Origin of the sequence: Falsirhodobacter sp. 1013, assembly GCF_051195255.1 — a bacterium.
Taxonomy (GTDB): domain Bacteria; phylum Pseudomonadota; class Alphaproteobacteria; order Rhodobacterales; family Rhodobacteraceae; genus Falsirhodobacter.
This window is the reverse complement of record NZ_JBNJLK010000003.1, coordinates 219917-276538: the sequence shown is the minus strand read 5'-3', so window position 1 is coordinate 276538 and position 56622 is coordinate 219917. Positions and strand designations below refer to the sequence as shown.

The window sequence follows — 56622 nt, the reverse complement described above, 5'->3', positions numbered from 1 at the left end:
CGTGCTGATGGGAGCTGCAGCCACGCTGATCGCCCGCCTGCTGCACAAGTACCGCTTCATCGCATGGATCGGTTTCGTGGTGATCCTGTTCGTGGCCCTGCGCATGATCTACGAAGGAGGCGAGGAAGTCGCCTGCGCGGGTATCCTGCCGGCGCTGTGCTTCGGCCACTGATCCTTCGGGCGGCGCCGGTTCTGCGGCGCCGCCCTTCCCTTTTGCCGGAACTGGAACATGCGCCGGGTGGTTGACCCCCCAGAATGCCAGCCGGAAAGGAACCGCCCCGTGGCGATGGAAACTCACGACAGCAGTTCGGAAGACCGCGTGGATCGGCTGGAAGGCATGATCATCGCGCACCGGAAGATCCTAGCCCAGCTTGTGGCCGCCGCCTTGGACAAGAATCCCGATCTGGCCGAACGCCTTGATGATCGGTCCGTCCTGAAGGACGGTCAGGAAGATCCCGGCGCCGTTCCGACAGACGGCGTGGCCACCGGCCTTGCCATCGCCGAGGAAACCTCCCGCGTGATGAGCCTCGCACGTGCCGAGCGGACACAAGAGCCGGAATAGCCTTCGTCATTCCTCTGTTACATCCCCTCTCGACGGTTCGGCGCTTGCATCGTAGAGAGCGGGAATGTCGCGGATATCCTCTCTCGACGGCCTGCGCGGCTGGTTCCTGATCACGATGACTCTCAGTCATCTGGTGCTGCGTCAGCAGCACTGGGTGTCGAAGGTCCATTTCCGCCACGTGATGTTCGTGGAAAGCGCGCAGGGCTTCATCTTCATCTCGGGCCTTTTGTTCGGGATGGTGCAGTTCCGGCGGCTGGAGGCGAAGGGGCTGCCCTTTGTGTGGCGATCCTCGGTCCGCAGGGCGATGATCCTTTGGGCGACCACGGTGTCGCTGACCTTCGCGCTGATGATCTGCCGCGACGTCCTGCCCTTCGGGGTGGAGGCGTTCCGCAACTGGCTGGGCACCGCGGGCGTTCACGACCCCACCCGCGCGGCGGCCATCCTGACGCTGGCCTTCCAGCCGACCTTTCTGGACATCCTGCCGCAATACATCCTGTACCTGCTGGCCGCACCGGCCTTTCTGGTTTTGATCCGCAAGGGCTGGTGGCCTGTCGCCGCCGCCATGACCGCCATCTGGTGGATGGTGTCGCAGCTGGGCCTGATGCTGCCCGTGTCGCGCGCGGTGAACCGGTTCTTCGCCACATCGGACGGTCAGGGGCTGCGGATGGCGTTCGACCCGATGGGATGGCAGTTGCTGTTCATGGCCGGCACGATCTTTGGCGCCCTGTGGGTACGGGGCGACATCACGCCGGACCGGCTTTTTCCCAAGGACAGGGCCTGGGCCGTGGCGGCGGCCGCGATCCTCTTGTTCTTCGCCCCCCTGCGCATCGCCACCGCCAATGGCTGGCTGGACGGCGACACGATCAGCTCGTTCGTGATGATGGAAAAGCGGGCGGATTTCGGCCCCGTTTATCTTCTGAACTTCATCGCCGCCGCCTGGCTGATCGGCTGGCTGCTGTTCCGAGGAGGAGAGATGCGGTCCCCGACCCTGAACATGGTCGCGCGCCTGTTTCAGAAGCTGGTCGCGATCCGCCCGATCGTCTGCCTGGGCCGGCATTCGCTGCTGACCTATGTGTGGCACGTGCTTCTGATCTACACCCTGCACTATTTCGACCGGGCGGTGATCCCGCTGGAAGGCGCGCCCAGCAATTATGCCATCGCGCTGCTGTTCGTGCTTTTGTTCATCCCGGCCCTTGTGTCCGAACAGATGAAGTCCCGCCCGCTGCCCGCACCGGCCCCCGCCTAGTGCAAGCGGCGCCACTCCCACGGGTTTTCGAACTGGCCTGACCAGACGCCCGCCTTGTCGGCTTTTGCCGCCCGTTCATTGGCGCCGTAGATCTCGCCCCCATACTGGCGGTAGGCCAGCGCCCAGCCGTTGCGGACCATCCAGGTGTTGAGCTCCACATCCCCGGCATGGCAGACCGCCACGATCCGGTCATAGCGGTCCACGTCCCGCTTTTCGCAGGTCAGCTTGCGGTCGCCGATGGCCCGCACCAGCGCGGCCGTCGCCTCCGTGCCGCAGTTCCAGTCGTGGTTTGCGCGCCTGCAGGTCTGCGCCCGTTCCGGCGCGTCGATCCCGAACAGGCGGATGCGATTGCCATCCAGATCCAGCGTGTCGCCATCGATGATGCGGGCACCGCCCGCCATGGTTTCGCGGGGCGTGCTTTCGTCTTTCAGCAGGCGGCCCGCCATGTCGAAGAACGTGTCCCGCATCTGCGGATCGTCCCGCCCGAAGATGACGCCCGCCAGCCCAAGGGCGGCGGCCAGCAGCCAGACGTGCAGGCCGGGAATGCGGGAAGGTTTCTTGCGACGTGCCATGACACGCGGTCTGCCCCAGACGGGCGGCGGCGGCAAGCGCGTTTCAGGCGGCCCGGCGGCGCACCGCACCCGTGGCCAGGATCACGCTGACGCAGATCAGCGCCGCCCCGATCCAGGTCGCGGCGCCCGCCACCTCTCCGAACAAAAGCCAGGCCAGAAGGGCCACGGCGGGCAGGCGCAGGAAGTCCAGCGGCCCCACGAAACTGGCGTCCGACAGCTTCAGCGCCTTTGTCACCAGCGTCTGGTTCGCCGCCCCCAGCGCGCCCTGCACGCACAAAAGCATCAACTGCCACGGCGTTGGCGTCTTCCAGACGATCAGTGCCAGACCAAGGCCCAGCCCCGTCATGGCCAGCAGGTTCCACGCCACCAGGCGGTCCGGGGTGTCATGTTCCGCCATCCGTTTCAGCATCAGCTGGATGGCGGCGGTCAGCGCCGCCGCCGCCAAGGCGAACAGCAGCGCCGGATCGAACCCCGCACCCCCCGGCCGCACGACGATGACCATGCCCGCCAGCGCGAGGATCAGCGCCGCGATCTGCGCGCCGCCGATGCGTTCGTCCAGAAACAGCCAGGCCCCCAGCATCACGAACAACGGCAGCATGAAGAAGATGGCCGTCGCGTCCGGCAAGGACGCCCGCTGATAGGCCACGAACAGCGCGATCAGCGAAGCGAGCTTCAGCGCCGCCCGCACCACGTGCAGCCCGCGATACGGGGACGTGCGCAGGTCCACCCGCCGCAGGATCCATGGCACCAGGACCAGAAGGCCAAACAGCGCGCGGAAGAAGCCGATGACGAAGGCGTGTACCTCTCCGGCCAGAAGGCGAACGATCACCGCGTCCAGCGCGTTCAGGAACGCCACGCCGATCATCATCGACACGGTGAGCATCGTCCCCGCCTGGGCGAACCTGCGCATGTGGCTGTCCCCTTTTCGACAGCTAACGCTGTCCCCCGACCGGAAACAACACATATCGTCCGATGAATGATCGTGGAAGGCGGAACGAATGGGCTCGGACATCACGAAGGCGAACGCCACAAGCGGATGGCTGCCTTGCCCAATCGGCCAGAACAACCTGATCCGCACCCTGCCCGACGGGATGCGGACGCTGATCGAGCCGCATCTGGAGCCTGTGCGGCTTGATCTGCGCATGGTGCTGGAGGTGCCGCATGAACGGCCGAGGAACGTGTTCTTTCCGGTGGACGGCGTCGGATCCGTTCTTGCGGTCGGCCGGGGTGATTTCCGGCTGGAGGCGGGATTGTTCGGCCGTGAAGGCATGACCGCCACGTCCATCGTGACCGGCGGCGACCGTTCCCCGACCGAGACAAACATCCAGGTGGCGGGGCGCGGCCTTCGCATGGACGCCGATTGTCTGGCCGAGTTGTTGACGCGGCATCCGGAGATGCGCGCCCACTTCCTGCGGTTCGTTCACGCCATGATCACCCAGATCACGCAGACGGCGGTGTCCAATGGCCAGTTCACCATCGAAAAGCGGCTCGCCCGCTGGCTGCTGATGTGCCACGACCGGACGGGCGATCACCGGCTGTCCCTGACGCATGAATTCCTGTCGGTCATGCTGGGCGTCCGGCGTGCGGGGGTTACCGTGGCCACCCACCTGCTGGAAGGCGAGGGCCTGATCCGGGCCGAGCGGGGGGCGATCACCCTTCTGGACCGCGCCGGGCTGGAGGCGGCCGCCGGCGCGTCCTATGGCGTGCCGGAGGCCGAATACCGACGCCTGTTCGGCGACGGGCCGGGCTGACCCGCCCGGTTCAGATGTCCACGTCCGCCTTAACCTGCGCATGGCTGATCAGCGCGAAGATAAGTGTGCCCCCCACGACGTTGCCCAGCAACGTGGGTATCCCGAACCCGAAGACCGCCTCCCCTAGCCCCGCCTCGCCGAGGAAGAGCAGATAGGCCACCTCGGTCGTGCCCACGATGATGTGCGGAAAGTCCCCGAGGCCGACCAGATAGGTCACGAGGAAGATCATCGGCAGCGTCCACTTCTCGAAGCTGTACAGCGTCCAGACCAGCGTGGCGATCAGCCAGCCCGACATGATCCCCTTGGAGAACATCTCCCACGGGGTGTTTTCCAGCAGGTGGTGCCCGATCTTCGCCAGCGAGGCGTCCACTTCTGGGGTGAATAGGGGCAGGAACGCGAACATCGCCGCCGCCAGCGTGCCGCCCAGAAGGTTGCCGAAAAGGACGACCGTCCACAACCGCCCGACCTTGAACAGGTTGCGCCGCGTGAACGAGGTCATGAGCGGCAGCATCGGCGTCACCGTGTTTTCGGTGAACAGCTGCTGGCCCGCGGCGATGACCAGGATGAACCCGATCGTGTAGCCGGCGGCTTCCAGAAGATAGGCCGGATCCGTGTCGGGAAGATGCGCTTCCAGGATGGCGCGGGCCAGCATCGACGTGCTCATGGTGATGCCGCCCGCGATGGCGGACCACATCAGCGCGCGGATGTCGCGCTCCATCTCCTTCTCGCCGTCCTCGCGGATCAGCTGGTGGACGGCCGCCGCCGTCGAGGGCAGATCTTCCTCCAGCTCCTCCACTTCGGTGCGGGACGCGTCATGAACGACCTCTTTGTCAGAGGTGTCGCCGGGGTTGCTCACGGGGGATGCTCCTTGATGGGTTGCACGGCAACGTCAGGGGCCCCGGCGGGTTCCGGCGGGGGCTAGCGGCGCAACCCCTTCAGCGCGTCGGCAAAGGCGTTGCCGCCCGATGCGGGACCCGACTGCATCGGGCCGCGCACCTTCGGCTTCTCCTCGCGCTTCGGCGGGGGGCTGGCGCCGTCCTTGCGCATGGTCAGGCCGATGCGCTTGCGGGGAACGTCCACCTCCGTCACGCGGACCTTCACGATGTCGCCGGCCTTCACCACCTCATGCGCGTCCTTGATGAAGCGGTCAGCCAGCTGGCTGACATGGACAAGGCCGTCCTGGTGCACCCCGATGTCCACGAAGGCGCCAAAGGCCGCGACGTTGGTGACCGTGCCTTCCAGCAGCATGCCGGGCTTCAGGTCGGTGATCTGTTCCACCCCTTCGGTGAAGGTGGCCGTCCTGAACTCGGGGCGCGGATCGCGGCCGGGCTTTTCCAGTTCCGAAAGGATGTCCTTCACCGTGGGCAGGCCGAAGCGGTCGTCGATGAAGTCGCGCGGGTTCACGTTCTTCAGCGCCACCGCATCCCCCATCAGCCCGCGCAGGTCGCGCCCGCAGGACGCCACGATCCGGCGCGCCACGTCATACGCCTCGGGGTGGACGGAGGAGGCGTCCAGCGGCTCCTTCCCGTCGGGGATGCGCAGGAAGCCCGCCGCCTGTTCGAAGGCCTTGGGGCCCAGCCGGGCCACCTTCAACAGTTCGCGCCGCGTGTTGAACCGGCCCTGCGCGTCCCGATGCGCCACGATCGCCTCGGCCAGGGATGCGCCCAAGCCCGACACCCGCGCCAGCAGGGGCGCGGAGGCGGTGTTCAGGTCCACGCCAACCGCGTTCACCGCATCCTCCACCACCGCGTCCAGCTGTTTCGCCAGCCGCGACTGGTCCACGTCGTGCTGATACTGGCCGACGCCGATGCTCTTGGGTTCGATCTTCACCAGTTCCGCCAGCGGGTCCTGCAGGCGGCGGGCGATGGACACGGCGCCGCGAAGGCTGACATCCAGCCCCGGAAACTCCTTCGAGGCCAGTTCCGACGCGGAATAGACCGAGGCCCCCGCTTCGGACACGATGACCTTCACGGGCTTGTCCGGCAGGGCCGAGATGACGTCGGCCACCAGCTTTTCGCTTTCCCGGCTGGCGGTGCCGTTGCCGATGGCGACCAGCTTCACCCCGTGCGCGCGGATCATGCGGGCCAGTTCGGCCGAGGCGCCGCGCAGGTCGTTCTTGGGCTGGAACGGATAGATCGTCGCGGTGTCCAGCAGCTTGCCCGTGGCGTCCACCACGGCCAGCTTGCAGCCCGTCCGAATGCCGGGATCGACGCCCAGCGTGACCTTGCCGCCCGCAGGGGCCGCGAGCAGCAGGTCCTTCAGGTTTCGGGCGAAGACGTTGATCGCTTCCGCCTCGGCCCGTTCGCGCAGCTCGGCCATCAGGTCCAGCGTGAGGGAGGTCTTCAGCTTCACCCGCCACGTCCAGGCCGCCGCCTCGCGCAGCCAGGCATCGCCCGGCCCCTGCCCGGCGGCGTTCAGCGTGGCGCCCGTCATGCGTTCGGCGGGGCTTTGGCCGCGCGGCGCGTCAGCGTCCACCGCCAGATCCAGGTTCAGCACCCCTTCGTTCCGGCCGCGCAGCATGGCCAGCACGCGGTGGCCGGCCGCCTTCGACCAATCCTCGTCATGCGCGAAATAGTCCGAGAACTTGGCGCCCTCGGCCTCCTTCCCCTCCACCACGCGGGCGCTCAGGCGGCCCGCCTGCTTCATGTGCCCGCGCAGACGGCCCAGAAGGTCCGCGTTCTCGGCCAGACCTTCGGCCACGATGTCGCGCGCGCCTTCCAGCGCGGCCTTGGTGTCGGCCACGTTCGCGTTCACGAAGCCGGCGGCCAGCGTGGCCGGATCGGCGTTGCGGTCCGCCAGGATCGCCTCGGCCAGCGGGGCGAGGCCGTTTTCCCGCGCGATCATCGCCTTCGTCCGCCGCTTGGGCTTGTAGGGGAGGTAGATGTCCTCCAGCTCCGCCTTCGTGGTCACGCCGGCGATGCGCTGTTCCAGATCGCCCGTCAGCTTCCCCTGATCGCGGATCGATCCCAGGATGGCAGTCCGCCGCGCTTCCAGTTCCCGCAGATAGGACAGGCGTTCCGCCAGCGTCCGCAGCTGGCTGTCATCCAGCCCCCCCGTCGCCTCCTTGCGATAGCGGGCCACGAAGGGCACGGTCGCGCCACCGTCCAGCAACTCGATCGCGGCGGCCACCTGACGCGTCTCGGCGGCGATTTCGGTGGCGATCAGATGAAAAATGCGGCGGCTGGGATCAAGGGACATGTAGGCTCCGTATGTCGGGACGATCACCATAACGGGCCATGGCAGCAAGGGAAAGTGTCCCCTTGGAACGCGTCGCGGAAGAACGATACCCATGGCCGAAGGTTGACTTCGCGTGCGAAAACGCGGAAGGTGCAAGTTCCAACAAGACCTCAGGGAGAAGAACAGATGACTATGCGTGATCTGCTGGCCGCATCGGCGCTTTCGCTGGTGCTGGGTGCAGGTGCCGTGTCGGCGGAAGTGGTGATGAACCGCGGAAACGACACCGACCCCGCGACGCTGGACCCCCATCATACACAGACGGTTTCCGAAAGCCGCGTTTTGAAAGACCTGTTCGACGGCCTGGTGATCCAGAGCGCGGCAGGCGAAGCCATCCCCGGGATCGCGGAATCCTGGGACCTGTCCGAAGACGGCACCGTCTACACCTTCCACCTGCGTGACGCCAAATGGTCGAACGGCGATCCGGTGACGGCGGGTGATTTCGACTTCGCGTATCACCGCATCGTGGATCCGATGACGGCGGCGGGCTACGCCTCCAACCTCTTCGCGATCAAGAATGCCGAAGCCATCGCCAGCGGCAAGATGCCGGTGGACCAGTTGGGCGTCCGCGTGATCGACGACAAGACGCTGGAAGTCACGCTGAACTCCCCCACTCCCTATTTCATCGAGCTTCTGACACACCAGGCGGCCCTGCCCCTGCATCAGAAATCGGTCCAGGAGTTCGGCGACCAGTTCACCCGCCCCGAGAATTTCGTGACGAATGGCGCCTACAAGCTGGAGTCCTTCACGCCGAACTCGCAGCTCGTGATGGTGAAGAACCCCGAATACTACAACGCCGACCAAGTGAAGATCGACCGCGTGAACTGGATCCCGTTCGAGGATCGTTCCGCCTGCATGCGCCGCTTCGAGGCGGGTGAGGTGCAGGTGTGCACGGACGTTCCGGCCGAACAGATGGACTACGTGAAGGCCAACCTGTCGGATTCGCTGCGCATCGCCCCCTATCTCGGCACCTATTACCTGCCGGTGAAGGGCGTCGAGGGCAGCCCGCTGAAGGACGCGCGCGTGCGCCGCGCCATCTCCATGGCGATCGACCGCGACTTCATCGCGGACGAGGTCTGGGCCGGGACGATGCTGCCCTCCTACAAGCTGGTCCCTCCGGGCATCGCCAACTATGACGGCGACGCGGTGACGGTGGATTATGCCGACAAGGACCTGTTCGACCGCGAGGATGACGCCAAGGCCCTTCTGGAAGAAGCGGGCGTGGCCCCCGGCAGCCTGACCGTGGAACTGCGCTACAACACCGGCGAGAACCACAAGAACACCATGGCCGCCGTCGCCGACATGCTGACCAACATCGGCATCAACGCCCGCCTGAACGAGGTCGAGGGCACGACCTACTTCAACTACCTGCGCGAGGATGGTCCCTTCGACATGGCCCGCGCGGGCTGGGTCGGCGACTACAACGATCCGCAGAACTTCCTGATGCTGTATGAGTCGGGCGTGGCCTTCAACTATTCGCGCTGGAGCAACGCCGATTACGACGCGGCGCTGGACAAGGCGGCGACGACCATGGATCTGGGCGAGCGGGCCGAGATCCTGGCCGGGGCCGAACAGACCCTGCTGGACGACCAGGCGATCATCCCGATCCTGGCCTATTCCTCGCGTGCCCTCGTCTCGACCAAGGTCGAAGGCTACGAAGACAACCTCATGGATGCCCATGCCACACGCTGGCTGTCGCTGAACTGATCCCCTCACGGGCGGGTCGAAAGACCCGCCCTTCAACTTCATAGGTTCCATCGATGCTTGGATACACCTTGCGACGAATGGCCAGCGCGGTGCCGACGATCTTCATCATCGTCACGCTGACCTTCTTCGCGATCCGTATCGCGCCCGGCGGCCCGTTCGATCTGGAACGGCCACTGGACCCCCTCATTCTCGCCAACCTCCAGCGCGCCTACAATCTGGATGCGCCGCTGTGGCAGCAATACCTGATGTATCTGGGCAACCTGATCCAGGGCGACCTTGGCCCCAGCTTCACCCGCCGCGACTTTTCCGTGAACGAGCTGTTCGCCCAAGGGCTGCCGGTGTCGATCCTGCTGGGCGGTCTGGCGCTTGTGGCGGCCACGATCTTCGGGATCATCCTGGGCGCGATCGCCGCGCTGAAGCAGAATTCCTGGCTGGACAACCTGATCGTGGCCATCGCCACGCTGGGCATCACCACGCCGAACTTCGTCATCGCCCCGCTGCTGAGCCTGTTCTTCGGCGTCATCCTGGGCGTCCTGCCCGCCGGCGGGTGGAGCAATGCGAACCCCGCCTACTGGATCCTTCCCGTGATCACGCTGGCCCTGCCGCAGGTGGCCGTGATCGCGCGCCTTGTCCGCGGCGCCACGGTGGAGGCGCTGCGCGCCAACCACGTCCGCACCGCCCGCGCCTATGGCCTGCCGGCCCGCGTCGTGGTGGGCGTGCACGCGCTGCGCGCCGCCATGCTGCCGACCGTGTCCTATCTGGGGCCGACCGCCGCCGCGCTTTTGACGGGGTCGGTCGTGGTGGAAACCGTGTTCGGCCTGCCGGGCGTCGGCCGCTATTTCGTTCAGGGCGCGCTTGGCCGCGACTATACGCTGGTGATGGGCACCGTGGTGGTGATCGCCGTCTTCGTGGTGATCTTCAACCTTCTGGTGGACCTCGCCTATGCCTGGCTTGACCCGAGGGTGCGCTATGACTGATGCAACGATGACCGCGGCGCCCAGCCGCTCCTTGTGGCAGGATGCGTGGATCCGGCTGAAGAAGAACCGTGCCGCGCTGGCCAGCCTTGTGGTGCTGGTGGTGCTGGGGCTTGCGGGGGCGTTTGGGCCCATGATCTCCCCCCACCCCTACGGCGCGATCTACCAGCAATACGTCCGCGTGCCGCCGAGCCTTGAGGCCTATCCCCGCGCGGACGAGATCGAGCCCGCGGTGACCGACCTGATCCGCCGCGCCCGCGTGGACGCCACCGAGACGGAGGTGTCGGGCGACACGGTGACCGTGCAGATCGCCTCGGACCAGCCGATCGACGAACGCGTGATCCGCTACTTCCAGCGGTCCGACCAGTTCTTCAACCCCGAGCTGGAGCTGGCCGGTGACGGCCTGTCCGGCACCCTGACCATGGGGGTGGAACGCAACTACTTCCTGCTGGGCACCGACAACCTTGGCCGTGACATGCTGTCCCGCATCCTGATCGGGGTCCGCATCTCGCTGGCCATCGGGCTTCTGGCCTCGGCCATGGCGCTGGTGCTGGGCGTGGCCTATGGCGCGATCTCGGGCTATCTGGGCGGGCGGGTCGACAACGTGATGATGCGGATCGTGGACATCCTTTATTCGCTGCCGTTCATCTTCTTCGTGATCCTGCTTCTGGTGTTCTTCGGGCGATCCCTTTTGATCATCTTCATCGCGATCGGGGCGACCGAGTGGCTGGACATGGCGCGCATCGTGCGCGGCCAGACCCTGTCGCTGAAGCGCCGCGAATTCGTACAAGCGGCCGAGGCGCTGGGCGCCACGCGGGCGGGCATCCTGAAGCGGCACATCATCCCCAACGCGCTGGGCCCCGTGATCGTGTTCGTCACGCTGCTGGTGCCGAAGGCGATCCTGGCCGAAAGCCTGCTGTCCTTCCTGGGGCTGGGCGTGCAGGATCCGATGACCTCGCTCGGCCTCCTGATCTCGGAAGGTGCGCAGAACATGCGCGGGGCGTCGTGGCAGCTGATCGGGCCCGCCGCGGTGCTGACCGTGATCCTGTTCGCGCTGAACTTCCTGGGCGACGGCCTGCGCGACAGCCTTGACCCGAAGGAGCGGTGAGATGAGCGACAACACCATCCTGTCCGTCCGCGACCTGCGCGTGACGTTCCAGACCAATGACGGCGCGGTGGAAGCCGTGAAGGGCGTCAACCTCGACCTGAAATCGGGGGAAACGCTGGCCATCGTGGGCGAATCCGGGTCGGGCAAAAGCCAGACGACGATGGCGCTGATGGGCCTGCTGGCGGCCAATGGCCGGGCCACAGGCTCCGTCCGCTATCGCGACCGCGAGGTTCTGAACCTGTCGGAGCGGGAGCTGAACAAGATCCGCGGCAAGAAGATCACCATGATCTTCCAGGAACCGATGACCTCGCTTGATCCACTGTACCGCATCGGCGACCAGCTGGCGGAACCCTTGCGGTATCACGCGGGGATGTCGCGGCGTCAGGCCCGTCCGCGCATCCTGGAACTGCTGCGTCTGGTCGGCATCCCCGAACCCGAACGCCGCATCGACAGCTACCCGCACGAGATGTCGGGCGGGCAGCGCCAGCGCGTGATGATCGCGATGGCCTTGGCCAACGATCCTGACATCCTGATCGCGGACGAACCCACGACCGCGCTGGACGTGACGATCCAGGCGCAGATCCTGGAACTGCTGGCCGATCTTCAAAAGCGTCTGGGCATGGCCATCGTGTTCATCACGCATGACCTTGGGATCGTGCGCCGTTTTGCCGACCACGTCGCCGTCATGCGCCGCGGCGAGGTGGTGGAGGACGGCACGGCCGAGGACGTGTTCACCGCGCCAAAGCACCCCTACACCCGCATGCTTCTGGACGCCGAGCCGGAGGGCCAGAAGCTGCCCCCCGCCCCCGACGCGCCCGAATTGCTGCGCGGCGACAAGGTGCATGTGACCTTCCCGCTGGGCGGCGGCTTCCTGAAAAAGCCGACCTACCTGCAGGCGGTGAAAGGCATCTCGGTCAACCTGCGCGAAGGCCAGACGATCGGTGTGGTGGGCGAATCCGGGTCCGGCAAGTCCACGCTGGGACGGGCGCTGCTGCGCCTGACGGAATCCGAGGGTCGGGTGGCGTGGCTGGGCAAGGAACTGCCCCGTAGCATCGACGACATGCGTCCTTACCGGCACCAGTTGCAACTGGTGTTCCAGGACCCCTTCGGTTCGCTGTCCCCGCGCATGACGGTGGGGCAGATCATCACCGAAGGGCTGCTGATCCACGAACCGTCGATGAGCCGGGCCGAGCGCAACAAACGCGCGGGCGAGGCGCTGGAGGAGGTCGGTCTGGATGCGTCCATGCGCAACCGCTATCCGCACGAATTCTCGGGCGGGCAGCGCCAGCGGATCGCCATCGCGCGCACGATGATCCTGCGCCCGCGGGTGATCGTGCTGGACGAACCGACCTCGGCGCTGGACCGGTCGGTGCAAAAGCAGATCGTGACGCTGCTGCGGGACCTGCAGGTGAAATACAAGCTGTCGTATTTCTTCATCAGCCACGACCTGTCGGTCGTGCGCGCGCTGGCCGACCACATCATCGTCATGAAATCCGGCGAAATCGTGGAGGAAGGGCCCACCGAACAGGTCTTCGACGCCCCGCGCGAGGAGTATACGCGGCGGCTGATGGAAGCTGCCCTGTCCACGGAACGCTTCCGCTCCGCTTCCTGAATGGAAGAGCCCCCGCAAGGGGGCTTTTTCGTGGCGCGACGCCAATTTCAGTTGGCCTTGAAGCGGCAGGTCGTTCGCGCACATAGTGGCGGACCGCTTGAAAGGCCGCCCCCATGCTTCGTGTTCTTGCCCTGCTTCTTCTTCCCGTGGGCGCCATGGCGCAGGACGCAGCCCTTCCTTCCCTTTCCGTGACGCCGGTGCAGCGCGAAACGCTGGCCGACCGCATCCTGGGCACCGGCCTTGTGGAGGCGGTGGAGCGGGTGGACATCCAGCCCCTGATCGACGGCCAACCGGTGGAGGCGCTGCTGGCCGACGTGGGCGACCGGGTGGAGGCGGGGGCCGTGCTGGCGCGGTTGTCCCAAGCCTCCTTGGAATTGGAACGGGCGCGGCTGGAGGCCCAGCGCGCGCAGTCCCAGGCCGCCGCCGCGCAGGCCGAGGCGGGCCGGGTGGAGGCCGAGGCCAGCGCCGTCGAGGCCCGCGCCACCGCCGCCCGCACGGCCCAGCTTCAGGCGCAGTCCGCTACCTCTCAGGCCGCTGTCGATCAGGCGCAGGCGGGTCTCGCCACGGCCGAGGCGCGGGTGATCGCCGCCCGCCAGCAGGGCGAGGCCGCCCGCGCCGAGGTGCGCGTGACCGAGGCGCAGATCGCCGACCTTGACCTGCAACTCGCCCGGACCGAGGTGAAGACTCCCGTCGCAGGCCAGATCGTCGCGCGAAACGGGGCCCTTGGGGCCATCGCCAGCGGCGGCGGGGATCCCATGTTCGTTCTGATCCGCGACGGGGCGCTGGAACTGCGTGCCGACGTGGCCGAGGCCGATCTTTTGCGGCTGGAGCCCGGGCAGCCCGCGACCCTGCGCCTGATCGACGGCACCACCCTGCCCGGCAAGGTGCGGCTGGTGGAACCGCAGGTGAACGAAACGACGCGTCTGGGCCGTGTCCGCATCGCGGTGGACGACTCCGCCCGCCTGCGGCCGGGTCTGTTTGCCGAGGCCACCATCACGGCCGCCACGCGCGATACGCTGTCCCTGCCGGCGCTGGCCGTGGGCCGGGATGCGGCGGGCGCCTTTGCCATGCGGGTGACCGATGGCGTGGTCCATCGCGTACCCGTCACCACCGGCATCCGCGACGGCGCGCGGGTAGAAGTGCAGGGTCTGGCCGAAGGCGACCGCATCGTGTCGAAGGCCGGGGCGTTCGTACGCGAAGGCGACCGCATCAACGCCGTGGAGGAGTGATGAACTTCTCGGCCTGGTCCATCCGCAACCCGGTTGCGCCGATCCTTGCCTTCGTGATGCTGGTCGTGCTGGGGGTGCAAAGCTTCCTGTCGCTGCCCGTCACGCGTTTCCCGAACATCGACGTGCCCTTGGTGGCCGTCACCGTGGTGCAGGAAGGCGCCGCCCCCGCCGAACTGGAAAGCCAGGTCACGAAAGAGGTGGAGGACGCCATCGCGGGGATCGCGGGGGTGAAGCACGTCACGTCGACCATCAGCGACAACCAGTCGCGCACGGTGGTGGAATTCGACATGGCGATCCCCACCGACCGCGCCGTGCAGGACGTGAAGGACAAGGTGGACCAGATCCAGGCCGATCTGCCCGCTGGCGTCGATCCCCCCATCGTCACCCGGGTGGAGGTGGAGGGGCAGGCCATCCTGACCTACGCCATCTCCGACCCGTCGATGACGGTGGAGGAGTTGTCGTGGTTCGTGGACGACACTGTGATCCGCGGGCTTCAGGGCCGTCCCGGCGTGGGCCAGGTGGACCGTTTCGGCGGCGCCGACCGCGAGGTTCGGGTGACGCTGGACCCCGTCCGGCTGGCGGGCCAGGGCCTGACGGCGGATGAAGTCAGCCGCGCGCTGGGCGCGATCAACGTCGATCTGGGCGGCGGCCGGGGGGAAGTGGGCGGCACCGAACAGGCCATCCGCACCCTAGGCGACGCCCCGTCGGTGGAGGTGCTGGCCGCCACCACCATCCCCACCGCCAGCGGCCGCGTCCGCCTGTCCGATCTGGGCCGGGTGGAGGACACGTATGAGGAACCCCGCTCCTTCTCCCGCGCCGGGGGGCAGCAGGTGGTGACCATCGCCGTCTTCCGCGCGCAGGGCGCGTCCGAGGTTTCGGTCGCCGAACAGGTGGAGGCGGGTCTGGCCACCGTGCAGCAGGCCCATCCGCAGGCGCGGATCACGAAGGTCGACGACATGGTCGGCTACACCATCGGCAACTATGAAACCGCGCTGCACACGCTGGTCGAAGGCGCGGTGCTGGCCGTGCTGGTGGTTCTGGCCTTCCTGAAGAACTGGCGCGCCACGGCCATTGCCGCCGTGGCGCTGCCCTTGTCCGCGATCCCGACCTTCTGGATCATGGACCTTCTTGGCTTTTCGCTGAACCTCGTCAGTCTGCTGGCGATCACGCTGGCGACAGGCATCCTTGTGGACGACGCCATCGTGGAGGTGGAGAACATCGCCCGCCACATGCGGATGGGCAAGACGCCCTACCGCGCATCGATCGAGGCGGCGGACGAGATCGGGCTGGCCGTGATCGCCACAACGCTGACCATCGTGGCGGTTTTTGCCCCTGTTTCCTTCATGGCGGGCATACCGGGGCAGTATTTCCGGCAGTTCGGCCTGACCGTGGCCATCGCCGTGCTGTTCTCGCTTCTGGTGGCGCGGCTGATCACGCCGATGATGGCGGCCTACCTGATGCGCGACCGCGACGCCGCGCATGAGGAAAAGGACGGCCGCGTGATGCGGGGATACCTGCGGCTGGTCGCGCTGTCGTTGCGCTGGCGTTATGTCACGCTTCTGGCGGCCATCGGGGTTCTGGCCGTGTCGCTGTTCTTCATGGTGCAGATCCCGGGCAGCTTCATCCCGCCCGAGGATGTCAGCCGCATCCCCATCAGCGTGGAACTGCCACCCGGAACCAAGCTGGAAGACACGGACGCCCTGACCCTGCGCATGGAAACCGCGATCCGCGAGGTGGAGGGCGTGCGCGACGTCTTCGTGCTGGGCGGATCCTCCCCCACGGGGGATCTGGACGTGCGGCGGGCGTCCGTCACGGTGCTGCTGGACGCGCCGGCGGATCACCTGGGCGGACGACTGTACCAGATCCTGCCCTTTGCCCAACCGATCCTGCCCACGCCCGAGGGCCGCCTGCGCCCCCAATCGGACATAGAAACGGAGGTGTTTGCGCGTCTGGCGGCCATCCCCGACCTGCGCGCCTACAAGCTGAACGACCGGGGGCAGCGGGACATCCAGTTCTCGGTCCTGTCGAACGATCCGGCGGCGCTGACGGATGCGACCGGTCGGCTGGAGGCGGCGCTGCGCGGCGACCCACGTCTGGCCAACGTCGCGGCCGAAGGCGCCCTGCCCCGGCCCGAGGTGCATGTCGTGCCCCGGCTGGACGACGCCGCCCGCCTTGGCATCGACACCGACACCATCGCCCGCACCGTGCGCGTGGCCACGCTGGGCGATGTGGACGCCGCGCTGGCCGAGATCGCGCTGGACGACCGCCAGATCCCCATCCGCGTCCGGCTGGAGGAGGAGGTGCGCGACGATCTGGCCCGGCTGGCGGCGGTGAAGATCAAGAGCGGGTCCGGCGCGCTGGTGCCCTTGTCGGCCGTGGCGGATGTGACGTTGGCCGAAGGGCCCAGCCAGATCAACCGCTACGACCGCGAACGCCGCGCCACGATCGGCGCGAACCTCCCCCCCGGTGTGGCCCTTGGCACCGCGACCGAAGCGTTCCGCAGCATCGCCATGGGCGTGGAACTGCCCCCGTCGGTCCGCATCGCCGAGGTGGGCGACGCCGAGGTGCAGGCCGAACTGGTGGTCAGCTTCCAGCAGGCGATGATGATGGGTCTGATCCTGGTGCTGTCGGTGCTGATCCTGCTGTTCAAATCGGTGGTTCAGCCCTTCACGATCTTGCTGTCGTTGCCGCTGGCCATCGGGGGCGTGGCCGCGGCCCTGATCCTGGCGCGGGAGCCTTTGTCCATGCCGGTGCTGATCGGCATCCTGATGCTGATGGGGATCGTGACCAAGAACGCGATCCTGCTGATCGACTTCGCGATCGAGATGCGGGCGCAGGGGATGGAACGCGTCACCGCCGTGATGGAGGCGGGTCACAAGCGCGCGCGGCCCATCGTCATGACCTCCATCGCGATGTCGGCGGGGATGCTACCTTCGGCTCTGGGCATTGGCGCGGGCGGCGCGTTCCGGGCGCCGATGGCGGTGGCGGTGATCGGCGGCATCATCGCCTCCACCGCGCTCAGCCTCGTGGTGGTGCCGTCCTTCTTCCTGATCATGGACGACCTGAACCAGGTTCTGACGCGGTTCTTCTCCCGCCTCATCGGCCCGAAGGAGGAGGAGCCCCCGGCCGAGATGGACACCCTCAAAGGGCGTGTGGAGGCTTTGGAGGCGCGCCGTCTTCCGTGAGGATGGCGGATTTGAGCGTGGCGAGCCAGCCTTCCACCCGCGCCCGTTCGGAGGCCGGAAGATAGGAGAGATACCGGCTGCGGGCATAGACCGCCACGCGCGTGCCGGACCCTTCCGGGATCAGGCGGAACGAGGTGAAGGTCGGCAGGCCCAGCACTGCCGACCGCGTGATCCACGTCCGCTGGAACCCTTCCCCCGCAAAGGCCGTGGTGCGGGGCGTGTGAAGGGCCACCGCCTCCAGCCGCGCGGCGACCTGGTGCGGCGGCATGGGCAGGTAGGGCCCATCCTCGCGCAGGAGCAGATGGTTGGGACGGCGGGACTTGCGCACCGACAGCGGGTCCACATGCCAGTCGTGGGAATCCGACGGCGTGTAGCGCAGGAAAGCCCAGACCACGCCCAGCGCCACCAGAACGAGTATCAGAAGATCGGCCAGGCTCATCGAAGTTCTCCCAAGGGTGCGCCGTCTATCTTTGGCAGAACGGCGGGAACTTCAATGGCCGATCCCCTTCAGGCCACCAGCGACGCGTCTTCGGGCAGGGAAAGCACGCCGGGACGGCCGAGGAAATAGCCCTGCGCCTCGTCGCAGCCTTCCGATTGCAGCAGGGACAGTTGTGCGGGCGTTTCCACTCCTTCGGCCAGCACCGGAACCTCCAGACTGCGGCCCAAGGCCAGGATGGCGCGGATGATCGCCTTGGACTGGGGGCTCGTTTCCACCTCGCGGATGAAGCTGCGGTCCAGCTTGATCTTGTCGAAGGGGAAGGACCGCAGCGTGTCGAGAGAGGAATAACCCGTGCCGAAATCGTCGATCGCCACCGTCACGCCCAGCGCCTTCACCTGCGTCAGCATGTGCAGCGCGCGCTCCTTGTCCGGGATGATGGCGCTCTCGGTCACCTCCAGCTCCAGCCGGTCGGGGTCGATGCCGGTTTCGTTCAGGATGTCCTCCAGCTGGGACACGAAGCGGGGGTTGTTCAGCTGCACGGGCGACAGGTTGACCGCGATGCGGATCTTGTCGCGCCAGCCCGCCGCCTGCTGGCAGGCCGTCCGCAGAACCCAGTCGCCGATCGGGATGATCGCCCCGCATTCCTCGGCGAGCGGGATGAAGTCGATCGGAGCGACAAGCCCACGTTCGGGATGCATCCAGCGCAGAAGAACCTCGTACCCCGTGGTCTTGCCCGTGCTGACGGATTTCTGGATCTGGTGATGCAGGTACAGCTCCCCCCGCTCCGCCGCGCGCCAAAGATCGCGGGCCATCGCCTGCCGGTCGCGCGAGGCTTCGTCCATGCGGGATTCGTAGCGGCACACCTTCTCCTCCAGGCTGGACTTCGCGCGGTACATCGCCAGATCCGCGTTCGCCATCAGCTTGTCATAGGTGTTGGCGTCGTCGGGGAACAAGGCGATGCCGACGCTGGCCCCCACCGACACCTCGTTTCCACCGACCGACATGTCCGCGCAGATCGCCCGAAGCAGGCGCTTCTGGAAATCCTCCAGCTCCTCCTCGGATGTGATGGTCTTGAAGGCCGCGAATTCATCCCCACCGAAGCGGGCCACGAACTCGTTCCCGCGCAACGCGCCTTCCAGACGGCGCGCCAGTGCGGCGAGGACCTGATCGCCGATGGCGTGGCCCATATGGTCGTTGATCTCCTTGAAGCGATCGAGGTCGATCGCCAGCACGGCCAGCCGCTGCCCCGCATGGTCCCGCACCGCGTCCAGCGCCCATTCGATGGTTTCCTTGAAGCTGGTGCGGTTCGGCAGGCCCGTCAGCGCGTCATGGCGCGCCATGTGGGTGATCTGCCGTTCGGACCGGGTGCGGGCGGACACGTCCTCCACGGTGGTGACCCAGCCCCCTTCGCGCACGGGGCGGTGAATGACCATGATCGTGCGGCCATCCGTAAGGTCCAGCAGAAGCTCCGCCCCCGCGCCGCCATGCCACAACCCGCGATGACGCTTGTGCAGCCCGTCCAGACTGCCAGAGGCGAGGTCGACCTTCTCGGCGATGCTTGCGGTGAAGTCGTCCAGCGAAAGGCCGTGGGGGTCCGGAAGGTCCAGGATCTCGGACAGGCGGGCATTGCCAAGTACAAGACGCTCCTCTTCGTCGAACAGGGCGATCCCCTGGCTCAGGTTTTCCAGCGCGAGGGCGAGCTTGTGCTGGATCAGGCGAAGCGCTTCCGCATCCTCCAGCTCTCGGGTGTTGTCATGGGTGACCTTGGCGAAACCGATATGGCGGCCGGAATCGTCGAAGATCGGCTCCAGCAGGACGGAGGCCCAGAAGCGCGACCCGTCCTTGCGGTAGCGCCACCCGGAGGTTTCGACCTTGCCGGTGCGCAGCGCCGTGTCCAGCATCCGCGCCGGCAGCCCGTCGGCCCGATCCTCGCGCGAGAAGAAGACCGAAAAGTGCCGGCCCACAATCTCCGTGGAAGTGTAGCCTTTGTTGCGTTCGGCCCCGGCGTTCCAGTTCGCGACATGCCCGTCCGGATCCAGCATGTAGATGGCATAGTCGGTGACGCTCTGGATCAGGAAGCGGAACCGCTGTTCGCTTTCCAGCCGCGCATGGATGGATTGTTCGCGGTCCGCCTGCTCCCGCCGCTGGGCCCGCAGGTCGCGCAGGGCGATCGCCTCGCCCCCCGTGCGGGCATCGAGCACGCGCAGGGCAGCCTCGACGGGAATCACTTCGCCCCCGGGGGTCCGGATCTCGATCTCGCGGAACGCGTCAGGCGTGGCCCGCAACTCGGCCAGCGAGGCCGGGGCCAAGACGGCTTCCAGAGCGGCGCCTTCCCGAAGCCCCGTCATCTGGTGGAAACGCGCGTTGCAGGTCAGGATCCGGCCATTGCGGGAGGTCAGAAGCCCCTCGATCGTAAGATCGGCCAGATCCTTCAGGCGCCGTGCTTCGCCTGCGTCGCGGCGCCGGCTGCGCGTCAACGTCGCCACCCCCAAGGCCAGCAGGCCCACCAGCGCCGCTGCCGTCAGCCAGAACGTCCCGTCCGTTGCCCATCCCCCTGCCCGACGAAGCGCCGACAGCGAAGCGCCCGCAGGGGCCAAGGCCGCCGCAAGGGCAATCCACAGGCCCGTCGCGATCACCAGCCCCCCGAGAATCCCCGCCCGCGCCGACCTTCCGCCATGACCGCCATAGGCCTTCCGGCGGACAAGCAACCGGATGACGCCCGCCCCCACGCAAAGGATCACCACCAGGCACAGGAGGCGGATATTGTAGGTGTTCGCCGGAAGCGCGAAGACATCGAACATGGAACCCTCGTTTACTTTGGGGCCCAGCATCCTCAGGATGAGTGAAGGGTTCCTTTACCGAGATACGGGTGGATCCGAAGTTTCGTTCGAATTTGAAGGATGCGTCCGCATGATGATCTACGGCCTTTCCACCTGCGATACCTGCCGCAAGGCGCGCGCCGCCCTGCCGGGGGCGACGTTCCGCGACATCCGCGCCCAACCGCTGGACCGGGCCGAGATTCAGCAGATTGTCGACACCTTCGGCCAAGCCGCCGTGAATCGCGCGTCAACCACGTGGCGGACCCTGGAGGAGGCGGAGCGCGCCCGACCCTTGCCCGACCTTCTGGCCGATCATCCGACCCTTCTGAAGCGCCCGCTGATCCGCATCGGGGACCGGATGTTCCAAGGCTGGACCCCGTCGGTGCAGGACGCGGTGCAGCAGGCACTGCCGACCTGACGATGTCGGCCAGAACGTCACTTTCGGTCTTGAACAGTTCCGGCACAGCCTCTATTGAGCACGCAACGGAGAGGTGGCCGAGTGGTCGAAGGCGCACGCCTGGAAAGTGTGTAGGCGGGGAACCGTCTCGAGGGTTCGAATCCCTCTCTCTCCGCCATTTACCAAAATAACCGCTGCCTTGTCAGTCGCTTGGAGGGCGTTTTGTCAAACTGCTTCAGCAGATTTGACAACATCTGTCTTCGCTTTGGTCTTGTCCAGCGACGCAATCGCCCGCGTTGCCAAGTCTTCGCGGCTGGCGAGGACAGTGTAGCGTGTCACCTCCGCCAGCGATCTATGGCCTGAGATAGCCATGATCTCATGAGCCGTGCAGCCAGCTTCTGCCCGCCTGCGGCAAGTTGCTTTTCCCAGCCCGTGTGGGCTGAGACCATCGGGCAGCCCCACCTCGCGCACCATCTCACGAAACCAGTTCGTGAACCTTGCGGGCGTGAACGGTCGGCCCTGCGCAGCAACAAGGAACGTCATGCCCAGCGGGAGGCGGTTGATCGCCTCGCGCAGATCATCATGCAGTGGGACATGCACGTCCTGCCCCGTCTTCTGCTGAACGATCGAGAGCACGTTGTCGCGGAGATGCTGCCGCCCCATCCGCACGACATCGCTGCGGCGCTGTCCAGTGTAGAGCAGCAGCATCAGTGCAAGATGCGCCCGCGTGTCAGCCCCATGATGGGCAAGGAAGGCGTCAATGTGGTGTTCTTCCGACGTCATGAAGCTTACGGTCCGGTTCTTCACCTTGCGCACGTCGCGCGTCGGAAAACGGCGGGCTCTCTCCGCTATTCCCCACCATGCGAACGTGTTTTACGGAAACAAGTTCATCACGGCGCGACCACGTGCACCGACACGTTGGCCTTCTCCAGAAGGTCGGAGAAGGGCGCGGGTGGCAGTGTGTCGATGAACAGCCCGTCAATGTCGTCAAGATGGCCCAGCTTCACCATCGCGCGGCGCCCGAACTTCGTGTGGTCGGTCGCGAGGAAGGTGGTCCGGGAATTGGCGATGATCGCTTGCGCCACCTGCACCTCGCGATAGTCGAAATCCAGAAGCGTGCCGTCCTCGTCTATGCCGGAGATTCCGATGATCCCGAAATCCACCTTGAATTGGTTGATGAAGCCCAGCGTCGCTTCCCCCACCACCGCCAGATCGCGCACGCGCACCTGACCGCCGGCGATGATGATGTCGAAATCCTCGCGCTGCGAGAGGAGGGTGACGACGTTGATGTTGTTGGTCACCACCCGTAGGGCCTTCCTGGACAGCAGTGCCCGTGCGATGGCTTCGGCCGTGGTGCCGATGTTCAGGAACAGCGAGGCGCCGTCGGGGATGTGGGCGGCCACCATCTCTCCGATCCGGGCCTTTTCGGTGGCCATTTCACCCTGCCGAAGCGCGTGATCCCGGTTGCGGGTGTTGGTCATCAGGCTTGCCCCGCCGTGATAGCGGTGCAGGATCCCCATGTCGCACAACAGCTTGATGTCGCGGCGGATCGTTTGCGGCGTCACGTCCAGACGCACGGCGATGTCCTCGATCCCGATAAAGCCTTCGGACCGTGCGATCTCGGTGATCTGGTTCTGGCGGTGGGTGAGCGTGGGCATCGCGACCTCTCGCTGGGATGTGACGCTGTCAGTGATGATCCCGGATCGCGCTGTCAAGCACACCCGCCCGCCGGACCGCGGGCCTACAGCGCGACGCGCGTCCGCTCGGCCGCGTGGGCGATCTCGGCGGCTTTGCGGGCGGTGTCCCACCCCGCCGCCCCTTCCATCAGGTCGGCCACCCGTGCGATCGCCTTGTCGGCGGCCTGGGTGTCCACGTGGGTCAGCGTCATCCGCCGACACAAGACATCCGCCACGCGCTGCGCGGCCTCGTGGCGCATGGCATAGATCACCTCGGCCTCGATATAGGGATGCGCTTCGGCCAAACGTGCCGAAAGGCCCATGTCACGCGCGATGCCCGCCACCACGGGTGCGCGGTCGCCGTAGGACCGGTTCAGGTGGTGGGCGACGTCCGGCGGCAGATCGAAGTCGCGCGCCAGAGCCACCGCGCCGTCGGGACGGTACGCGTCAGCGCCCAGTAGCTTCATGTCATGGGTCCGGCAGGGCGTCACGCCCGCGAACTTTCCGTGGGAGATCACGCGGTCCACCGCCTCCTCCGCCATGAGGCGGTAGGTCGTCCATTTCCCGCCCGAGATGGTGACGAGGCCGGACGTGTCTTCGATGATCACGTGATCCCGGGCGAGTTCGGCCGTGCCCTTGGCGTCAGGGTTAAAGACCAGCGGGCGGATGCCCGACCATGCGGCCTTCACGTCCGAACGGCCCACATCCACATCGAAATAGCGTTTCACGTAATCCAGAAGATAAAGGATGTCCTGTTCCGACACGGTGGGATGATCGACCACCTCGCTTGGCGTGTCGGTGGTGCCGACCAAGGCGTGCCCCTGCCAGGGCAGGATGAACACCACGCGCCCGTCATCGGTCTGCGGGATCAGAAGCCCCTGATCCGGGGGCACGAACGACCCGTCCAGCAGGATGTGGACACCCGAGCTGCCCTTCAGGATCGGCTTCGCATCGGCGTGATCCATCTGGCGGATCGCATCGGCAAAGGGACCCGTCGCGTTGATCACCTTCTTCGCCCGGATGTCGAACTGCGCGTCGGAGAGCGCGTCCCGAACGTTTGCACCGGCAATACGCCCCTGCGCGTCGTGGATCAGGCCGGTCACGGCGATGTGGTTGGCCACCACCGCGCCTTCGCGTTCGGCGGTCATCGCCAGCGTCACGGCCATGCGGCTGTCGACGAACTGGCCATCGTAATACTGCACGCAAGCCTTCAGCCCCTTGACCTTGAGCATCGGGAACCGCGCCTTCGCCGCCTTCGCGCCGATGATCTTCGAATGCCCGATGTTCATCTTGCCCGACAGGATGTCGTAAAGCTTCAGCCCCGCGTAAAGATAGGGCACCTGCCACCAGTTGTAGACGGGCGTGATCATGGACAGCGGATGCGACAGGTGGGGCGCGTTCTTCAGAAGCGAGCCACGTTCGTGCAAAGCGTGGCGCACCAGATCGTACTGCCCCTTGTCGAGCTTCTTCACCGCCGCCTCAAGATAGCGGACGCCGCCATGGACAAGCTTCGTGGAACGGCTGGAAGTGCCTTCGGCGAAATCGAAACGCTCCACCAGCGCGACCTTCAGGCCGCGCGAGGCCGCGTCGAGCGCGATGCCGCATCCCGTCGCCCCGCCACCGATGACCAGAAGATCGAAAACCTCTTCGTTCCGGAGCGTGGCGAGTGTCTCAGCGCGCATTCGAAGCCTCGTGCCGTTTGTGCAGGGGATGTGTCGGGAAGGTGTTTTCCCAAGACTCAGATAGGCGGATGTTCGTATTTTTTCAAGTGAAGACTGTCCGCCGACCGTTCGCCGAAAAAAAGGCCTAATCGGCCGAGGATCTGGCGCCATACGTCGTCGAATGGCCTGTAAATTCGGTCTGAAGCGAAGTTCATGATTTTCGCAACCGAACATTTTTTCCTTGCCCGGCCGAAGGATCGAAATTACGCCTGCTGGACAGGGGGCGAAACGGCGGCGGAGGATGGCGCCGTTCGAACCACGTCACGGCGAAAGGCCGTCACGGGCAATTTGGGGGGAGCATGAGTTTTTTTCTGAGTGAACTTGTTGGCACGGCGATCCTGACGCTGTTCGGCTGCGGTGTCGTGGCCAACGTCCTGCTTGCGAAATCCAAGGGTTTCAACGGCGGCTGGGTGGTCATCACCCTGGGATGGGGCTTTGCGGTGACCTTCGGGGTCTATGCGGTCGGGCAGTATTCGGGGGCGCACCTGAACCCCGCACTGACCATCGCCTTCGCCGCCACGGGGCTGTTCGACTGGAACCTGGTGCCCGTCTATGTCGCGGGCCAGATCATCGGCTCGATCATCGGCGGCATCCTGACCTATCTTGTCTATCTTCCGCATTGGGCCGCGACCGAGGATGCCGATGCCAAGCTGGCCGTCTTCTGCACCCAGCCCGCCATCCGCAACACGCCGGCGAACTTCCTGTCGGAATTCCTCGGCACCGCCGTCCTGACCTTCGGCCTTCTGGGGATTGGGGCGAACAAGTTCGCGGAAGGGGTCAACCCGCTGATCGTCGGTTTCTTCATCACGGCCATTGGGCTCTCGCTTGGCGGGTCAACGGGCTATGCCATCAACCCTGTCCGCGACCTTGGCCCCCGCATCGCGCATGCGCTGATGCCGATCAAGGGCAAGCGCGATGCCGACTGGGCCTATGCCTGGGTTCCGGTCGTGGCCCCGATCTGCGGCGCGCTGGCCGGCGCCTTTCTTTATGCAGCACTCGTCACCCCGGTGGCCGGTTAATCTTCAAGGGCGCAAGAGGCCGCTTTGGCGCGCTTGCGGGGAAGGAACATGAACATGACCAAGACCTACATTCTCGCCATCGATCAGGGCACGACCAGTTCGCGGGCGATCCTGTTCAACAAGGACGGCCGCATCGTCCACACGACGCAGAAGGAATTCACCCAGATCTTCCCGAAACCCGGCTGGGTTGAACACAACGCGATGGAAATCTGGTCCTCGGTACAGTCGGTGGTGGCGGAACTGCTGTCCAATGTCGGCGTGCCCGCCGAGGAGATCGCCTGCATCGGCATCACGAACCAGCGCGAAACCACCGTGGTGTGGGACAAGCACACCGGCCGGCCCGTCTACAACGCGATCGTCTGGCAGTCGCGCCAGACGCTGGACGTCTGCAAGGAACTGAAAGCCAAGGGGCTGGACGACACCTTCCGCGACAAGACCGGCCTGCTGATCGACGCCTATTTCTCGGGCACGAAGGTCAAATGGATCCTGGACAATGTCGAAGGCGCCCGCGCCAAGGCCGAGGCGGGCGATCTTCTGTTCGGCACGATCGACAGCTGGCTCGTGTGGAAGCTGACGGGCGGCGACGTGCACGTCACCGACTACACCAACGCCTCGCGCACGCTGATGTACAACATCTACGACCTGAAATGGGACGAGGAGTTGCTGGAGCATCTGACCGTTCCCGCCTCGATGCTGCCCGAGGTGCGCCCCTCCTCCGAGGTGTACGGCGTCACCCATGCCGACACGTTCCAGGGGATCGAGCTGCCCATCGCGGGCATGGCGGGCGACCAGCAGGCGGCGCAGTTCGGCCAGCTCTGCTTTGAAAAGGGCATGGCGAAGAACACCTACGGCACCGGCTGCTTCATGCTGATGACCACCGGAGAGCGTCCGGTGCGGTCGAAGAACGGCCTGCTGACCACTATCGCCTGGGGCATCGACGGCAAGGTCGAATACGCGCTGGAAGGCTCGATCTTCGTGGCCGGTTCCGCGATCCAGTGGCTGCGCGACGGGTTGCGCATGTTCCGTCAGGCGCACCAGTCCGAAGCCTATGCCGCGCGGGTCGAGGACAGCGACGGCGTCTACGTGGTGCCCGCCTTCGTGGGCCTTGGCGCGCCCTATTGGGATTCCGAGGTGCGGGGCGCGGTCTTCGGCCTGTCGCGTGGCACCACCAAGGAACACTTCATCCGCGCGACGCTGGAATCGCTGTGCTATCAAACGCGGGACGTTCTGTCGGCGATGGAGGCCGATTCCGGCATCGAGCTGGCCAAGCTGCGCGTCGACGGCGGCGCGGTGGCCAACGACCTTCTTCTGCAGATGCAGGCGGACATCCTTGGCAAGGAGGTCGAGCGTCCGACGGTGATCGAAACCACCGCGCTTGGCGCGGCCTATCTGGCGGGCCTTGCCGTGGGCTTCTGGTCTTCGCGGGAGGAACTGGTCAAGAAGGCCGCGATCGACAAGGTGTTCGAACCGAAGATGGACGCCGCGAAGTCCGAGAAGCTTTACGAGGGTTGGCAGAAGGCGGTGAAGGCGACGATGGCCTTCAAGTGAGAGGCTTGGGATGCAAGGGGCTGTTCGCCGCTGACCTCTGCGGTGAACAGTCCCCGGACCATTCGCTACGACAGGTTTGATCCGTCGATGATGGGGAGCGCAGTGTCCCGCGGTCCCCTCGTGGCCCTGCGCCGTCATGCACTGGAACCCGTAAACATCTTCTGCGGCCAGAGTTCCCCTCGCCCCACCCGGATCCGCTGTGTCTTGTGCCTCCCCTCGCGCTCATGCACAGGATTTCCTGGCACGAGAGGGTTGTCCCATGCGCATATTGCTTGTCGAAGATGATCGCGATCTGGCCGACTGGCTCATGCAGAGCCTGGAGCATCGCGGCTTTCAGGTGGAATGGGCCGAGGATGGGCGCCTTGCCGAACTGCGCCTGACATTGGAGGATTTCGACGCGGCCCTTCTGGATCTCGGGCTGCCCTCGCTGTCGGGCGGGCAGGTGCTCGCCCGCCTGAAGGCTGCGCAGAACGAGACGCCCGTTCTTGTCATGACGGCGCAGGACACGCTGGCCCAGCGCGTGGCGCTGCTGCGCAACGGCGCGGACGACTTCATGGGCAAACCGCTGGAGATCGACGAGCTTGAGGCCCGCCTTCTCGCGCTCATCCGGCGCAGCCATGGGCGGTCGCGCGGGCTCTACCAATGCGGACCCCTGGCCTATGACCAGACCAGCCAGCGCTTCACCCTGCGCGGGGAGCTGTTCACCATCTCTCCGCGCGAACAGTCGGTGCTGCGCCTGCTGATCCAGAAGGCGGGGGAGCCGCTGTCCAAGCAGCAGATCCTCGACCGGCTGGTGTCCATCGAAAGCGACCTCACGACCGAGATCGTGGAGGTCATCGTCTACCGGCTGCGCAAGAAGCTGGGCGACGGGGATGTCCAGATCGTGACGCTGCGCGGCGTCGGATACATGCTCGAAGCCGTGGGAGAGGCGGGGTGAAGCCCCCCCGCCCCCAGGGCCGCGCGCTGTGGGTGACGCTGGCCCTTTGGATGCTGCCGACGCTGCTGCTGCTGATGATGGCCAGCCTGCTGCTGACGGCGCAAAGTCTGCGCGAGGTCGCCGACAGCGCCTATGACCGTTCCCTCAACGGGGCGATCCGGGCGATCGACCTCAACATCTCCACCCAAAGCGGGGGGCTGAGCGTGGAACTCCCCTACCCGCTGTTCGAAAGCTTTCAGGCGACGGCGAGCGGCGAGGTCCTGTTCCGCATCTCCACCGATGACGGGCTGGTGCAGATCGGGGACGCCCTGCTGCCACCCCCGCCCGCGCTTCAGGCGGGGGACATCAAGTTCTACGACGCCACCTATTTCGGGCGGGCGATCCGGGTGGGCGCGTTCAAGCGTCCGCTGGATCCGCCGCTTTATGGCGCAAAGGCGGGGCAAAGCCTGATCGTGGAGGTGGCGGAAACCACCGGATCGCGCGTGGCCTTCCTGCGGACCGTGTTGTTCCGCGCCGCCTTGCGCGACATCGCGGCGCTGATGGCGGCGGCCTTGATGATCTCGGTCGGGGTGCATGCGGCGTTGCGCCCGCTGCGCGCCCTGCGCGACCGGCTGGACCGCCGCGCCTCCGACGATCTGCGGCAGGTGGACCCGACGGGGCTGCCCCGTGACGTGCAGCCCCTCGTGCGGTCGGTGAACCGGCTTGTTGAACGCCACCGCCTGCAAAGCGAGGCGCAGCGGCGGTTCATCGATGACGCCTCGCACCAGCTGAAGACGCCGCTGTCGGTGCTGGGGGCGCAGATCGACCTCGCTTCCCGCCTTGACGATCTGGGCAAGGTGCGGGAGGTTCTGGCTGCCATGCGGGGCATCACCGGCCGGTCGGCGCGGCTGACCAGCCAGCTTCTGACGCTGGCGCACGCCCGCAATGCCACCACATGGGCCGACCAGAAGACCGAGGCCGCGCCCGTGCCCGAACTTCTGGACGAGGTGGTGCGCCTGCATCTGGCCGCCGCCCGCCGCCGCCGCATCCTGCTGGAGATCGAGGCCGAGCCGGACCTTCCCATCCTGCACCTGTCCGAGGCGCTGCTGTTCGAGGCGATCAGCAACCTTCTGGACAACGCGATCACGGCCAGCCCCGAACGCGGGTCCATCATCCTGGCCGCCGCCCGCGCCGGCGATCAGGTCCGGATCGAGGTGCGGGACCAGGGGCCGGGGCTGAGCGACCGCTTGCGCGAACGGTTCGAATCCGGCCAGCGCTTCGGCATGGCCACCCGCCGCCGCGTCGCGGACGGGGGCACCGGGCTGGGCCTGTCCATCGTGCAGGAAATCGCCCGCGCCTTCCGGGGGGAATTGCGGCTGACCAACCGCGCCGAAGGCGGCCTGTCGGCCATCCTGTGCATTCCCGCGGTGCCGGCCAAGGCTGACAGCTAACTGACAGGTTCGATTCCCTAACCTGACGGACCGGGCTTGGGAGGCCCGACCGTTCTTTGGGAGGAGTCCATCTTGAACACCCACCTTTGCCGCCTTGTCGCGGCCGCCGGTACGTTTGTCGCCATCTCGTCCGTTGCGGCGATGGCCGAACCGCGCCGGCCCGAATGCATCGCGCCGGCCCAGCCCGGCGGCGGCTTCGACATCACCTGCAAGCTGGCACAGGCGTCGCTGACCAAGGCCGGCGTGCTGGAAGACCCGCTCCGTGTGTCCTACATGCCGGGCGGCATCGGCGCCGTGGCCTACAACACCATCGTCGGCCAGCGCACGGACGAACCGGGCACGATCGTCGCCTTTTCGGCCGGATCGCTGCTGAACCTCGCGCAGGGGAAGTTCGGGGATCATGACGAATCGGACGTCCGCTGGGTCGCCTCGGTCGGCACGGATTACGGCGCGGTCGTCGTGCCCGCCGACAGCGAATGGGACAGCCTTGATCAGATGATGGCGGCCATCAAGGCTGACGCCTCCTCGGTCGTGCTGGGCGCGGGCGGCACCATTGGCAGCCAGGACTGGATGAAGGCCGCCCTGACCGCACGGGCCGCTGGCATCGATCACAAGAGCATGCGCTTCGTCGCGTTCGAAGGCGGCGGCGACTGCGCCACGGCCCTTCAGGGCGGCCACGTGCAGGCGTGCATGAACGACGTGGGCGACAGCCAGGCCGCGATCGACGGCGGCGCGCCCCTGAAGCTTCTGGCGATCTTCGCGCCCGAACGCCTGACGGGCAAGCTGTCCGAAATCCCGACCGCCAAGGAACAGGGCTACGACATCCAGTGGCCCATCGTGCGCGGCTTCTATGTCGGTCCCGAAGTCACCGACGAGGATTACGCCTGGTGGGTGGAGGCGTTCAAGACCGCCATGGCCGATCCCGGCTATGCCGAGCAGCTGGAAAGCCGCAACCTCCTGCCCCTGCCGATGACCGGCGAGGAGCTGGACGCCTTCGTGAAGACCTCCGTCGCCGACTACCGCACCCTCGCGACCGAGTTCGAGCTGGTGCGCAAGTAAGGACCCCGCCATGAGCAACAATCGTACACTGGGCGCCGTGGCCCTGCTCATGGCAGGCGTTCTCGCGATCTTCGGCTGGGGGCTGGTGGCCCCCTTCGCCTACGAACCCGTGGGGCCCCGGGCCTTTCCGCTGCTGACGGCCGCGGTCATCGCGGTCTGCGGCGTGATCCTGATGATCCAGGGCGGCGGCGAGGCGGAGCCCATGTCGCCGCACAGCCTGAAGGGCCTGCTGATCCTGGTCGTGGTCCTGATCCTTTACGCCATCTTCTTCGAGCGGCTGGGCTACATCCCCGCCACCCTGGTGATGAGCGCAATCGTCGCGCTCATCTTCGGGGCGACGAAGGTCCAGGCGCTGATATCGGGGGCCGTGCTGTCGGTCGGCTCCTTCCTGCTGTTCGACCGGGGGCTGGACGTGGTCCTGCCAGCCGGCATTCTTAAAGGTCTGTTCTGATGGAAACGCTCAACCTGCTTCTGTCGGGGTTTTCCGTCGCGGCCTCCCCTTCGAACCTTGCGCTGGCCGCCGTGGGCGCGGTGTTCGGCACGATGGTCGGCGTGCTGCCGGGGCTGGGTCCCGTCAACGCGGTCGCCATGCTGGTGCCGGTGGTGTTCGCGCTGGGCCTGCCGCCCGAAAGCTCCATGATCCTGATGGCGGCGATCTACATCGGGTCGGAATATGGCGGCCGCATCAGCGCCATCCTGATCAACGTCCCCGGCGAGGCGTCGGCCGTGATGACCGCGCTGGAAGGCTATCCGCTGTCCCGTCAGGGTCTGGCAGGCGTGGCGCTGTCGCTTTCGGCCTGGACCTCGTTCATGGGTTCGCTTCTGGCCACGGTCGGGATCGTGCTGGCGGCTCCCGTCCTGTCGTCCTGGGCGCTGGCCTTCGGGCCGGTGGAATACGTGGCGCTGATGATCTTCGCCTTCGCCTGCCTGACGGGGCTTCTGGCCGATCAGCCGGTGAAGGCGATGCTGGCCGTGGGCATCGGCCTTGCCCTTTCCACGATTGGCATCGACGCGAACTCCGGCGTCATGCGCTACACCTTCGACATGCCGAACCTGATCGACGGGCTGGCCTTCTCGACCGTGGTCATCGGGCTCTTCGCGATCTCGGAACTGTTCATCCTGCTGCAAACGCACCGGGATGGTGAATCCGTGCAGGTCGAACGTCTGGGCCGCGGCATGTTCAACTTTGCCGAAGCCAGGTTCACCTTCATGGCGACGCTGCGCGGATCGGTGATCGGCTTCTTCATCGGGCTCCTGCCCGGTGCGGGCGGCACGGTCGGCTCCGCCCTCGCCTATTCCACCGAACGCAAGATCGCGGAACGCAAGGACCGGCGCACCAGCCGCTTCGGCCATGGCGACCTGCGCGGCCTCGCCACGGTGGAGGCGGCGAACAACTCGGCCTCCAACTCCAACTTCATCCCGATGCTGACGCTGGGCATTCCCAGTTCCGGCACCACGGCGATCATGCTGGGCGTCCTCACGCTCTACAACATCACGCCAGGCCCGATGCTGTTCCAGTCCGAGCCGGAACTGGTCTGGGGCCTGATCGCGTCGCTGTTCATCGGAAACGTCATGCTGCTGGCGATGAACATCCCGATGGTGGGCCTGTTCGCGCGGATGCTGTCGGTCCCGGCCTGGGTGCTGGTGCCGTTCATCGTCGTCGTCTCGGCCGTGGGCGTCTATTCCGGCAAGTCCGCCAGCTTCGACCTGATCCTGATGGTGGCCGTGGGGGCGCTGGCCTACTGGATGCGGCGGCTGCACGTGCCGATGGCGCCGCTGATCCTCGGCTTCGTGCTGGGCGGCATTCTTGAAACGAACCTGCGCCGCGCCCTGTCCCTGTCGGCCGGTGACGTGCAGATCCTGTGGTCCAGCTGGATCGCGATCATCCTTTGGGCGGCGGCGGTGGCCATCCTTCTTCTGCCCCGCGTCATGCGCCGGCTTCTTCCGGCCGAGGCGCGCGCATCGGAGGATTGACGCCCCCCCGGGCTTGCCTCTCCACGGCGGCGGGCCCAAGTTCATCGCATCGTGACGAAGATGAGGGGGCCGATGCAGACCGCAAATGATCGCGCGGCCGCCGTAGAGGCGTTCACGGCGCGGAACTTCAGCCTTTGGGGCAGCATCAAGCTGCACCGCCATGCGGTCGGCTGGGACCTGCTGCGCGCGCCCGCCAACGTGACGCTGGCGCCGCTGTTCCTGATCCAGAAGCTGGCGGGCGCCCTGCTGGCCTGGGTTCGCCTGCCCCGCGCCGCCCGCTGGGTCACCGCCCGTCCGCTGATGTTCCGCACCGCGCTTGCGGCCGAACTGGACCGCCGCCTGCACCGGGACCTGCTGGAACCGCTGGGGCTGATCCCGCTGGGCGCCATCGACGACTATGTCGCGACGCGCAACGCCACGAACGAGATCGCGACCACCGTCGGCACGATCGGCTTCGGCGCGGTCACGTTCAAGTCCCTGACGCCGGGGGTGCTGTCGCTCGCCCCGGCCCTTGCCGCCGTCATGGCGCAGGGGGCGGCCGTGGCCTCCTTCCCGCTGGGGGGTGCGCTGGGCGCGGTGTGGTATTCGGCCTTCCCGTCGCGGGTGCCACTGTCCACGGTTCTTCTGACCGGCGCCGCGCTGGTTCTGGTGCTGGCCGTGATGGCCACCTTCGCGGGGATCGTCACGGACCCGATCCAGCGGCGCCTTGGCCTGCACCAGCACCGCCTGCGCCGCTTGGTAAACGCCCTTGCGGCAGAGATCGAAGCACCCGGCACCGGCCGTTTCGCCGTGCCGGAACATTACGTCGCCCGTGGGGGCGATCTGGCGGATGCGGCGGTGAACGCCCTGCGCTGGTTCAAGGGCTAGGCGGGGCGACCATCCTCGCGCACGCCTTCGGCCACGATGTGCAGGCGGCCATCGGGCAAGGGGCGCTGAAGGCGCAGGGCCTCGGGCGCCGGGGCGGTCATCCAGATTGCCCACTCCTCGGGCGTGGTCAGGATCACGGGCATGGCCTTCGGGTGCACCTCCCCCACCTCTCGATTCGGGTCGGAGGTCAGGAAGGCGAACAACTCGTCCGTCGTTTCCCCGTCCTTCAGCTTGCGGACCGAGGTCCAGCGCGTCCGGATGCCGGCGAAGAAGGCCAGCGGACGCGTGTCGTCCAGCGCGAACCAGACCGGATGGTTGCGCGCGGCCCCCGGACGTCCGTCCATTTCGGAAAAGCTTGTAAAGGGCACAAGGCAGCGATGCTCCGGCCCCAGCCAGCGCCGCCAATGGGGTGAATCCACGCGCCGCACGTTCGTCACCCCCGGATCGGTGCGCTTGCCCGTCAGATAACGCGGCGGCGTCGGCATCCCCCAGCGCGCCATCGCCAACTCCATCCCCTCACCCCCGTTGCGCAGGACGGGCGCCGCGTAATCGGGATAGATGCCGGGCTGCGGCGCCAGGTTGCCCGTCCAGTCGATGATCTCGAAGTCTTCAGCGGTCTGTCGCACCTCGTCCTGACTGGCGGATTGGGAATACAGGTTGCACATGGTCTCTCCTTCGCGGCTGGAAAGGAAACGCCGCCGTAGAACGAAAGGTCCGTGAACATGGCCGTGCGGCCGACAGCCTGAAGAACGCGCCATCAGCGCAAACAGCCGATTGACACCATCTTCTTATATATTAGTATCCTTTTACATCGGACTTTGGGAGGAGGTCCGACTCGAGGGATGACGACCATCAAGATGGTCGCGAGGCCCGCCGTCATGTTCCTCCGGACGAGACAGGACACCACCATGACCCGCAAGACCCCAGCCGATCTGCGCTCGGCCCGCTGGTTCGCCCCGGATGATTTGCGCAGCTTCGGGCACCGCTCGCGGCTGATGCAGCTTGGCTATTCCGAGGAGGATTTCCGCGACAAGCCGATCATCGGCATCCTCAACACCTGGTCCGAGTTGAACTCCTGCCATTCCCACTTCAAGGAACGGGCGCAGGACGTGAAGCGCGGCGTGTTGCAGGCGGGCGGCTTCCCGGTCGAACTGCCTTCGCTGTCGGTGGATGAAAGCTTCACCAAGCCCACGTCGATGCTGTACCGCAACATGCTGGCGATGGAGACGGAGGAGATGATCCGTTCGCACCCGCTGGACGGCGTGGTGCTGATGGGCGGCTGCGACAAGACCACCCCCGGTCTGGTGATGGGGGCTATCAGCGCGGGCGTGCCGATGATCTACCTGCCCGCCGGCCCGATGCTGCGCGGGAACTATGCGGGCCGCATCCTCGGCTCGGGGTCGGACGCATGGAAATACTGGGATGAACGTCGCGCGGGCAACATCTCCGATGCCGAATGGATCGGGGTGCAGGGCGGCATCGCCCGGTCGGCCGGCACCTGCATGACGATGGGCACCGCGTCCACCATGACGGCGATCACCGACGCCATGGGGCTGACGCTGCCCGGCGCGTCGTCCATCCCCGCCGTCGACGCCAACCACCAGCGCATGGGCGCCGATTGCGGCCGCCGCATCGTGCAGATGGTGTGGGAGGATCTGACCCCCGACAAGATCATCACCGCCGCCGCGTGCCGGAACGCGGCCATCGTGGCCATGGCCACCGGCTGTTCCACCAACGCCGTGGTCCACCTGATCGCCATGGCGCGCCGCGCGGGCGTGGACCTGACGCTGGACGATCTGGACGATCTGGGCCGCACGACGCCCCTGATCGCCAATGTCCGCCCCTCGGGCAAGGACTACCTGATGGAGGACTTCTTCTATGCCGGTGGCCTGCGCGCGCTGATGAAGCAGATGGAGGATCGTCTGGACGGTTCGGTGATGACCGTGACCGGCAAGACGATGGCGGAAAACCTGGAAGGCGCGGTCGTCTACAACGACGACGTGATCCGCCCCCTGTCGAATCCGGTCTATGCCGAAGGCTCTCTGGCCGTGCTGCGCGGCAACCTCTGCCCCGCCGGGGCCGTGATCAAGCCCGCGGCCTGCGATCCGAAATACCATGTCCACCAGGGCCCCGCGCTGGTCTTCGACAGCTACCCCGAGATGAAGAAGGCCATCGACGACGAAAATCTGGAGGTGACGCCGGATCATGTGCTGGTCCTGCGCAATGCCGGCCCGCAGGGCGGTCCCGGCTTCCCCGAATGGGGGATGCTGCCGATCCCGAAGGCGCTGATCAAGCAGGGCCATCGCGACATGCTGCGCATTTCCGACGCGCGGATGTCCGGCACCTCTTATGGCGCCTGCATCCTGCACGTCGCGCCGGAAAGCTTCGTCGGCGGCCCGCTGGCCCTGCTGAAGACGGGCGACATCGTGCGGATGGACCTGCCGAACCGCACCCTCGACATGCTGGTGGACGAGGCGGAGCTGGAACGCCGCCGCGCGGCATGGGTCGCGCCGGAACCGCATTACCAGCGCGGCTGGGGCTGGATGTTCTCGCGCCACGTGACGCAGGCCGACAAGGGCTGCGACTTCGACTTTCTTGAAACCTCGTTCGGCGGCCCGGTCCGCCAGCCCGACATCTTCTGAATGGAGCCGACCATGACCGACTACGTCCTGTCCGAGGAAACGCGGGCCAAATACCTCAAGATCTCCACCGCCTCGCTGGCGACGGCGCTTTACAAGCGGGGCCTGCGCAACCAGTTCATCCAGAACGTCGTGCCCGTGGCTCCAAAGCCGGTGACGATGGTGGGTCAGGCTTTCACCCTCCGCTACATCCCCGCGCGCGAGGATCGCAACGAGATCACGGTGTTCCGCAACGCCGACCACCCCCAGCGCGTGGCGGTCGAAACCTGTCCCCCCGGCCATGTGCTGGTGATGGACAGCCGCAAGGACGCGCGCGCCGCCTCGGCCGGGTCGATCCTCGTGACGCGTCTGGCGATGCGCGGCGCGGCGGGTCTGGTGTCGGATGGCGGGTTCCGCGACGCCGAAGGCATCGGCAAGCTGGACATGCCCTGCTATCACCAGCGCCCTTCCGCCCCCACGAACCTGACCCTGCACGAGGCGCTGGACATCAACATCCCCATCGCCTGCGGTGACGTGGCGGTGTTCCCGGGCGACGTGATGGTGGGTGACCGCGACGGCGTGATCGTCGTTCCGGCCCATCTGGCCGAGGAACTGGCCGACGAATGCCTCGGCATGGAAAGCTTCGAGGATTTCGTGCTGGAACAGGTGCTGGAAGGCGCGGCCGTGATCGGCCTTTATCCCCCGACGAAGGATGAGAACGTCCAGAAATATCAGGACTGGCGCCAGAAGACCGGCCGCTGAGACCACGGATCGGCCGCCGGAGCCCAAGGCTCCGGCGGCTTTTTCATGCGAGTTCGCTGGGCAGCGCCACGTTCACGCGTTCGGCAGCACGGGCCAGCTTCGCGGCCAGCTCGGCCGAGATGTCCACGCCCTTGTCCAGCGCCTCGCGGCGTTTGCGGGCGGCGCTGTCGCCGGGCACGCGGACCGGGCCGTCATTGCCGGCGGCGGGGGGATTGGTGCGGCAAGCCTCGGCCGTCCATTCGGCCTGTTCGGTGAACACATCAAGGCCGCTGAACGCTTCGGGGTCCATGACCTGAAGGAAGGCGGACTGCGCGAAGGTGCCGTTTTCGGTGTTGGCCCGGCCGCGTCCCGACAGCCCCTGCCCCAGCACGTCCACCATCAGCGCAAGGCCAAAGCCCTTGTGCCCCTTCAGCGCCCCCCCCAGCGGCATCAGCGAACCGCCGCGTTCCGTCACCTCGGACGGATCGTCGGTGGGGCGGCCTTCTGCGGTCAGGGCCCAGGCCTCGGGGAAGCGTTCGCCCTTCTTGGCCAGTTGCTGCGTCATCGTCGTCGTCGCGATGGAGGTGGAAACGTCGATCAGCATCGGATCCGACCGCGTGGGCAGGCCCACCGCCAGCGGGTTCGGCGTCAGCACCGGCTTGCGTCCCCCGAACGGCGCCACCCGCGACGCGCCGGGGTTCGAACAGCTGATCTGCGCGATCAGCCCGCGTTCGGTCACGCGCCGCAGATAGGCCGACAGCGCGCAGGTGTGGTGGCAGTTGCGGATCGCCGCCGTCACCACGCCATGCGTGGCCACGCGGTCCATCGCCTGATCCAGCGCTTCGGTGAACAGCCACGCACCGGGCAGGAAGCGCCCGTCCCAGACGAAGGTGGCGCCACGATCCGCCACGACCTCATACCCGCCGACGCCGTTCATCGACCCGTCGGCCAGCGCGTCCAGATACCACGAGATCAGGCTGACCCCGTGGGTGTCATGGCCGATCATGTCGCCTTCCACCAGGATCTCGGCGGTGGCGGCGGCCTTGTCGGCCTCCATCCCCGCGCGCGTCAGCATCGTTTCGGCAAAGGCGCGAAGGGTGGCATGTGGGATGCGTGGCATGGTGTCTCCGGACATGAAAAAGCCGCGCCCGAAGGCGCGGCGCGGCGGGATCAGCGGAAGCCGATCTGCGCCAGTTGCAGTTCCGAGTTCGCGGCGATCGTCGGCTTGTAATCCAGACGCGGTGACACGCGGGTGAAGCCCACCATATGGAACATCGGCACGTTGGCGATGATGTCGTTTTCCGCCACGCGGAACACCTCGGCCCACATCGCGGCGCGGTCATCGCCCGAGGCGATCGTCGCATCGGCGATCATCTTGTCCAGTTCGGGATTGACCACCATCGACTGGATCCCGTCCGAGGCGTATTTGACATAGGCCGTGAACACGGGGTCGCCGGTGGCGTTGTCGTGCATCGCCTCGGTCAGGGTCGGCACGCCGTCCTGGTTGAAGGGACGCACGAAATAGTTGTTGTGGACGGACACGTCGTTCATCTGCAGCTCGACGTTCAGGCCGACCTCCTGCCACATGGACATCATCGCTTCCATGGTTTCCGTCCCGTTCGGGAACAGGTTGTTCCGGCCGACGATCAGGATCTTCGTGTCCACCGGAACGCCGTCGGCTTCCGCCTCCTCCACCAGTTCCTTTGCACGCTCGGGGTCATAGGGCCACGGCTTCATGTCCTTGTTGTAGCCGATGGTCGTCGGCACCACGAGCTGGCTGGCGATCTGCGCCTCCTCGGGCAGAAGGGTGCCGATCATCGCCTCGCGGTCGATGGCGAGGTTCAGCGCCTCGCGGATGCGGCGGTCGTCCAGCGGTGCGGTCCGCGTGTCGATCCGCATGTAGGTGGTTTCGGAGTTTGGATAGGCAAAATCGGTGTCCGGGTTCGTCGCATCCTGCATGGCGATGGACGGCACGATGTCGGCCTCCCCCGTCTGGACCATGGCCGCGGCCACGGCGCTGTCCGCGCGCGCAATGTAGGTCGCCTGTTCCACCTGCGGCTGTTCGCCCCAGTAATCCGGGTTGCGCTTCAGCACGATGGACTGGCCCACGTTCCACTGGTCGAACACGTAAGGCCCGGTGCCGATCGGCTTGCGCGTCAGTTCATCGGCGGGGGTTGCCGTGGCCGAGGCGATGGGCATCACCGTCATCAGCAGCGGCAGGATGGGCGACGGCGGGTTCGTGGTGATGTCGATCGTGTGGTCATCCTTGATGTCCACCGAGAACTCCATCCCGCCGAAATACTTGCCGCCCACCTCGCAGGTCAGGTTCGGGTTCTTGTTCCGCTCCAGCGTGAAGGCCACGTCCTTGGCGGTGAAGGGCGTTCCGTCATGCCATTTGACGCCGTCACGCAGCTTGAACTGCCAAGTGTCGTCGTCCAGCTGCGACCATTCCGTCGCCAGACGCGGCTTCAGACCGCCGTCGACATAATCGAACTCCACCATCATCTCGTTCACGTTTTCCGAAACGACGCGGCCGACGTTCTGGCGCGCGGACATGCAGGGATCCACCAGATCCACGTTCTGCGACAGCACGACCGTGATGTTGCGGTCCTGCGCATAGGCACCCGTGGCCATGAGGGCCAAAGCGGCCGTGGCGGTCAGATAGGCTTTCATCATGCTCCTCCCAAAGCAAAAAGCCCGCCCCCGGTCGGGGTGCGGGCGTCGATCTGTCAGGCCGCGCTGCGTCGGGCCAGGCCGTGGGCCTGAAGGAACGCGCGCATCTTCTTGTCCTGCGCCGCGGTCAAGGGCCAGGCGGACGGGGCCCGCGTCGGCCCGCAATCCTGCCCCACCGCGGCCAGCGCCGCCTTCACCCCGGTGACGTTGGTGCCGTTCATCTCCTCGGCCCGGATCTCCTCGAACGGGGCCATGTCGGCGATCAGGGCGCGGGCGCGGGCATAGTCGCCCCCTTCCAGCGCGGCGTGGATGGCCATCGACCGTTCCGGCCAGATGTTGATGAGGCCGGAGGTGAACCCCCGTGCCCCGACCGCATAGAAGGCCGGGGCCCAGACCTCGGCCAGACCGCCCACCCATACGATGGAGGGGTCAGCGGCGGCCATCGCCTCGGCCAGCCGCAGGGGATTGGCAGAGGCCCATTTCACGCCGACCACGCCCGGCACCGAACACAGGTCGGCAATGGCCGCAGCGCCCATCGCGTCGTTGCGCAGATACAGGACCAGCGGCAGGCCGTCCGCCGCCTCGGCCACGCGGGACAGATAGGTTTTCACGCCGCGCGGGGCGGTGAAGGGATCCGGCGGCTGGTGCACCATCAGGCCGGCGGCACCGGCCTTGGCCGCGGCACGGGCCAGCCGGCACGCGTCGCCCACGCTGCGCCCGACGCCCGCCAGAACCGGCGCGCGTCCATCCACCATGCCGGTGACGGCGTGGATCATCTCCTCGGCCTCTTCCATGGTCAGGCCGTAGAATTCACCCGTGTTGCCGTTGACCACGGGAATGTGCATCCCGGCCGCCAAGGCCTTGTCGATGATCGGCTGCAGACGCGCTGGCGCGATGCGGTCCTGGTCGTCGAACGGCGTTACCAGAATGCCCGAAATACCCGTCAATGCCTGTTGCAGCATCTTATCTCCTCCGGTGGATATAGGCGTCGCTCCCCCGACACCTCTTGATTCTTATATATTAGCGTTCTAGAAATCTCAATCTGGAAGTTCGTGCCGGTGGCCGCGCAAGGAAGGACCCAAGGATGAACCCGACCTCCTATTCCGGGCTGGCGATGAACGACCAGCCTGCTGCAAACACGGTGCAGCGCATCTATGACGCGCTGCGCCAGCGCATCATCACGCTGGACCTTCCGCCCGGCACGACCCTGTCGCGGACCGAGCTGACGGAGGAATACGGCGTCAGCCAGACCCCCCTGCGCGAAGCGTTGCAGAAGCTGGCGCATGACGGGCTGGTGACGATCCGCCCGCAGTCGAAGACTGTCGTCAGCCGCATCGACACCGAACAGCTGCGCGAGGCGCATTTCCTGCGCGTGGCGCTGGAAACCGAAGTGTCGCGCCGCTTGGCCGAGGAGGTGCCCGAAGGCACCATCGCGCGGCTGCGGTCCATCATCCGCATGCAGCAGGCCGTGGCGGACGATCCGTCGCAATATCGCATTTTTCAGGAGCTGGACGAGCTGTTTCACCAGACCCTGTTCATCGCGGCGGGCCAGCCCGACCTGCACCGGCTGGTGCGGGAACGGGCGGGGCATATGGAACGCGTTCGTCAACTGCACCTCCCCCATCCCGGCAAGATCTCCGACATTCTGGAACGTCACACGGACATCGTGGACCGGATCGAGGCGCAGGACGCCCCCGGCGCGATGGAGGCCGCCCGCGTTCACCTGAGCCGCACCGTCATGCAGGTCGAGGCGCTTCGTGAAAAGCACCCCGACTATTTCACCTAAAGCACCGGCGTCAGCAGCGGCTTTCCGGCATGGAAGGCCGCAAGGTTGTCCACCGCCAGCTGGTGCATCGCGTCGCGCGTTTCCGTCGTGCCGCTGGCGTGGTGCGGATACAGCACCACGTTCGGCAGCTTCAGCAGACGGGCATCGGGCGTCGGCTCGTTCTTGAAGACGTCCAGTCCGGCGCTGGCGATTGCGCCGTTTTCCAGCGCCTCGATCAGCGCATCCTCATCCACCACGGTGCCACGCGCAATGTTGACGAAGCTGCCGTTTTCCCCCAGCGCCCGCAGCACCTCGGCCGAGATCAGATGCTGGGTGTCCGTCCCGCCCGAGGTGGCGGTGATCAGGATGTCGGACCATTCGGCCAGATCCTTCGGGTTGTCGAAGAAGGTGTAGGGCACGTCCTTCTTCGTGCGGCCGGAATAGCCGATCGCCAGCCCGAACGCCTCGCACCGCTTGGCTATGGCCGAACCGATGTTGCCAAGACCCACGATCCCGGCCTTCTTCCCCCTGGTGGAGGTGGTCAGCGGGAACATCCCCATCTGGCCCCAGTCGCCCGAACGGACATAGGCATCCCCTTCTACCAACTGCCGACGGGCGGCCAGCATCAGAAGCACCGCCATGTCCGCCACATCGTCCACCAGCGCGTCCGAGGTGTTGGTCATCCGGATGCCGCGGGCCTTCAGCTCTGCCACGTCGATCGTTTCGAACCCGGCCGAGGTAACGGCGATCATCTCCAGCTTCGGCATGTTATCCAGGAACGTCGCGTCCACATGCAGGTGGCCGTTGCAGAACATCGCCCGGCAACGGGGCCCGAACTCGGCCAGGAACGCCGGTTTGTCGGCGGCGGAATCGTAGCGGTGGCAGGTGTAGGCTTCCTCCAGCTGCGCCATCTGAAGCGCGCGGGGGGTGAAGGCGACCAGAAGATCGGGTTTCATGCGACGGCAGTCTCCATGTTGCGGCGCGCGTCCCGGCGGGCGGCCTGGATGTTCGGATCGGGATCAAGGCTCGCGGCCAGAAGCGCGCGGGTATACTCCTCGCGCGGGTGGTCGAAGACCTGACGAACGGGCCCCTCCTCCACGATGCGGCCCGCCTTCATGACGATCACGCGGTCTGCGAAATCGCGCACCACCGGAAGGTCGTGGGCGATGAACAGATAAGACAGGCCGAATTCCTGCCGCAGCCCGTCCAGAAGCTGGATGACCTGCGCCTGGATCGACACGTCCAGCGCCGACACGGCCTCGTCGCAAATGATCAGGCTCGGCTCCATCGCCAAGGCCCGCGCGATGGCGATCCGCTGCCGCTGCCCGCCCGAGAACTGGTGCGGATAGCGCGCGGCCATTTCCGGATGCAGGCCCACCTTGGTCAGCAGTTCCGACACGCGGGCGCGCCATTGCGACTTCGGCAGGATGTCCGGATGGATTGCCCAGGCCTCGGAGATAATCTGGTACACTGTCATGCGCGGGTTCAACGACTGCGTCGGGTCCTGGAACACCATCTGGATGTCCCGGCGCATCTTGAACAGGTCCTTCGGCGCCATCGTCACCAGATCGCGTCCGCGATAGATGGCCTTGCCGCCGTTCGGCTCCTCCAGCCGCAGAAGGGCGCGGGCAAGCGTGGATTTGCCCGATCCGCTTTCCCCCACCACGGCCACGGTCTCGCCGGGCATGATGGTGAAGGTGACGCCCTTCAGCGCGTGGAACCCGCCATAGGATTTCTGCAGCGACTGCACCTTCAGCAGCGGCTCGCCGTCACGGTCGCCTTCTTCCGGCATCTCGCCCTTGCCGGGCGCCGCGCCGATCAGCTTCTTGGTATAAGGGTGCTGCGGGTTGGTGTAGACCTCCGCCGCCTCCCCCGTTTCCACCACGCGGCCGCCGTTCATCACGACGACGCGGTCCGCGATTTCCGCCACGACGCCAAGATCATGGGTGATCAGCAGGATGCCCATTCCGGTTTCGGCCTGCAGTTCCTGCATCAGGGACAGCACCTCGGCCTGAACGGTCACGTCCAGCGCTGTGGTCGGTTCGTCCGCGATCAGGATGTCGGGTTTCATCGCCACGGCCATGGCGATCATCAGCCGCTGCCGCTGCCCGCCCGAGAACTGGTGCGGATACTTGTTCAGCGCCGCCTCCGGCTCGGGCAGGCCGACGCGTTTCAGCAGGGCCAGCGCACGGGCCCTGGCGTCGGCCTGTGCCGTGCCGTGGACGCGCATGATCTCGGCGATCTGCCAACCGACGGTGTAGACGGGGTTCAGGTGGGCCAGCGGGTCCTGGAAGACCATGGCGATGCGCTTGCCGTTGATGCGGCGGCGCTCCTCCTCCGTCATCTTCAGCAGGTCCTTGCCGTCCAGCAGGATCTTGCCCTGCCGGATGCGGCCCGGCGGCATGTCGATCAGGTTCATCACGGCCGAGGCCGACACGGACTTGCCCGATCCGGACTCGCCCAGGATGGCCAGCGTCTCGCCGCGGTCGAGGTGCCAGGACACGTCCTCCACCGCCTTCACGACGCCCTGCGCGGTGTGGAATTCCACCGACAGGTTGCGGACTTCCAGCAGATGATCAGCCATTCTTGCGTCCTCCCATTTCCAGCCGCCAGCGTTGCGCGGGATCGAGCGCGATGCGCAGCCAGTTGGAGATCAGGTTCAGTGACAGCGTCGTCAGGATGATGGCCAGACCCGGCCAGAACGACAGCCACCATGCGTTGGTCAGATAGGCGCGGCCCTGCGACACCATCAGGCCCCATGTGATCTCGGGCGCCTGGATGCCGATCCCGAGGAACGAGAGCGAGCTTTCGGCCAGCATCACGAAGGCGAAGTCCAGCGTGGCGATGGTGATCAGCGTGGGCAGGATCACCGGCAGGATGTGGCGGAAGATGATGCGGGTGGAGGAGGCGCCCATGACCGTGGCGGCCTGAACGAACATGCGCTCGCGGATTTCCAGCACCTCGGCCCGGGCGGTCCGCAGATAGACGGGGATACGGGTGATCGCCAGAACGATGATGATGTTGGTGACGCTGGGTTCCAGCATGTAAAGGACGATCACCGCCAGCAGAAGAGAGGGGAAGGACATGATCACGTCCGCAAGGCGCGGAATGATCTGGCCCAGACGGCCGCGCGAATAGCCTGCGACCAAGCCAAGGCAGGTGCCGATGATCATCGAGCAGACGACTGCGCCCGCCGCGACCATCATCGTGTTCTGCGCCGCGATGATCACGCGGGGCAGCAGCGGCCGGCCCAGCGAATCCGCGCCCAGCACCATGGCCCAGCCCAGGTCGAACCGGAACGGGGGCGCGTTGCGACCGCGCAGGTTCAGCCCGCCCGCCGCGTCGCCCATCAGCCACGGCCCGAACAGGGCGCAGAAGATCACGAGGGCCAGGAAGATCATGGCCACGAAGGCGAACTTGTCCGCCCAGAGGAGTTTGAAGAAGGTGCCGATCGGCCCCTTGCCGCGGGGCGACGTCGTCGCTGTGTCTGTCATCGCCATCGCTCAATACCGGATGCGCGGATCAAGCACGGCATAGGCCATGTCGATCAGCAGGTTCATGATGAAGATCGCCAGGGCGGAGATCATGATGGCGGCAAGCACCACCGCGAAGTCGCGCTGCAGGATGCTGTCGATCATCAGCTTGCCGATACCGGGGAAGCCGAAGATCGTTTCCACCACCACGGCACCGTTCAGGATCGCGGCCGCCTGATCGCCGATCACGGTGATGACCGGCAGCAGCCCGTTGCGCAGCGCGTGCACGAAGATGATGGGCCGCGCCTTCACGCCCTTGGCCTTGGCCGTCTTCACATAGGCCGAGGACAAGGCCGTGATCATCGAGCCGCGCACCACCTGCAGGATCAGGCCGAAGGGGCGGATGAACAGCACGGCGACCGGCAGGATCCAGTGCCAGATCGTCCCCGTCCCCGAGGTCGGCAGCCAGTGCAGGTTCACCGCGAAGATCACGATCGCCACGATGGCGATCCAGAAATCCGGGGCGGAGGCGCCGATGAGCGAGAAGAACGTCGCCAGACGGTCAAACAGGCCGCCCACACGGAACGCGGCCATGGAGCCGATGACCACGGCGGCCACGGTCACGATGGTCATGGTGACGGCGGCCAGGCTCAGCGTCCAGCCGAAGCTTTCCAGCACCACGTCGATGGCCGGGCGCGCTTCGCGGATGGACTGGCCGAAGTCCAGATGCATCAGGTCCCAGACGTAGCGTCCGAACTGCACCAGCAGCGGATCGTTGAAGCCGTGAAGCTCGCGGAACTGTTCCCGCGCCTCAAGGCTCGCATCGACCGGCAGGTAAAGATCCGTCGGATCGCCCGTCAGGCGTGACAGAAAGAATACGAGTATCACAAGCCCCACCAGCGATATGGCGCTGGCGAAAGCTCGCTTTCCCAAGAATTGGCTCATGTCGGACCCCCCTCTCCCATTGGGTCGTGAGTGCTATGCTCCGGGCCTCCATTCCCGAATCGTCGCATTCTTATATATTAGTATCTCGCACCCTGAAGAAAAGACACGATGTCCATCCCTGGGGTCGATATGCCGAAACCGCGCACCAATGCAGAGGGTTAGTCCGCCCGAACGCGCGTCGGTCTGAAAGGCATACACCAGTTTCGCAGCGAAGTCGTCTGTTGAATACGAGCTATATCGATTAATTCGTCAGACAGGTTGTCAGCGGGATTTACAACCCGCCGAAATGGAAGGCCTTAGTTTCCAGATACTCCTCGATCCCTTCCTGCGCCCCTTCGCGGCCGAGGCCCGAGGATTTCACCCCGCCGAAGGGGGCCACCTCGTGGCTGACGCCGCCGGTGTTCAGCCCGACAAGGCCGAACTCCAGCGCCTCGCCCACGCGGAAGGCGCGGGCCATGTCGCGGGTGAAGAAATAGGCGGCAAGGCCGAAGGGCGTGCCATTGGCGATGGCCAGCGCCTCCTCCTCCGTCTCGAACCGGAAGACGGGGGCGACGGGGCCGAAGGTTTCCTCGGATGCAAGCTGCATGTCGGTCGTGGCCCCCACCAGCACCACCGGATCGGCATAGGCGTCGCCCAGATCGCGGGCGGCGGTGGCCGCGCGGGCGCCTTTGGACAGGGCGTCCTGCACATGGCTGCGGATCTTGGTGATGGCGGCGGCGTTGATCATCGGGCCGATGGTGGTGCCCGCCTCCGTCCCCGGGCCCACCTTCAGCGCATCCACCCGTTTTGCAAGCGCCGCGACGAAGGCGTCGTGAATGCCCGACTGCACCAGGATGCGGTTGGCGCAGACACAAGTCTGGCCCCCGTTGCGGAACTTCGACACCATCGCGCCTTCGACCGCGGCGTCCAGATCAGCGTCGTCGAACACGATGAAGGGCGCGTTGCCGCCCAGTTCCAACGACAGCTTCTTCAGCGTCGGGGCGCATTGTTCGGCCAGCAGGGCCCCCACACGCGTCGAACCGGTGAAGGACAGCTTGCGCACCACGGGGCTTGCGGTCAGCGTGGCGCCGATCGCCTCGGGCCGGCCGGTCAGGACGTTGATGACCCCGCGCGGCACGCCGGCGTGTTCCGCCAGCACCGCCATGGCCAGCGCGGAATAGGGCGTGAAGTCCGACGGTTTCAGCACCATAGTGCAGCCCGCCGCCAGACCCGGCGCCACCTTGCGCGTGATCATCGCGATGGGAAAGTTCCAGGGCGTGATGATCGCGCAGACGCCCACGGGCTCTTTCATCGCGAAGATCTTCTTGCCGGGCACGGGTGAGGGGATGATCTTGCCGTTGATCCGGCGCGCCTCCTCGGCGAACCAGCGCACGAAGGAGGCGCCGTAGACCACCTCCCCCTTCGCCTCGGCCAAGGGTTTGCCCTGTTCGGCCGTCAGGATCTGGGCCAGATCGTCGGTGTGGTCCAGCATCAGCTGGTACCAGCGCATCAGGATGTCGGCGCGGTCCGCATGGGTGCGGGCGCGCCACCCCTTCATCGCCTGTTCGGCGGCGGCGATGGCCCGCGTCGTTTCGGCGGCCGTGCAGTCGGGCATTGTGCCCATGGCCAGGCCGGTCGCGGGATCGGTCACCTCCATGTCGGGGCGGGCGATCCATTCGCCGTCGATCAGGGCGGCCTGGCGGAAAAGGTCGGTGTCGCTCAGCTTCATCTCAGGCCTCCAACGCCTTCAGGATGGCCGCCGTGATCGCGTCGGTGCCGTGCGATCCGGGACGGATGCCGACGCCCTGCGCCGTGGCCGTCTGCACCGCGGCCAGCACCGCCGTGGCGGCGGCGCTTTCGCCCAGATGTTCCAGCATCATGGCGCCGGACCAGATCGCGGCGATGGGGTTGGCGATGTTCTTTCCCGCGATGTCGGGGGCCGAACCATGGACCGGCTCGAACATGGAAGGGCCGCTGCGGTCCGGGCAGATGTTGGCCGAGGCCGCGAACCCGAGGCCCCCCTGGATCGCCGCGCCCAGATCCGTCAGGATGTCGCCGAACAGGTTGGACGCCACGATCACGTCCAGATCCTGCGGCGCCATCACCATCTTGGCGGCCATCGCGTCGATGTGCATGTGGCTGACGGTCACGTCGGGATATTCGGCGGCCAGCTGCTGCGTCACCTCATCCCAGAACACCATGGAATAGCGTTGCGCGTTGGATTTCGTGACGGAGGTGAGGTGCTTGCGCCGCGACCGCGCCTGTTCAAAGCCGAAGCGCAGGATCCGCTCCACCCCCTTGCGGGTGAAGATCGCGGTTTCCACCGCCACCTCGTTGTCGCGGCCGTGATGGACGCGCCCGCCCGCGCCGGAATATTCGCCTTCGGTGTTTTCGCGGATGCAAAGGATGTCGAAGCCTTCGGCCTTCAGCGGCCCCTCCACGCCGGGAAGAACCCGGTGCGGGCGAATGTTGGCGTATTGGTCGAAGGCCTTGCGGATCGGCAGCAGCAATCCGTGCAGGGACACGGAATCCGGCACCGTCGCGGGCCAGCCCACGGCCCCCAGATAGATCGCGTCGAAGCCGCGCAGCGTCTCGATCCCGTCTTCGGGCATCATCCGGCCGGTGGCCAGATACGTCTCGCACGACCAGTCGAAGCGGGTGGTGTCCAGCGCGAAGCCGAAGCGGGCGGCGGCCATGTTCAGCACCTCCATGGTCGCGTCGGTCACATCCACGCCGATGCCGTCCCCGGGGATAAGCGCGATCTTGTGGGCCTTCATGTCCGTCTCCTTCAAAGGTCGATCAGTACCGATTTCGTGCGGCGGTTGGCGGCGAACGCCTCGCGCCCCAGATCCTTGCCAAGGCCGGAGGCTTTCCATCCCCCCGTCGGCAGGATGTGGTCGCGCGACCGGCCATAGCGGTTGACCCAGACCGTTCCCGCTTCCAGCCGCCGCGTCAACCGCAGGGCGCGGGAAAGGTCGCGGGTGAAGAGCCCGGCGCACAGGCCATAGCTGGGATGGCGGGCAAGATGCATCGCCTCCTCCTCCGTCTCGAAGGTCTGGAAGGTGGCGACGGGGCCGAAGATCTCCTCGGTCACGGCGGGGTTCGATGCGGTGACGCCCGCGATCAGCGTCGGGCGATAGAAGCTGCCCGCACCGTCAAAGCGCGAACCGCCGCACAGGATCTCCCCCCCTTGACCCGCAGCGGCCTGCACGATCCCGTCGATCCGTGCCAACTGGATTTCGGAGATGATGGGCGAGAAACCGGCCTCCGCCTCCCATGTCGCAGCGGGGCGGTGGCGGTTGAATCGTTCGGCAAGCCGCGCGGCCAGCGCATCGGCGATCCCGCGCTGCACGATGATGCGCGAACCTGCGACGCAGAACTGCCCCGCATTGGGCAGGATGCCGCGTTCCAGGCAATCCGCCGCAAGGTCGGGATCGGCGTCGTCGAACACGACCATCGGGCTTTTGCCGCCCAGTTCCAACGTCATCGGCTTGATGCCGGTGCGGGCGATGTTTTCCATGATCGCCGCCCCCGCCCGCGTCGATCCGGTGAAGGAGATCTTGTCGATCCCCGGATGTCCCGTCATCGCCGTGCCGGTGATGGGTCCGTCCCCCAGCACCACGTTGACCAGCCCCGCCGGAATGCCCGCCCGCACCGACAGTTCCGCCATATAGAGGGTGGAGAACGGCGTCATCTCCGACGGTTTCAGCACCACAGCGTTTCCGGCGGCCAGCGCCGGCCCCAGCTTCCACCCGGCCATGGAGATGGGGAAGTTCCACGGCGCGATCGCCCCCACCACGCCATAGGGCTCGGCCGAGATGTAGCCGAAGCTGCTGTCGGGCGTCGGCACCAGATCCCCGCCTTCCTTGTCGGCGAATTCGGCGAAGAAGCGGATTTGCTCGGCCGTGACCGCCACATCCCCCGCCGCCGCATGGGAAACCGGGCGAGAGGAGCAGATCGCTTCCAGCCGCGCCAGCGTGTGGGCCTCCGCCTCGATCAGGTCGGCCCAGCGGTGCAGCGCGCGCAACCGGTCGCGCGGGGCGCATCCGCCCCAGCCCGACGTCTCCAACGCGCGCCGTGCGGCCTGCACCGCCCGGTCCACCACCGCCGCATCGGCGCAGGGGATGGAGGTCAGAACTTGCCCGGTGGAGGGCGCCCGCACCTCGATCGCATCGGGGCCGGTGACATAGGCGCCATCGATGAAATGGCCGGATGGCAGGCGCACATCGGCGGGGGTGAAGGCAAGGGGCATGGCAACCTCCGGGTTGTTCATGGGCCAGAGTGCGGGCGACAGGGCAGCGAAAGCTGCCGAATGAGGAAGGGACGCGGCAGATTTGTGCGGTCGCGCGCGGGCGGCAGAAGATTGTGCGGTCAGCCCTCCTCGGCCTCCAGCAGCGCGGCGATCGGCACCGGCCGCACGGGCGGCTGGCCCCGCAGACGCCCCGCGTCCGGTACCGGGCAGCCCACCTGCCGCGCGATCAGCTCCGCCGCCGCCAGCTGGCAATAGCGGCCTTGGCAGCGCCCCATGCCGATGCGGCCGATGGATGTCACGCGGTTCGCCTCCGCCCCGCCCAGATCGGCGGCGGCACGAAGGTCGCCCACCGTCACCCCCTCGCACCGGCACAGGATGGTGGTGTCGGGCAAGGCGTGCACCTGCGGGGCGGGCCAGGGGAAGGCGCGGGCCATGGCGCGGCCGAACCGATCCAGCCGCGCGACCTGCCGCAGCAGGGCGCCGGTGCCCGCCACGGGATGCCCAAGATCCTGAAGACAGGCCTGCGCGGGCAGCGTTCCCGCCCGTTCCGCCGCGTCCGCGCCCAGGATCCGCACACCGTCGCCCGCCAGATACAGGCCCGGCCCCGCCCGCCCCATCGGGTCCGCCTGCGGCAGCCACTGCGCCCAGTCCATCGACCAGACAAAGCGCGCTCCCGCGAGATCGGCCAGCTGCGTTTCCGCCCGCAGGTGCCAGCCCATCGCCACGGCGTCGCAGGGCGTGTCTTGCGGCCGTCCGCGCGCGTCCTGCAAATGCAGGGCGATGCGGCCCTGATCGTCGGTCGCGATCCGGACCAGCCGCGCGTCGGCATGGTAAAGGCGGCCCAGCGCCGCGCGCATCCGCAGCCCCCGCAGCGTCACCCGCGGTCGGGCCAAGGCCATCCCCGCCGCCCCCCAGATCTGATCGGCGTAAGACGAGGTGTCGAGCACCGCCGCCACCCCCGCCCCCGCCTTGATCAGCTGCACCGCCACCAGCGTCAGCAGCGGACCGGAGCCTGCCAGCACGATCCGCCGCCCCAGCGCCATCCCCTGCGCCTTCAGCGCGATCTGTGCGGCCCCCAGCGTGTAGACGCCCGCCGACTGCCGGCCCGGCACCGGCACCACGCGGTCCGTGGCCCCCGTCGCAAGGATCAGCCGGTCATAGGGGATGCGGCGGCCGCCCCCCGCACCGGCCACATGCGCCACCCCGTCACGCAAGGCGAAGACGGAATGTTCGGGCAAATGCTCCACCTGCCCCGCCTTCACCATGGCGTCAAAAAGGTCGTGCAGGCGCTGCGCCTTGACCGCCTCCGACCCGTAAAGCGTGGCGGCCGCGCGACGGAACCCCTCGGGCGGGCGGCGATAGATCTGGCCGCCGGCACGCGCGGCTTCATCCACCACGATGGGGCGCAGGCCGGCCTTGGCAACCGCTTCGGCCGCGCGGATGCCGGCCGGTCCGGCCCCGACGATCAGGACGCGCGTCATGCGGGTCAGCCCCCCGCAGGGGCCGAAAGCAGCCGCATCCCGTCCCGCAGGGGGGTGGAGCAGGCGCGCAAACGCGGCCCGTCTTCTTGCCAGATCCAGCAATCCTGGCAGGCGCCCATCAGGCAGAAGCCGGCCCGCCCTTCTGCCCCGAATTCGGCCTGCCGCAGACGGGTCCTGCGGGTTAGGATGGCCGACAACAGGTGTCCCCCTCCAGCGCGGACAGGTCCTGCCCGTCGAACCGGAAGGTCACGGCGCGGCGGACAAGGCGGCCGGCGGTCATTCGGCGGCCTTGGCCAACGCCTCGGGGCGCGGCAGGTCGGGGAAGCGCTGGCAGACGGCGTCAAAGGCGCGCAGCACCGCCTCGAGGCCGTGGCCTCCCGATCCCGATCGGACTGACCGACACGGAGGGAACGTGCAGCGGGAATTCCCCGATCCGCTCATCGGTCCCGAACTGCACCTCGCCGTCCACGATCAGCGCGAAATCGGCCGAAGTGCCGCCGATGTGCAGGGTCAGGATGCGGCTTTCGCCCGCCTGCCGCGCCAAGCACGACTCCCCGATTACTACCGACGCGGTGCCCGACAGCGGCATGGACACGCAATCGCGTCGCCCCTCGCCCGCCGTCGTCAGGGCACCGTTGGATTTGGTCAGCATGGCGCGCGCGGGCGCGCCCTGATCGGTCAAGCGCCCTTCCAGCGCCGACAGATAGCCGGACACGCGCGGATGCACGTAGCCGTTCAGGATCGCGGTAGAGGTGCGTTGATGGGCCAATGCAGGACGGGGGCGGGGCATATCGGTGATCCTTCTGGGCGGCGGACTAATGGGCACGACCACCGCCGTCTTTCTGGCGCGGCGGGGCGTTCCGGTGACGCTGGTGGAGCGCGGGCACATCGGCGCGGGGGCCACCGTCGCGTCGTTCGGGAACGTGCGGCGCAGCGGGCGGCATCCGGCGCAACTGCCGCTGGCCCGCCGGTCGCTGACCCTGTGGAACGCGGCGGAACGCCTTCTGGGCCGGGATGTGGAATCTCAGGCCACCGGCCACCTGCGCCTGATCTTCAATCCCGAAGGGCTGGCCCTGATGCGCGCCTATGCTGACGCCGCCCGCCTCGAAGGCCTGACGCTGGAGGAGATGTCGCCCGCCGACCTGCGCCGTCGCTTTCCGAGTCTTGGTCCTGACGCCATCGGCGCCTCCCTTTCGCCCGAGGATGAACGGGCAACCCCGGGCCCGCATTCGCGGCGGCGGCGGCCCGACTGGGCACATGGATCGTGGAGGATCCCGGTCCGGTGCGGGGTCCACTTGGACGCAGACGACCTCCAAGGGCACCTTCACCGCCGACCGGCTGGTGAATTTGAATTGCGTCGGTGCGCGCGCCGGCGATCTGGCCGCACAGTTTGGCGAGCCTGTTCCCATCCGCAGCTTCGGCCCGCAGATGGGCGTGACCGAACCTCTGCCCCACCGCGTCCTTGCCGTGGTGGGGGTCTGGGCGGCGGCCCATGGCGCCTATCTGCGGCAGGTGGAGCGTGGGAATGTCGTCTTCGGCGGCGCGGTGGACCGGATGGAGGTGGATCCCGCGACCGGCCACGCGCATTTGGATCCCGCCCGCCTGCCCCAGCAGTTGCGCGCGGTGGTGCGGCTGGTGCCCGCGCTGCGCCACGTCGCCGTGATCTGTCAATGGTCTGGGGCGGAGGGACATGTGGGGGACGGGTTGCCCGTCATGGGCCCCTCCCTCACCAGGCAGGGCCTGTTCCACGCCTTCGGCTTTTGCCGCCACGGATTTCAACTGGGGCCCGGCGTAGGGGATGCGATGGCCGAACTGATCAACACCGGCCGCTGCGACACGCCGCTGGACGCGATGCATATCGCCCGCTTCGCATGAGGTCAGAATTTCGCGACCTTGCCCCACTGGCTGCCCCGGAACCGGTCCAGCCGGTATTGCGCGACCTCGGTGATCGGGTCACGTCCCAAAGCCAGATCCGCCACCAGATGCCCCACGCCCGGCCCGATGCCGAAGCCGTGGCCCGACAGGCCCGCCGCCAGCACCAGCCCCGGAACGCCCACGTCGGCATCGATCACCGGCACCCCGTCGGGCGTGCTGTCGATGAAGCCAGCCCAGCTGGCCTGCACCGGAATGCCGCGCAGGGCCGGCAGCAAGGCACGGGCGCGGGCCAGCGTTTCGCGGACCAGCGGGACCGAAGGCGCGGGGTCCAGAACGCGCATCCGTTCCATCGGAGTTTCGCGGTCGGTGGGCCAGATCGCGCGCGTCTCGAACCCCGAGACCCAGCCCTGCGTCCAGCCGGGACGAAGGGACCGCCAGCGTTTGGCGAACATCGGCAGGAAGTGCTTTGCGCCGCGCAGCATGCCGGGCGTCAGATCGACGCTGCCACGGCCGGAAATGGCCAGCGTGTGCCCCCCGTCCCCGCGCCGCGTGACCGACACGCCCTTCGTGTGCAGCGCGTCCGGCAGGCCTTCGGCCCCCGGCATGATCGACAGGATGGAACTGCGGACCGAGGCCTGGGGGAAGGTCACCCCCAGCTGGTTCATGAAGCTGCCCGCCCAGGCGCCGCCCGCCACCACGACGTTGCGCGTGCGGATCGTGCCGCGTTCGGTGATGACGCCGCTGACCCGACCGCCTGCCCGTTCGATCCCCCGGGCGGCGCAGCGCTGGATCACGTGGCCGCCATGCTTCACCACGCCCCGCGCGATCACCGGCGCGGCGCTGGCCGGATCGGCGATCCCGTCGCTGACCGACCACACCCCGCCCTGCCAAGACCGGCCGGTGGCGCGCGCCCGCTCCGCCGTCTCTGCGGCGGTCAGCATCCGGGTGTCCACCCCCTCGCCCCGCGCGAACCGCCCCCAAGAGGCCCAGCCCTCCAGCTCTGCCGGATCGTCCGAAAGATACAGCAACCCGCAGCGGCGAAAGCCGATGTCGGGGCCAAGGTCGGCTGCCATCTCCTCCCACAGGGCAAGGCTGCGGGTGGAAAGGGGGAGTTCGCGCACGTCGCGGTTCTGCTGACGGCACCATCCCCAGTTACGGCTGGACTGTTCGGCGCCTATGCGCCCCTTTTCCAGCAGCACGACCTTCTGCCCCGCCCGCGCCAGCCAATAGGCGGCGCTGACGCCGACGATGCCGCCGCCGATGACGACGCAATCGGCCTCGGCCGGCAGGGTGGGATCGGTGGTGATGGAAAGAAGGGGTGCGGGCATGTCATCCTCCGGGTCGTTCGGGAACAGGTTAAGGCGGGACCGCCGGTGGCATCTGCCGCATCGGGGCCGGGGGGCGGCAGATCCTGTCGAAAAGGTCAGGCTTGGCAGACGCTTGAAGTTCCACGACAAGGGGAAGGCCCACAAGGAGGGACAAGATGACCGCGCGCCTGAAACTCGACCGCATCGACGTGAAGATTCTGGCCGAACTTCAGCGCAACGGCCGGATCACCAACGTGGAACTGGCCGACCTAGTGGCGCTGTCGCCCTCTCCCTGCCTGATGCGGGTGAAGAAGCTGCAGCAGGCGGGCTACATCATCGGCTATTCTGCGCAGATCGACGTGGCCAAGCTGGGCGAGACGCTGACCGTCTTCACGGAATTCACGCTGAAGAACCACCGCCAGATCGACTTTTCCCGCTTTCAGGAAGCGCTGGAAAAGATCGACAGCTGCATCGAATGCCACCTCGTATCGGGGGGATACGACTATCTGGTGAAGTTCGTGACGGCGGGCATCGTGGATTACCAGAACATCATCGAGGCGCTGATCGACCGCGACGTGGGCATCGACAAGTATTTCAGCTTCGTCGTGATCAAGACGCCTTTCGTGAAGAACCAGATCCCCCTGACCCGCCTGTTCGCCGACCGCGTCTAGCGGCGGGCGAACTGCGCGATCAGGTCGGGATCCTGTTCCAGCCCCTTCAGCCACCCCGTGTCCAGCTTCGGGATGGAGGAGATGAGGAGCCGCGAATAGGGATGCACCGCCTCGGCCGACATGCGGGCGGCGGGCAGCGCTTCCACCACGCGGCCCTTCAGCATCACCAGCACATCGTCGCAGATCGCCTCCACCGTGGACAGGTCGTGGCTGATGAACATGTAGGACAGGTTCAACTCGCGCTGCAACTCCTTCAGCAGATCAAGGATCGCCGCCGCCACCACCGTGTCCAGTGCCGAGGTGATCTCGTCGCACAGGATCAGTTCGGGGTCCGCGGCCAGCGCCCGGGCCAGGTTCACCCGCTGCTTCTGTCCGCCCGAAAGCTCCGACGGCAGGCGGTGGCGCAGCGTGGCGGGCAGATGGACCATGTCCAGAAGCTGCGCCACGCGCGCGGCCCGCTTCGCGTCCTTCATCCCGTGATAGAAGGTCAGGGGGCGGCCAAGGATCGTCTCGATCGACTGGGCGGGGTTCAGGGCGGTGTCGGCCAGCTGGAACACGATCTGGGCGCGGCGCAACTGGTCCTTGCTGCGCTGGGCCAGATCCGGCTTCAGCTCCGCCCCGTCCAGCTGGATGTTGCCCCGATAGGCGGGCAGGATGCCCGCGATGGCGCGGGCCAGCGTGGACTTGCCCGACCCGGATTCCCCGATCACGCCAAGATTGCGGCCGCGTTCCAGCCGGAAGCTGACGTTCTGCAGGATCTTCGCCGCAGGCTCGCCATTCCGGATCGCGCCATAGCCGGCGCAAAGGTTGTCGACCTGAAGGATGGGACGCGCCGCCGCCCCGAGCTTCGGCGCCGCCACATGGGGCACGGGTTCGAACGCGTCCAGCAGCTGGCGGGTGTAGGAATGGGTAGGCGCGGTCAGGATCTGCTCGGTGGTCCCCTCCTCCTGCACGACGCCGCCTCGCAGCACGATGATGCGGTCGGCGATCTGGGCCACCACGGCCAGATCGTGGCTGACATAGACCCCAGCCATGTTGCCCTGCCCCATGACGGACCGGAAGGCGCGCAGCACCTCGATCTGGGTGGTCACGTCCAGCGCGGTGGTCGGTTCGTCGAAGATCACCAGCTGCGGATCACCAATCAGTGCCATCGCCGCCGACAGGCGCTGCAACTGCCCGCCCGACACCTGATGGGGATAGCGGCTGCCGATCGTGTCGGGATCCGGCAAGGCCAGCGCGCGGAACAGCTCGCGCGCCTTCGCCTCGGCCTTGGAGCGGGGCATGAGGTTGTGAATCGACGTGATCTCCACCACCTGATCCATGATGCGCTTCGACGGGTTGAAGGCGGCGGCGGCGGACTGGGGGATGTAGGACACCTCGGTCCCGCGAAGGGCGGCACGCTGGCGTTCGGTCATGCCCGTCACGTCGTGCCCGCCCAGACGGATCGTGCCGCCGTGGATCGCGCAGCCGGGCCGCGCGTGGCCCATCAGCGACAGCGCGATCGTGGTCTTGCCCGATCCGGATTCGCCGATCAGGGCCACGATCTCGCCGGGGGCGATGTCGAAGGTGACGCCCTTGATGATCTCCACCTTCCGGCCGGAATCGGTGGTGGCGCCGATGCGCAGGTCGCGGACGGAGACTAGGGGGTGGGTCATCATTCGCTCCGGTCTCTGATGCGGGTGGGCAGGTTGTCGATGAACATGTTCACCGAGATCGTCAGCGAGGCGATGGCGATCGACGGGAAGATGACGGCGGGGGCGCCAAGGCTGAGGCCCT

At 66.8% G+C, this 56622-nt stretch carries 50 protein-coding genes, 1 tRNA gene and 1 pseudogene (2 of these 52 only partly in view); 26 read left to right on the top strand and 26 right to left on the bottom strand.

What is annotated here, in order from left to right:
• From ACSHZY_RS07605 to opgC, 3 genes are all read left to right on the top strand, one after another.
• Nucleotides 1-172 carry the 3' portion of a TerC family protein gene (locus ACSHZY_RS07605; protein WP_435167672.1) on the top strand. Its footprint begins 470 nt before the window's first position, so 172 of the gene's 642 nt are visible here — the last part of the coding sequence; the start codon falls outside the window, past its left edge; it ends in the stop codon at nt 170-172.
• A 108-nt stretch (nt 173-280) separates the two neighbouring features.
• Nucleotides 281-562: a hypothetical protein gene (locus tag ACSHZY_RS07600; RefSeq protein WP_435167669.1), complete on the top strand. Its 282-nt coding sequence runs from the start codon at nt 281-283 to the stop codon at nt 560-562.
• A 64-nt stretch (nt 563-626) separates the two neighbouring features.
• Nucleotides 627-1808 (top strand): OpgC domain-containing protein, encoded by a 1182-nt coding sequence (opgC, locus tag ACSHZY_RS07595; RefSeq protein ID WP_435167666.1) that lies wholly within the window; start codon nt 627-629, stop codon nt 1806-1808.
• Here the strand turns inward: opgC and ACSHZY_RS07590 are convergent.
• A complete protein-coding gene (locus ACSHZY_RS07590) occupies nt 1805-2380 on the bottom strand; it encodes a thermonuclease family protein (RefSeq protein ID WP_435167663.1) in 576 nt (191 codons plus the stop codon). The two genes, opgC and ACSHZY_RS07590, sit on opposite strands and share 4 nt — an antisense overlap.
• Nucleotides 2381-2423: 43 nt before the next feature.
• Nucleotides 2424-3290 (bottom strand): DMT family transporter, encoded by an 867-nt coding sequence (locus ACSHZY_RS07585; RefSeq protein ID WP_435167660.1) that lies wholly within the window; start codon nt 3288-3290, stop codon nt 2424-2426.
• An 88-nt stretch (nt 3291-3378) separates the two neighbouring features.
• On the opposite strand from ACSHZY_RS07585, the gene ACSHZY_RS07580 reads away from it, so the two are divergent.
• Nucleotides 3379-4131 carry a Crp/Fnr family transcriptional regulator gene (locus ACSHZY_RS07580; RefSeq protein WP_435167657.1) on the top strand — a complete coding sequence of 251 codons (753 nt, stop codon included), beginning with the start codon at nt 3379-3381 and terminating at the stop codon, nt 4129-4131.
• A gap of 10 nt (nt 4132-4141) precedes the next feature.
• Here ACSHZY_RS07580 and ACSHZY_RS07575 read toward each other — a convergent pair whose 3' ends face one another.
• Together ACSHZY_RS07575 and ACSHZY_RS07570 are read right to left on the bottom strand one after the other, a co-directional pair.
• Entirely contained in the window at nt 4142-4987 is an 846-nt protein-coding gene (locus tag ACSHZY_RS07575) for a formate/nitrite transporter family protein (protein WP_435167654.1), read from the bottom strand.
• Between the two features lie 62 nt (nt 4988-5049).
• Complete coding sequence (locus ACSHZY_RS07570) at nt 5050-7329, bottom strand: Tex family protein (protein ID WP_435167651.1); 2280 nt, start codon at nt 7327-7329, stop codon at nt 5050-5052.
• Between the two features lie 165 nt (nt 7330-7494).
• On the opposite strand from ACSHZY_RS07570, the gene ACSHZY_RS07565 reads away from it, so the two are divergent.
• The 6 genes from ACSHZY_RS07565 (at nt 7495) to ACSHZY_RS07540 (ending at nt 17180) form a co-directional block, all read left to right on the top strand.
• A complete protein-coding gene (locus tag ACSHZY_RS07565) occupies nt 7495-9072 on the top strand; it encodes a peptide ABC transporter substrate-binding protein (RefSeq protein WP_435167648.1) in 1578 nt (525 codons plus the stop codon).
• A gap of 53 nt (nt 9073-9125) precedes the next feature.
• Nucleotides 9126-10049 carry an ABC transporter permease gene (locus ACSHZY_RS07560; RefSeq protein WP_435167645.1) on the top strand — a complete coding sequence of 308 codons (924 nt, stop codon included), beginning with the start codon at nt 9126-9128 and terminating at the stop codon, nt 10047-10049.
• Nucleotides 10042-11154, top strand: coding sequence for an ABC transporter permease (locus ACSHZY_RS07555; protein ID WP_435167642.1), 1113 nt, complete (start codon nt 10042-10044; stop codon nt 11152-11154). Before ACSHZY_RS07560 ends, ACSHZY_RS07555 begins: the two co-directional genes overlap by 8 nt.
• Before the next feature lies 1 nt (nt 11155).
• Nucleotides 11156-12766: an ABC transporter ATP-binding protein gene (locus ACSHZY_RS07550; protein ID WP_435167639.1), complete on the top strand. Its 1611-nt coding sequence runs from the start codon at nt 11156-11158 to the stop codon at nt 12764-12766.
• Nucleotides 12767-12879: 113 nt separating this feature from the next.
• Nucleotides 12880-13995 carry an efflux RND transporter periplasmic adaptor subunit gene (locus ACSHZY_RS07545; RefSeq protein WP_435167636.1) on the top strand — a complete coding sequence of 372 codons (1116 nt, stop codon included), beginning with the start codon at nt 12880-12882 and terminating at the stop codon, nt 13993-13995.
• Nucleotides 13995-17180 (top strand): efflux RND transporter permease subunit, encoded by a 3186-nt coding sequence (locus tag ACSHZY_RS07540; RefSeq protein ID WP_435167633.1) that lies wholly within the window; start codon nt 13995-13997, stop codon nt 17178-17180. The genes ACSHZY_RS07545 and ACSHZY_RS07540 overlap by 1 nt, the downstream gene beginning before the upstream one ends.
• On the opposite strand, the gene ACSHZY_RS07535 is transcribed toward ACSHZY_RS07540, so the two are convergent.
• Nucleotides 17137-17619, bottom strand: coding sequence for a DUF1499 domain-containing protein (locus ACSHZY_RS07535; RefSeq protein ID WP_435167630.1), 483 nt, complete (start codon nt 17617-17619; stop codon nt 17137-17139). The two genes, ACSHZY_RS07540 and ACSHZY_RS07535, sit on opposite strands and share 44 nt — an antisense overlap.
• A 68-nt stretch (nt 17620-17687) precedes the next feature.
• The gene (locus tag ACSHZY_RS07530) at nt 17688-20420 is read right to left on the bottom strand and encodes a sensor domain-containing protein (protein ID WP_435167627.1); all 2733 of its coding nucleotides are present in this window, start codon (nt 20418-20420) and stop codon (nt 17688-17690) included.
• Nucleotides 20421-20529: 109 nt separating this feature from the next.
• Between ACSHZY_RS07530 and ACSHZY_RS07525 the strand changes: the two genes are divergently transcribed.
• Nucleotides 20530-20856: an arsenate reductase family protein gene (locus tag ACSHZY_RS07525; protein WP_435167624.1), complete on the top strand. Its 327-nt coding sequence runs from the start codon at nt 20530-20532 to the stop codon at nt 20854-20856.
• A 67-nt stretch (nt 20857-20923) separates the two neighbouring features.
• Nucleotides 20924-21013 (top strand) — tRNA-Ser (locus ACSHZY_RS07520).
• A 47-nt stretch (nt 21014-21060) separates the two neighbouring features.
• Here the strand turns inward: ACSHZY_RS07520 and ACSHZY_RS07515 are convergent.
• The 3 genes from ACSHZY_RS07515 to ACSHZY_RS07505 all read right to left on the bottom strand — a co-directional run bounded on the left by ACSHZY_RS07515 (nt 21061) and on the right by ACSHZY_RS07505 (nt 24193).
• A complete protein-coding gene (locus tag ACSHZY_RS07515) occupies nt 21061-21651 on the bottom strand; it encodes a tyrosine-type recombinase/integrase (RefSeq protein WP_435167621.1) in 591 nt (196 codons plus the stop codon).
• A 74-nt stretch (nt 21652-21725) separates the two neighbouring features.
• A complete protein-coding gene (locus ACSHZY_RS07510) occupies nt 21726-22493 on the bottom strand; it encodes a DeoR/GlpR family DNA-binding transcription regulator (RefSeq protein WP_435167618.1) in 768 nt (255 codons plus the stop codon).
• An 83-nt stretch (nt 22494-22576) separates the two neighbouring features.
• Nucleotides 22577-24193, bottom strand: coding sequence for an FAD-dependent oxidoreductase (locus ACSHZY_RS07505; RefSeq protein WP_435167615.1), 1617 nt, complete (start codon nt 24191-24193; stop codon nt 22577-22579).
• Between the two features lie 338 nt (nt 24194-24531).
• Here ACSHZY_RS07505 and ACSHZY_RS07500 point away from each other — a divergent pair, with 338 nt between their 5' ends.
• The 8 genes from ACSHZY_RS07500 (at nt 24532) to ACSHZY_RS07465 (ending at nt 33066) form a co-directional block, all read left to right on the top strand.
• Nucleotides 24532-25251 (top strand): MIP/aquaporin family protein, encoded by a 720-nt coding sequence (locus tag ACSHZY_RS07500; RefSeq protein WP_435167612.1) that lies wholly within the window; start codon nt 24532-24534, stop codon nt 25249-25251.
• Nucleotides 25252-25305: 54 nt separating this feature from the next.
• On the top strand, nt 25306-26799 hold the full coding sequence (glpK, locus tag ACSHZY_RS07495) for a glycerol kinase GlpK (protein WP_435167609.1): 1494 nt from the start codon (nt 25306-25308) through the stop codon (nt 26797-26799).
• A gap of 259 nt (nt 26800-27058) precedes the next feature.
• Nucleotides 27059-27736 carry a response regulator gene (locus tag ACSHZY_RS07490; RefSeq protein WP_435167606.1) on the top strand — a complete coding sequence of 226 codons (678 nt, stop codon included), beginning with the start codon at nt 27059-27061 and terminating at the stop codon, nt 27734-27736.
• Complete coding sequence (locus tag ACSHZY_RS07485) at nt 27733-29166, top strand: sensor histidine kinase (protein WP_435167603.1); 1434 nt, start codon at nt 27733-27735, stop codon at nt 29164-29166. Before ACSHZY_RS07490 ends, ACSHZY_RS07485 begins: the two co-directional genes overlap by 4 nt.
• Before the next feature lie 72 nt (nt 29167-29238).
• Nucleotides 29239-30225 (top strand): Bug family tripartite tricarboxylate transporter substrate binding protein, encoded by a 987-nt coding sequence (locus tag ACSHZY_RS07480; protein WP_435167600.1) that lies wholly within the window; start codon nt 29239-29241, stop codon nt 30223-30225.
• A gap of 10 nt (nt 30226-30235) precedes the next feature.
• Nucleotides 30236-30676, top strand: coding sequence for a tripartite tricarboxylate transporter TctB family protein (locus ACSHZY_RS07475; RefSeq protein ID WP_435167597.1), 441 nt, complete (start codon nt 30236-30238; stop codon nt 30674-30676).
• Entirely contained in the window at nt 30676-32199 is a 1524-nt protein-coding gene (locus tag ACSHZY_RS07470; RefSeq protein WP_435167594.1) for a tripartite tricarboxylate transporter permease, read from the top strand. Before ACSHZY_RS07475 ends, ACSHZY_RS07470 begins: the two co-directional genes overlap by 1 nt.
• Before the next feature lie 72 nt (nt 32200-32271).
• A complete protein-coding gene (locus ACSHZY_RS07465; protein ID WP_435167591.1) occupies nt 32272-33066 on the top strand; it encodes a DUF6635 family protein in 795 nt (264 codons plus the stop codon).
• Here ACSHZY_RS07465 and ACSHZY_RS07460 read toward each other — a convergent pair.
• Complete coding sequence (locus tag ACSHZY_RS07460) at nt 33063-33731, bottom strand: SOS response-associated peptidase (RefSeq protein ID WP_435167588.1); 669 nt, start codon at nt 33729-33731, stop codon at nt 33063-33065. The genes ACSHZY_RS07465 and ACSHZY_RS07460 overlap by 4 nt on opposite strands.
• Nucleotides 33732-33974: 243 nt before the next feature.
• Here ACSHZY_RS07460 and araD point away from each other — a divergent pair, with 243 nt between their 5' ends.
• Together araD and ACSHZY_RS07450 are read left to right on the top strand one after the other, a co-directional pair.
• Entirely contained in the window at nt 33975-35708 is a 1734-nt protein-coding gene (araD, locus tag ACSHZY_RS07455) for an L-arabinonate dehydratase (protein WP_435167585.1), read from the top strand.
• Between the two features lie 12 nt (nt 35709-35720).
• Nucleotides 35721-36446, top strand: a complete 726-nt coding sequence (locus ACSHZY_RS07450; protein WP_435167582.1) for a ribonuclease activity regulator RraA — start codon at nt 35721-35723, stop codon at nt 36444-36446.
• A gap of 43 nt (nt 36447-36489) precedes the next feature.
• Here the strand turns inward: ACSHZY_RS07450 and ACSHZY_RS07445 are convergent, their stop codons facing one another.
• The 3 genes from ACSHZY_RS07445 to ACSHZY_RS07435 are packed head-to-tail and all read right to left on the bottom strand — an operon-like array spanning nt 36490 to nt 40060.
• A complete protein-coding gene (locus ACSHZY_RS07445) occupies nt 36490-37545 on the bottom strand; it encodes an Ldh family oxidoreductase (protein WP_435167579.1) in 1056 nt (351 codons plus the stop codon).
• A 50-nt stretch (nt 37546-37595) separates the two neighbouring features.
• Nucleotides 37596-39101, bottom strand: coding sequence for an ABC transporter substrate-binding protein (locus tag ACSHZY_RS07440; protein ID WP_435167575.1), 1506 nt, complete (start codon nt 39099-39101; stop codon nt 37596-37598).
• Nucleotides 39102-39154: 53 nt separating this feature from the next.
• Nucleotides 39155-40060 carry a dihydrodipicolinate synthase family protein gene (locus tag ACSHZY_RS07435; protein ID WP_435167572.1) on the bottom strand — a complete coding sequence of 302 codons (906 nt, stop codon included), beginning with the start codon at nt 40058-40060 and terminating at the stop codon, nt 39155-39157.
• 122 nt (nt 40061-40182) lie between these two features.
• Here ACSHZY_RS07435 and ACSHZY_RS07430 point away from each other — a divergent pair, with 122 nt between their 5' ends.
• Nucleotides 40183-40884 (top strand): GntR family transcriptional regulator, encoded by a 702-nt coding sequence (locus ACSHZY_RS07430; RefSeq protein ID WP_435167569.1) that lies wholly within the window; start codon nt 40183-40185, stop codon nt 40882-40884.
• Here the strand turns inward: ACSHZY_RS07430 and ACSHZY_RS07425 are convergent.
• From ACSHZY_RS07425 to ACSHZY_RS07380, 10 genes are all read right to left on the bottom strand, one after another.
• Complete coding sequence (locus ACSHZY_RS07425) at nt 40881-41819, bottom strand: 2-hydroxyacid dehydrogenase (protein ID WP_435167566.1); 939 nt, start codon at nt 41817-41819, stop codon at nt 40881-40883. The genes ACSHZY_RS07430 and ACSHZY_RS07425 overlap by 4 nt on opposite strands.
• On the bottom strand, nt 41816-43447 hold the full coding sequence (locus ACSHZY_RS07420; RefSeq protein ID WP_435167563.1) for an ABC transporter ATP-binding protein: 1632 nt from the start codon (nt 43445-43447) through the stop codon (nt 41816-41818). Before ACSHZY_RS07420 ends, ACSHZY_RS07425 begins: the two co-directional genes overlap by 4 nt.
• On the bottom strand, nt 43440-44357 hold the full coding sequence (locus tag ACSHZY_RS07415) for an ABC transporter permease (protein ID WP_435167560.1): 918 nt from the start codon (nt 44355-44357) through the stop codon (nt 43440-43442). The genes ACSHZY_RS07420 and ACSHZY_RS07415 overlap by 8 nt, the downstream gene beginning before the upstream one ends.
• 9 nt (nt 44358-44366) lie before the next feature.
• Nucleotides 44367-45281 carry an ABC transporter permease gene (locus tag ACSHZY_RS07410; protein WP_435167557.1) on the bottom strand — a complete coding sequence of 305 codons (915 nt, stop codon included), beginning with the start codon at nt 45279-45281 and terminating at the stop codon, nt 44367-44369.
• 271 nt (nt 45282-45552) lie between these two features.
• On the bottom strand, nt 45553-46989 hold the full coding sequence (locus ACSHZY_RS07405; protein WP_435167554.1) for an NAD-dependent succinate-semialdehyde dehydrogenase: 1437 nt from the start codon (nt 46987-46989) through the stop codon (nt 45553-45555).
• A gap of 1 nt (nt 46990) precedes the next feature.
• Nucleotides 46991-48037, bottom strand: coding sequence for a tartrate dehydrogenase (locus ACSHZY_RS07400; RefSeq protein WP_435167551.1), 1047 nt, complete (start codon nt 48035-48037; stop codon nt 46991-46993).
• An 11-nt stretch (nt 48038-48048) separates the two neighbouring features.
• A complete protein-coding gene (locus ACSHZY_RS07395; RefSeq protein ID WP_435167548.1) occupies nt 48049-49512 on the bottom strand; it encodes an aldehyde dehydrogenase family protein in 1464 nt (487 codons plus the stop codon).
• Between the two features lie 119 nt (nt 49513-49631).
• Nucleotides 49632-50993: an FAD-dependent oxidoreductase gene (locus ACSHZY_RS07390; RefSeq protein WP_435167545.1), complete on the bottom strand. Its 1362-nt coding sequence runs from the start codon at nt 50991-50993 to the stop codon at nt 49632-49634.
• 5 nt (nt 50994-50998) lie between these two features.
• Nucleotides 50999-51190 carry a 2Fe-2S iron-sulfur cluster-binding protein gene (locus ACSHZY_RS07385; RefSeq protein ID WP_435167542.1) on the bottom strand — a complete coding sequence of 64 codons (192 nt, stop codon included), beginning with the start codon at nt 51188-51190 and terminating at the stop codon, nt 50999-51001.
• 143 nt (nt 51191-51333) lie between these two features.
• On the bottom strand, nt 51334-51783 hold the full coding sequence (locus ACSHZY_RS07380) for a hydantoinase/oxoprolinase family protein (protein ID WP_435167539.1): 450 nt from the start codon (nt 51781-51783) through the stop codon (nt 51334-51336).
• A 28-nt stretch (nt 51784-51811) separates the two neighbouring features.
• Between ACSHZY_RS07380 and ACSHZY_RS07375 the strand changes: the two are divergent.
• Together ACSHZY_RS07375 and ACSHZY_RS07370 are read left to right on the top strand one after the other, a co-directional pair.
• Nucleotides 51812-52147, top strand: a pseudogene (locus tag ACSHZY_RS07375) (NAD(P)/FAD-dependent oxidoreductase); the annotation flags it as partial.
• A 49-nt stretch (nt 52148-52196) separates the two neighbouring features.
• On the top strand, nt 52197-52868 hold the full coding sequence (locus ACSHZY_RS07370) for an NAD(P)/FAD-dependent oxidoreductase (protein WP_435167537.1): 672 nt from the start codon (nt 52197-52199) through the stop codon (nt 52866-52868).
• A 2-nt stretch (nt 52869-52870) separates the two neighbouring features.
• Here the strand turns inward: ACSHZY_RS07370 and ACSHZY_RS07365 are convergent, their stop codons facing one another.
• Complete coding sequence (locus ACSHZY_RS07365) at nt 52871-54196, bottom strand: NAD(P)/FAD-dependent oxidoreductase (RefSeq protein ID WP_435167534.1); 1326 nt, start codon at nt 54194-54196, stop codon at nt 52871-52873.
• Nucleotides 54197-54351: 155 nt separating this feature from the next.
• Between ACSHZY_RS07365 and ACSHZY_RS07360 the strand changes: the two genes are divergently transcribed.
• Nucleotides 54352-54846 carry an Lrp/AsnC family transcriptional regulator gene (locus ACSHZY_RS07360; protein ID WP_435167531.1) on the top strand — a complete coding sequence of 165 codons (495 nt, stop codon included), beginning with the start codon at nt 54352-54354 and terminating at the stop codon, nt 54844-54846.
• Here the strand turns inward: ACSHZY_RS07360 and ACSHZY_RS07355 are convergent.
• Both ACSHZY_RS07355 and ACSHZY_RS07350 read right to left on the bottom strand, forming a co-directional pair.
• Nucleotides 54843-56501 carry an ABC transporter ATP-binding protein gene (locus ACSHZY_RS07355; RefSeq protein ID WP_435167528.1) on the bottom strand — a complete coding sequence of 553 codons (1659 nt, stop codon included), beginning with the start codon at nt 56499-56501 and terminating at the stop codon, nt 54843-54845. The genes ACSHZY_RS07360 and ACSHZY_RS07355 overlap by 4 nt on opposite strands.
• Nucleotides 56501-56622 carry the end of an ABC transporter permease gene (locus tag ACSHZY_RS07350; RefSeq protein ID WP_435167525.1) on the bottom strand. Its footprint extends 721 nt past the window's final position, so only the last 122 of its 843 coding nucleotides appear in the window; its start codon lies beyond the right edge, outside the window; it ends in the stop codon at nt 56501-56503. Before ACSHZY_RS07350 ends, ACSHZY_RS07355 begins: the two co-directional genes overlap by 1 nt.

Coding starts and splice junctions, on each gene's coding strand:
- opgC (WP_435167666.1), top strand. CDS start 627: ATGTCGCGGATATCCTCTCTCGACGGCCTGCGCGGCTGGTTCCTGATC.
- ACSHZY_RS07590 (WP_435167663.1), bottom strand. CDS start 2,380: ATGGCACGTCGCAAGAAACCTTCCCGCATTCCCGGCCTGCACGTCTGG.
- ACSHZY_RS07585 (WP_435167660.1), bottom strand. CDS start 3,290: ATGCGCAGGTTCGCCCAGGCGGGGACGATGCTCACCGTGTCGATGATG.
- ACSHZY_RS07580 (WP_435167657.1), top strand. CDS start 3,379: ATGGGCTCGGACATCACGAAGGCGAACGCCACAAGCGGATGGCTGCCT.
- ACSHZY_RS07570 (WP_435167651.1), bottom strand. CDS start 7,329: ATGTCCCTTGATCCCAGCCGCCGCATTTTTCATCTGATCGCCACCGAA.
- ACSHZY_RS07565 (WP_435167648.1), top strand. CDS start 7,495: ATGACTATGCGTGATCTGCTGGCCGCATCGGCGCTTTCGCTGGTGCTG.
- ACSHZY_RS07560 (WP_435167645.1), top strand. CDS start 9,126: ATGCTTGGATACACCTTGCGACGAATGGCCAGCGCGGTGCCGACGATC.
- ACSHZY_RS07555 (WP_435167642.1), top strand. CDS start 10,042: ATGACTGATGCAACGATGACCGCGGCGCCCAGCCGCTCCTTGTGGCAG.
- ACSHZY_RS07550 (WP_435167639.1), top strand. CDS start 11,156: ATGAGCGACAACACCATCCTGTCCGTCCGCGACCTGCGCGTGACGTTC.
- ACSHZY_RS07545 (WP_435167636.1), top strand. CDS start 12,880: ATGCTTCGTGTTCTTGCCCTGCTTCTTCTTCCCGTGGGCGCCATGGCG.
- ACSHZY_RS07540 (WP_435167633.1), top strand. CDS start 13,995: ATGAACTTCTCGGCCTGGTCCATCCGCAACCCGGTTGCGCCGATCCTT.
- ACSHZY_RS07535 (WP_435167630.1), bottom strand. CDS start 17,619: ATGAGCCTGGCCGATCTTCTGATACTCGTTCTGGTGGCGCTGGGCGTG.
- ACSHZY_RS07530 (WP_435167627.1), bottom strand. CDS start 20,420: ATGTTCGATGTCTTCGCGCTTCCGGCGAACACCTACAATATCCGCCTC.
- ACSHZY_RS07525 (WP_435167624.1), top strand. CDS start 20,530: ATGATGATCTACGGCCTTTCCACCTGCGATACCTGCCGCAAGGCGCGC.
- ACSHZY_RS07510 (WP_435167618.1), bottom strand. CDS start 22,493: ATGCCCACGCTCACCCACCGCCAGAACCAGATCACCGAGATCGCACGG.
- ACSHZY_RS07505 (WP_435167615.1), bottom strand. CDS start 24,193: ATGCGCGCTGAGACACTCGCCACGCTCCGGAACGAAGAGGTTTTCGAT.
- ACSHZY_RS07500 (WP_435167612.1), top strand. CDS start 24,532: ATGAGTTTTTTTCTGAGTGAACTTGTTGGCACGGCGATCCTGACGCTG.
- glpK (WP_435167609.1), top strand. CDS start 25,306: ATGACCAAGACCTACATTCTCGCCATCGATCAGGGCACGACCAGTTCG.
- ACSHZY_RS07490 (WP_435167606.1), top strand. CDS start 27,059: ATGCGCATATTGCTTGTCGAAGATGATCGCGATCTGGCCGACTGGCTC.
- ACSHZY_RS07475 (WP_435167597.1), top strand. CDS start 30,236: ATGAGCAACAATCGTACACTGGGCGCCGTGGCCCTGCTCATGGCAGGC.
- ACSHZY_RS07470 (WP_435167594.1), top strand. CDS start 30,676: ATGGAAACGCTCAACCTGCTTCTGTCGGGGTTTTCCGTCGCGGCCTCC.
- ACSHZY_RS07465 (WP_435167591.1), top strand. CDS start 32,272: ATGCAGACCGCAAATGATCGCGCGGCCGCCGTAGAGGCGTTCACGGCG.
- ACSHZY_RS07460 (WP_435167588.1), bottom strand. CDS start 33,731: ATGTGCAACCTGTATTCCCAATCCGCCAGTCAGGACGAGGTGCGACAG.
- araD (WP_435167585.1), top strand. CDS start 33,975: ATGACCCGCAAGACCCCAGCCGATCTGCGCTCGGCCCGCTGGTTCGCC.
- ACSHZY_RS07450 (WP_435167582.1), top strand. CDS start 35,721: ATGACCGACTACGTCCTGTCCGAGGAAACGCGGGCCAAATACCTCAAG.
- ACSHZY_RS07445 (WP_435167579.1), bottom strand. CDS start 37,545: ATGCCACGCATCCCACATGCCACCCTTCGCGCCTTTGCCGAAACGATG.
- ACSHZY_RS07440 (WP_435167575.1), bottom strand. CDS start 39,101: ATGATGAAAGCCTATCTGACCGCCACGGCCGCTTTGGCCCTCATGGCC.
- ACSHZY_RS07435 (WP_435167572.1), bottom strand. CDS start 40,060: ATGCTGCAACAGGCATTGACGGGTATTTCGGGCATTCTGGTAACGCCG.
- ACSHZY_RS07430 (WP_435167569.1), top strand. CDS start 40,183: ATGAACCCGACCTCCTATTCCGGGCTGGCGATGAACGACCAGCCTGCT.
- ACSHZY_RS07425 (WP_435167566.1), bottom strand. CDS start 41,819: ATGAAACCCGATCTTCTGGTCGCCTTCACCCCCCGCGCGCTTCAGATG.
- ACSHZY_RS07420 (WP_435167563.1), bottom strand. CDS start 43,447: ATGGCTGATCATCTGCTGGAAGTCCGCAACCTGTCGGTGGAATTCCAC.
- ACSHZY_RS07415 (WP_435167560.1), bottom strand. CDS start 44,357: ATGACAGACACAGCGACGACGTCGCCCCGCGGCAAGGGGCCGATCGGC.
- ACSHZY_RS07410 (WP_435167557.1), bottom strand. CDS start 45,281: ATGAGCCAATTCTTGGGAAAGCGAGCTTTCGCCAGCGCCATATCGCTG.
- ACSHZY_RS07405 (WP_435167554.1), bottom strand. CDS start 46,989: ATGAAGCTGAGCGACACCGACCTTTTCCGCCAGGCCGCCCTGATCGAC.
- ACSHZY_RS07400 (WP_435167551.1), bottom strand. CDS start 48,037: ATGAAGGCCCACAAGATCGCGCTTATCCCCGGGGACGGCATCGGCGTG.
- ACSHZY_RS07395 (WP_435167548.1), bottom strand. CDS start 49,512: ATGCCCCTTGCCTTCACCCCCGCCGATGTGCGCCTGCCATCCGGCCAT.
- ACSHZY_RS07390 (WP_435167545.1), bottom strand. CDS start 50,993: ATGACGCGCGTCCTGATCGTCGGGGCCGGACCGGCCGGCATCCGCGCG.
- ACSHZY_RS07380 (WP_435167539.1), bottom strand. CDS start 51,783: ATGCCCCGCCCCCGTCCTGCATTGGCCCATCAACGCACCTCTACCGCG.
- ACSHZY_RS07370 (WP_435167537.1), top strand. CDS start 52,197: ATGAACGGGCAACCCCGGGCCCGCATTCGCGGCGGCGGCGGCCCGACT.
- ACSHZY_RS07365 (WP_435167534.1), bottom strand. CDS start 54,196: ATGCCCGCACCCCTTCTTTCCATCACCACCGATCCCACCCTGCCGGCC.
- ACSHZY_RS07360 (WP_435167531.1), top strand. CDS start 54,352: ATGACCGCGCGCCTGAAACTCGACCGCATCGACGTGAAGATTCTGGCC.
- ACSHZY_RS07355 (WP_435167528.1), bottom strand. CDS start 56,501: ATGACCCACCCCCTAGTCTCCGTCCGCGACCTGCGCATCGGCGCCACC.